Origin of the sequence: Pseudoblastomonas marina, from assembly GCF_014641655.1 — a bacterium.
In the GTDB taxonomy this organism is placed as follows: Bacteria; Pseudomonadota; Alphaproteobacteria; order Sphingomonadales; family Sphingomonadaceae; genus Alteriqipengyuania_A; species Alteriqipengyuania_A marina.
In genome coordinates, this window is record NZ_BMID01000001.1 from 112,010 (window position 1) to 168,015 (window position 56,006).

The following is a 56,006-nucleotide window of genomic DNA, read 5'->3' on the forward strand; positions in this document are numbered from 1 at the left end:
GTGTGTTTGCCCTGCCAGCCCAGCCCCGCCTTCTGGCCGAGCGGCTTTTCCATCACCGGCGCGGTGTCGACGAACACCTTGACCTGTCGCTCGCCAAGTTCCGCCTTCGCCGCTTCGGCGACCAGCCACCGCGCCAGTGCCTTCAGCTTCTTCTTCACCGCGTCGTGATAGTCGCGCCCCTGCGCGTACACCGAGATCCGCGCGCGGTCGGGTTCGTCCTCCAGCGTGAGCGGATCGGTCGACGGCGCGTAGCTCGCTCCCAACGCGATCACGCTCTGCGCATCGGGCCAGAGCGATTGCGGGCCCTGTCGCTGGTGCGCGCGCGATTCCATCCACCCCATTTCGCCATGCATGCCTTCGCCGATCCATGCATGCAGCCGCGCGCCCGTCGCCGGATCGTCTTCCGCCGCAGCAAAGCCGACCGCATCGAAACCGAGCCGCAACGCCTCTTCGCGCAGGCGATCCTGTAGCGCCGCGAGGCTGTCGGGCGATGGAGCTTTAACCTTTGGCGCGCTAGGAGCAGTCATAGGCATGATGGGCTAGACAGGACGGGCATGGTGCACAAGCTGGCGATCGAGGCCGAGGGGCTGCTCAAGCGCTTCGAAGGGACCCTCGCGGTCTCGGGCGTCGATCTCGCCGTGCCCGAAGGCGCGATCTACGGCATCCTCGGCCCCAACGGTGCGGGCAAGACCACCACGATCCGCATGCTCCTGGGGATTATCGACCCCGACGAAGGGTGGCGTACGCTGCTCGGTTCTGACGATCCGGTCTCCATGGCGCATGCGGTGGGCTACCTGCCCGAGGAACGCGGGCTCTATCCCGCCATGAAGGCATACGAGGCGATCGCTTTCATGGGCGCGCTGCGGGGTTTGTCGCTCGACGAGGGGCGGCGACGCGGACGCGAACTGCTCGAAGGGTATGGTCTCGGCTATGCGGCGGACCGACAGGTGCGGCAATTGTCGAAAGGCATGGCGCAGACCGTGCAATTGCTCGGCACGCTGGTGCACCGGCCACGCCTCGTCGTGTTCGACGAGCCGTTCTCGGGCCTCGACGCGATCAACCAGGGCAAGCTCGAACTGCTGATCCGCGATCTCGCCAAGGAAGGCACCACCGTGATCTTCTCGACCCACGTCATCGCGCACGCAGAGCGGTTGTGCGACGAGGTGGCGATCATCGCGGGCGGCGAAGTGCCGTTCGCCGGGCCGGTCGACGAGGCGCGCGACCGCATCCGCCCCCGCGTGCGGCTTGAGACGGCGGCGCGCGACGGTCGCTGGCGCGATGCCCTGCCCGAAGGCACCCGGCCCGAAGGCGCATTCTGGAATTTCGAACTGCCCGAAACCGGGGTCGAGCCGTTGCTGCGCGCGCTGATCGAAGGCGAGGCGGGGATCCAGTCGCTGTCGATCGAGCGCGCCGGCCTGCACGACGCCTTCGTCGAGATAGCGGGCGAGGCGGCGGCGCGCCAACTCGAAGCGGATATGGCCCATGAAGTGGGGAGCGAAACCAGATGACCGACGGGCGCATCGAGGAGCACACCGGCCGCCTCACTCGCTGGCAGGCGGCGATGGTCATCGCGCGGCGCGATTTCTTCGCCATCCTGTTCAGCAGGACCTTCATCTTCTTCCTGCTCGGTCCGCTCTTCCCCATCGTGGTCGGCGTGCTGGCGGGCGGGATCGGGTCGTCGGTACGCGATCAGGTCGACCAGCCCGAGCTCGGGGTGATGCTCGATGCCGGAGCGACGATCCGGCTCGGTGAGGCACATGCCCGGCTCTACCCGCAGATGGGCGGCGCCCTGCCCGCGATCCAGCGGGTCGAGCCGGCCGATCCGCGAACCGCCTTGCAGGACAATGCGCGCAATCTCGGCGCAATACTTTCGGGGTCGATCGAGCAGCCGGTGCTCGTGGGGACGCAGGACCAGATCGCGAGCTGGCACGGCCCGGTCGGCCTGCTGCTCGCCGAAGCCATACGCGAGGGCGCGCCGCCAGAGCGCCCCGCGATCGCACTCGTCCCGACCGCCACGAGCACCGCCGACGTCACCCGCTCGCGGCTCGTCACCGCGCAATCGGGACAGGTGCTGCTGTTCCTGCTGATCATGTTGCTGGCGGGGATGGTCCTGTCCAACCTCGTCGAGGAAAAGGGCAACAAGGTGATCGAGATCCTCGCCGCGGCGATCCCGATGGAATCGGTGTTCCTCGGAAAGCTGTTCGCGATGCTCGCCGTCTCGATGGTCGGGATCGTGGTGTGGCTCGGCGTGGGGGGCGCGATCTATCTCGGCGCGGGCAACAGCATTCCGGTGCTGCCCGAACCGGCGGTCGGCTGGCCGCTCTTCATCGCCTTCGGGGTGGTCTATTTTTCGATGGGCTACCTCCTGCTCGGTTCGCTGTTTCTCGCGATCGGGTCGCTCGCGACCACGGTGCGCGAGGTGCAGACGCTATCGATGCCGGTCACCATGCTCCAGCTCGTGGTTTTCTTCTTCGCCAGCTATGCGCTCGCAGCGACGGGCACTTGGGTCGAATGGTTCGCGATTCTCTTCCCCTTCAGCTCGCCCTTCGCGATGTTCGCGCGCGCGGCGATCGATCCGGTGCTGTGGCCGCACCTGCTGGCGATCGGCTGGCAGGCGGCGAGCGTCGCACTGTTCGTGACCATCGGCGCGCGCCTGTTCCGCCGCTGGGTGATGAAGAGCGGCCCGCGCGGCGCGAAGAAGCGCAGCGCCTGGTCCCGGCTATTCGGTCGCAAAACGAAACTGACTTGACTCGGGGGCCCGCCCGGCATCATTCCTGCAGGGGGAGAGACCATGACCGATCAAGCGCACGCCTATCCGGGTGAGTACCGTTCCGCGCCGACCGCCTATGCGGCGCTGAGCGAGTATCTCGAGAACCATCCGGACCACCAGCTGCACCATCCGCACCCGTTCGATGTCAGCCGCTCGGACATCTATCTCGAGGATCGATGGCAGCCGATCTTTGCCGAGATGCGCGCCATGGGCCCGCTCCACTATGTCGACGAAAGCCCGTTCCGGCCGCATTGGAACGTGGTCTCGCACAAGGCGATCGCGCATGTCGAAGCGCTGCCCGACCTGTTCTCCTCCTCGTGGGAATATGGCGGGATCACCATCCTCGACCGGGCCGAGGACGTCGCACCCGAAGAAGCTTTCGAACTGCCGATGTTCATCGCCATGGACCGGCCCGAACACACCGCACAGCGCCGTACCGTCTCCCCCGCCTTCACCCCTACCGAGATGAAGCGGCTCGAGGAAAGCATCCGCCGCCGCACCGGAGCATTGCTCGACAGCCTGCCGATCAGCGAGCAGTTCGACTGGGTCGAGAAGGTCTCGATCGAGCTCACCACGCAGATGCTGGCGATCCTGTTCGGATTTCCATGGCAGGACCGCCACCTGCTGACCTACTGGTCCGACTGGGCGGGCGACACCGAGCTAGCCACCGTGCGCGAACTCGACAAGCTGCGGCAGGACATCCTGCGCGAGATGGGCAGCTATTTCGGGCAGCTCTGGTCCGATCGCGCCAAGGGCGAACAGGGCAAGGACCTGATCTCGATGATGATCCGCTCGGACAGCATGAACCACATGAGCCCGCAGGAGTTTATCGGCAATCTCGTGCTCCTGATCGTCGGCGGCAACGATACTACCCGCAACACGATGAGCGGCATCGTCCACGCGTTTCACGAATTTCCCGAACAGCGCATCGCGTTCGAGAACGACAGCTCGCTGATCCCCAACGCGGTGCAGGAATGCATCCGCTACCAGACCCCGCTCGCGCATATGCGCCGGACCGCGACCGAGGATACCGAACTGTTCGGCAAGAAGATCGCCAAGGGCGACAAGCTGGTGCTGTGGTATCTCTCCGCCAATCGCGACGAGGAGGTATTCGAGAATCCCGACCAGCTCGATATCCGGCGCGAAAATGCGCGACGCCATCTGGCCTTCGGATACGGCATCCACCGCTGCGTCGGCGCGCGGCTGGCCGAGCTCCAATTGCGGGTGCTGCTCGAAGAGATGCACAAGCGGCGGCTCCACGCCAACGTCACCGGCAAGGTCGAGCGCACGCGCGCCAATTTCGTCCACGGTTTCCGCAAGCTCGAGGTCGAACTCAAGCGCTTCTGAACTGAAACCAAACTGCGTCCCGTTCCGTATCTAGGAGTATGACGACGCGAAAATTCCACTTCACCCGCCGCAAGGCGCTCGGGCTGGCGGGCACCGGTGCACTGCTCGGTTTCGTCGCCTTCTCGTCGGGAAGCCCGGTTTCTGCCAAGGGCTTCCCGGTCCGGCGGAGCGAGGCCGAATGGCGCCGGCGGCTCACGAGGCAGCAATTCTACATCCTGCGCGAAGCCGGCACCGAGCTGCCCCATTCGTCGCCGCTCAACGACGAGAAGCGCAAGGGAACCTATCACTGCCGGGGCTGCAACAATGCGGTGTTCTCGTCGACGGCCAAGTATGAAAGCGGGACCGGCTGGCCGAGCTTTTGGAAGCCGATCCGCGGCGCGGTCGGCACCGAAGCAGATTACCGGCTGGTGGTCCCGCGCACCGAGGTCCATTGCGCCGATTGCGGCGGGCATCTCGGACACGTCTTCGACGACGGGCCGAAGCCCACCGGCAAGCGCTGGTGCATGAACGGCGCGGCGATGAAGTTCAGGCCTGCATGACGGCGCAGGCGGTGACCTAGCCGGTCGCCTCGATCTGCGTCGGGGTGATATCGGCCGACCCTTCTTCGTTCGAGCCCTTCCCGCGCTGGAGCTGGCTGGCGAGAAGTGCGAGTTCGTCGAAACGGAAGGTATCGTCGAATACGAGGCCGCAGGTATCGCCCTTGCGCCAGCGGACCTGCGCGGCGACGGTCCGAAGACCCTTGATCTCGAGCCGCAAGCGCTGGTCGCGGGCCAGGGGGTGCTGCGTCTCGATCCGCGCGCCCTGCTGCGAGAGGTTGAATACCTTCGCCGAAACCTTCTGGATCCCGACAAGGATATGCGTTTCGAGCGCAAGTTTGAGCCGAACGCCGCGCTTGGGATAGGGGGTCAGCTCGTTGATCAGTTCCTCGAGCTCGATTTCCCGGGCGAAGCGGAAGCCGGCTTCGCTCTCGTTCTCCCACATCTTCTCGACATCGTAGCAAAGCTCCGAGGCAAGCTCGAGCTGCATCTCCTTCGCGTCGGGGAGCTTGTGGTAGATCTTGGCGCGGAATCCGGTGGTCGAGGCATCGCGCAGGACGCACAGGAACTCACCCTTGGGAGTCACCAGCTTGCCGGTGCGCATCAGCAGGCGCAGGCGCTCTGCGCCACGCTGGTCCCGCGCGTCGGCCGGCACGTCCGAATCTTCTGAATTGTGATGAACCCCGGAGGTGTCCACGCGGTGCTCCTGAACGTATCCCCTTGCGCGGAAATCGCCACGCGGAAGCAAGGGTTACGTCTGACTGGTTAACACTCGGCAAACGCCGCGCTGACGCAGAACGCGTAACCCGATCGGCAGCCCGCTGAAAAACCGGCGAACGCCCGTGCGACCGGGCCCGGCGCCGCGATTTCCGGTGGTGCGGGTGGTGGGACTCGAACCCACACGATCAAGGATCAGGGGATTTTAAGTCCCCGGCGTCTACCATTCCGCCACACCCGCACACCGCGGCGGGCCTAGCGGGTGCGAACGCTATCTGTCTATCGGGGAAGCGAAAGCCTCAGTCGTTGAGCCGTTCGCGAATCGCCTTGCCGGCCTTGAAAAAGGGGACTGACTTGGCCGGTACCTCGACCGCTTCGCCAGTGCGCGGGTTGCGTCCGGTGCGGGCTTCGCGCTGGCGCGTCGAAAAGGCCCCGAAACCGCGCAGCTCGACCCGCCCGCCATCGGCGAGCTGGTTGGAGATCTCATCGAAGAAAATGTCGACGACCTGTTCGACGTCTTCCTGACGCATGTCGGGATGCTTGCGTGATAGGGTGTGGACCAGTTCGGACCGGATCATAGTTTTCCCTCCAATCGCCAGCCGGTGCGACCCGTCTATCCGGTTGGAACTACGAAATGTTGTCCACTTCCGTGCCAGAGCGCGCGCGCCGGCGCAATGGGCTAGGGATTTTGCCGGAGGGGCGGAAAGGTCAGCTTGTCTCGAGCAGATCGTCCATCGCGATGCCGAGCCGGTCGATCCGTGCGCGGATCGCGGGCCACTCCTCGCCGATGAAGCGCTTGCGCTCCTGCCGCAGCAGGGCGGAACGCGCGCCGGTCGCAACGAACATGCCGATCCCGCGTCGGACCTCGACCTGGCCGTCCTGCTGGAACTGCTGGTAGGCCTTGGCGACGGTGAGCGGGTTGGCGCCTTCCTGCGCCGCGAACGCGCGTACCGAAGGGAGCATCTCGCCTTCCCCATAGCGCCCGTCGATGATCGCGGCGGCGATCTTGTCGCGCAGTTGCAGGTAGATCGGGCGGGTGTCGGAATCGCTCATGGGTGAAGCAGTGCCATAATACAGCGTGGCGCGTCAAGGAGCGAATCCCTGCAAAATCGGCGCGTGACCGCCGATTAACCGCTTCACACGCGCGATTCATCCGCTAGGGTGCCCGCTTTCCGCCCCGGGGAGGGCGATCAAGACAATAAATGGGGAAGGTTCCTTAATGAAAGACATCGGACTTTGGCAGGAGGCGGACTGGATCGCGGCGATCGCCGCGGTGGTTCTCTCGCTGTTTCTTATCGCGGGCGCGTTTGCCGTCACGCGCAAGCAGCCGGAAGTGGGGGGGCATCCGAAAGGCCTCTACATCCTGTTCTTCGCCGAAATGTGGGAGCGTTTTTCCTATTACGGGATGCGCGCCCTCCTGATTTTCTACCTGACCCAGCATTGGCTCTACAACGATAGCCGTTCGAACATCATCTACGGCGCCTATGTCAGCCTGGTGTACATCACGCCGGTGCTCGGCGGCTGGATCGCCGACCGCTATCTCGGTCAGCGCAAGGCTGTCCTGTTTGGCGCGGTCCTCCTTACGCTCGGCCATTTCTTCATGGCGTTCGAGGGTGACGGTGCGCTTGGCCAGGACAACCCGATGATCAGTGTTTTCTGGCTCGCCCTGTCGCTGATCATCGTCGGCTCGGGCTTCCTCAAGGCCAATATCTCGGTGATCGTGGGCCAACTCTATCCGCGCACCGACGTGCGTCGCGACGGCGCCTACACGATCTTCTACATGGGGATTAACGTTGGCGCGGCGATCGGTACGATCCTCGCCGGTTACCTTGGTGTGACGCTCGGCTGGGCCTATGGCTTCGGTGCCGCCGGCCTCGGCATGTTGCTCGGCCTCGTTGTGTTCGTGCTTGGCAAGCCGCTGCTGCTTGGTCAGGGCGAACCGCCCAAGCCGCTCTCCAAGAACACCGAGTACACCATGTACGGCATCGGCCTGGTCGGCGTCGTGATCATGTGGTTCCTGATCCAGTACCAGTCGGTCGTGGGTGGCCTCATGCTGGTTTCGGGCATCGCGTTGCTCGGATACGTGCTGGTTGAGGCGTTCCGACTTGAGAAGGAGCCGCGCGAACGGATGTTCGCGATCCTGTTCCTGATCGCGTTGCAGCCGCTGTTCTGGGGACTGTTCGAACAGGCCGGCGGTTCGCTGAACCTGTTCACCGATCGCTATATCGACCTGGGTGGCGTGCCTGCCCCGATCTTCCAGTCGATCAATCCGATCTACATCATCCTGCTGGCCCCGGTATTCGCCGGGCTTTGGACCTTCCTCGGCAAGCGCGGGCTCGAGCCCTCGACGCCGGCCAAGTTCGGGCTCGGTCTCGTCCAGCTCGGCTTCGGCTTCCTGGTCCTGGTGTGGGGTGCGGCCACGGTCGGCGTCGATGCCAAGATCCCGGTGCTGTTCCTGTTCGGGATATACCTGTTCCACACGACCGGCGAACTGTGCCTCTCGCCAGTGGGCCTCTCGGCGATGAACCGCCTGGCTCCGCGGCACCTGGCCAGCCTGATCATGGGCGCCTGGTTCTTTGCCACGGCGGGCGGCAACTATGTCGCCGGCATGATCGGCGCCGCCACCGGTGGTGAGGACGGCGAGATGACGCGCGAAGCAACGCTCTCGATCTACCAGCAGATCGGCTGGGTCGCGATCGGCGTCGGTGTGTTCGTCATCCTGATCGCGCGTTTCGTGAAGAAGCTGATGCATCTCGAGACGCTGGCGGACGACGAAGTCGGCGACGATCTTCTGGGTCAGTCCGAAGGGCCGGGAGAAGCCCAGGGCGCGGGCATCCACCCGGCGGTCGATCCGAACCGCAGCTAAAGGCAAACGGCAAGGGCGCGGAGACTTCGGTCCCCGCGCCCTTTCTTTTTTCAATTTCCGAATTTTCCGACTGGGGGCTTCCATGAACCGAACGATCCGAATGGCGCTTTGCGCCGGCGCTGCTAGCCTGATGCTCGGCGCCTGCGCTTCGACGGGAGCGACCGAGCCCGACAGCACGCCTGCCGCGCGCGAAACTCGCGCCGACGATGGCTCGGTGCCCTTCGCCTCGACCTACGAGCGCTATCCCGGCGCACCCACGGCGCTGGTCGGCGCAACGATCTACGATGGCACCGGCGGCGAAATCCGCGGCGGAACCGTGCTGTTTGCCGATGGCAAGGTGGTCGGCATCGGCGACGCCTCGCTCGCGATCCCTGAAGGCTACACGCGGATCGACGGGCGCGGGAAGTTCGTCACCCCCGGGATCATCGATATTCACTCGCATCTCGGCGATTATCCGACTCCCTCGGTCGATGCGCATTCGGACGGCAACGAGGCGACCAGTCCGACAACGCCCGAAGTCTGGGCCGAACACTCGGTCTGGCCGCAGGACCCTGGCTTCAGTCGCGCGCTCGCCAATGGCGGGGTCACCAGCCTGCAGATCCTGCCGGGCTCGGCGAACCTGATGGGCGGCCGGTCGGTGACGCTCAAGAACGTGCCCAGCCGCACGGTGCAGGGAATGAAGTTCCCCGGCGCGCCCTATGGTTTCAAGATGGCCTGCGGCGAGAACCCCAAGCGGGTCTATGGCGGGCGTGGCCGGATGCCTTCTACGCGGATGGGCAATTTCGCGGTCAACCGGCAGACCTGGCTCGATGCCAAGGACTATGCCGAGGGTGACCGCGACAAGCGCGACCTCGCCAAGGAAACGCTCGCCGGCGTGCTCGACGGCGACATCCTAGTTCACAACCACTGCTACCGCGCCGACGAGATGGCGCTGGTGATGGATATGGCCAAGGAGATGGGCTACCGCGTGACCGCGTTCCACCATGCGGTCGAAAGCTACAAGATCGGCGACCTCCTCCGCGAAAACGACGTGTGCAGCGCGGTCTGGGCCGATTGGTACGGTTTCAAGATGGAAGCCTATGACGGGATCCCCGAAAACGCCGCGCTGATCCACAACCAAGGCGCCTGCGTGGTGATCCACTCGGACAGCGAGAACGGCATCCAGCGACTGAACCAGGAAGCGGCCAAGGCGCAGGCCGCCGGTCGCAGGCTCGGGATAGACATTCCCGACCACGACGTGATCGGCTGGATCACCCTGAACGCCGCCAAGGCGATGGGGATCGACGGCATGACCGGCAGCCTCGAACGCGGCAAGATGGCCGACGTCGTGCTGTGGAACGGCGATCCGCTCTCGGTCTATTCGCGGCCCGAAAAAGTCTGGGTCGACGGTGCGCTGCTCTACGACGCGCTGGACAGGAAGCGTCGCCCGGTGAGCGATTTCGAGCTCGGCCAGCCCGGTGAAGGAGACGTGAAATGATCCGCAACACGCTGATGGCCGCTGCGGCCGCGATCGCCTTCGCTGCTCCTGCTGCGGCGCAGGATTTCGCGATCACCAATGCCACGCTCGCCACCGGCGACGGCTCGGACCCGATCGAGGGCGCGACGATCGTCGTACGCAATGGCCGCGTCGACGCCGCGGGCGCAGGGGTGACCGTTCCCGCCGGAGTTCCGACGCTCGATGGAACCGGATCCTGGGTCACCCCCGGCCTGTTCGCCACCGTCACCGATCTCGGCCTGTGGGATGTCGGGGCGGTGAGCGAAAGCAACGACACGCGGGCGGGCGATTCGCCGTTCAGCGCGGCGCTCGACGTCGCGCCCGCGATCAACCCGCAGTCTCAACACGTGAAGGTCAGCCGCGCCGGAGGCATCACGCGCGCCGCGGTCGCAACCATGCCATCGAGTTCGATCTTCGGTGGTCAGGGCGCGATCATCGATACCGGCGACGATCCCGATCCGATCGTCCGCGCGCGCGCCTTCCAAGTCGTCGCGCTGGGCGAAGGCGGCGCGCGCCGCGCGGGCGGCAGCCGCGTTTCCGCCCACGCGCTGTTCCGCAACGCGCTGCGTGAAGCCCGCCAATACGGTGCGGATTCGCGCATTTCGGGCACCGCCTCGCGCCCGCCCGAACAGCGTACCGGCGACGACATGCCGCTCGATCCGCGACTGGTCGACAACCGTACCGAGCGCGGCGACGACGTGTTGCTGTCGCGCTTCGATGCGGCGGCGCTGGTCCCGGTCGTAACCGGGGCGCAGAAGCTCTACGTCATGGTCGAACGCGCCGCCGATATCCGCGCCGTGCTCGCGCTGCGCGACGAATTCCCGAACCTCGACCTCGTGCTGGTCGGGGCGAGCGAAGGCTGGCTGGTGGCCCACGCGATCGCCGCCGCGAACGTGCCGGTGATCGCCGACGCGCTCGACGACCTGCCCGAATCTTTCGAGCAGCTTGGTGCCACGCAGAGCAATATCGGGCGGATGGTGCGCGCCGGGGTCAAGGTCGCGCTCAATGCCAGCGCGATGGAACAGCCGCGCTACCTGCCGCAATTCGCCGGCAACCTCGTCGCCCTGACCGAGCTACCCGGTGCCGACGGGTTGAGCTGGGGGCAGGCTTTCGCCGCGATCAGCTCGGTCCCCGCGCAGATCAGCGGGATGGGAACGGGTGCAGGCACGCTCTCCCCGGGCGCGATGGGCGATATCGTGGTGTGGGACGGCGATCCGCTCGAGGTGTCGAGCACGCCGGTGAAGGTCTATATCGACGGCATCGAACAGCCGCTCGAGAACCACCAGACCCGCCTCGCCGAGCGCTATCGCGATCTCGACGAGAGCGACCTGCCGAAGGCCTACGACTGGTGAGGGCGGTCGTATGCCTCGCGGCGCTGGTCGCTCCGGTCGCGCTCGCCGCACAGGATGCGCAAGGCGAGGACGCTCCGGTCTACGATCTCGCCTGGCATAACGCCCAGCAACTGGCGGTGGCCAAGCTCCGGCAGGAAGACGGCTGGCGCGTGCTCGAGGGCGGGCTGCGCTATCGCTTCATCGAAGGCGACGGCAGCGGCGAGAGCCCGACCGTCGCGGACACGGTCACCGTGCATTATGCCGGACGCCTGATCGACGGGACCGGGTTCGACAGCTCCTATGAGCGCGGCGAACCGGCGACCTTCCCGCTCGGGCGGCTGATCAAGGCATGGCAGCTTGCGATTCCCGAAATGGGCGTCGGCGACACGATCGAGCTCTACGCCCCCGCCGACCTCGCCTATGGTCCGGTTGGCAAGGGGCCGATCCCGGGCAATGCGACGCTGATCTTCAAGGTGGAGCTGATCGCAATCGAGGAGTGAGGGAGATGCTGCATGGTTGATCCGCTGGCCGAACTGGTTGCCGCGAGCGTGGCGTTCGTGGGCTCACATTTCGCCATGTCGCACCCGTTGCGCAGCGCCATGGTGCGGTTGTTCAAACCGCTCGGTTTCACTCTCGTATACGCCGTAATCAGCTTCGCGACGCTGTTCTGGATGGTGCAGGCCTTCGGCAATGCGCCCACGGGCACACCGCTATGGCCGGGCTTCGACGATCTCAGCTGGATTGTGGCGAGCGTCCTGACGCTGGTCGCGATGGTGCTGCTGGCGGGCAGCTTCGCCGGCAATCCGGCCTTTCCTCAGCCCGGCGCGGAGAAGCTCGCGGCGAGCAAGGAGCCGACGGGTGTTTTCGCCGTCACCCGCCATCCGATGATGTGGGGCTTCGGACTATGGGCGATCGCGCACATCCTCGCCGCTCCCACTGCGCGCACGCTGGTGGTCGCGACCGCGATCGGGTTCCTGGCACTCGTCGGCGCGCATCTGCAGGACCGCAAGAAGGAAGCAGCGTTGGGCGAGGCGTGGACCGCGTGGGAAGCGAAAACCAGCTACTGGCCGCGCTGGAGCAAATTGCTGTCGGCCGGCTGGCTGTGGTGGGCGATCGGGCTGGTGCTGTGGCTCGGCCTCACCCACGCGCATCAGGCGATGGGCGGCTGGGAAGCGGGCGTGTGGCGATGGGTTTAGTCTAAGCCCGCGCTTCCTCTACTCCCGCGCTGTTGTGGCGCAGAGCCTTCAGCACCGTATCGACGATCTGCGGCGCGTTGAGACCGGCCTCGTCATACTGCTTTTCCGGCGAATCCTGGTCCTGGAACACGTCGGGCAGGCGCATGGTGCGGATCTTGAGCCCGCCATCGGTGAGGCCGGTGTCGCTGGCGTGGGTCAGGACGTGCGCGCCGAGGCCGCCGATGCTGCCTTCCTCGACCGTGACGACGACTTCGTGGGTCTTCATCAACCGGTCGATCAGTTCGGTGTCGAGCGGCTTGGCGAAGCGCAAGTCGGCGACGGTGGTCGATAGCCCCTTGGCCTCGAGCAGGTCGGCGGCCTTGCGTGCCTCGGCGAGGCGTCCGCCGAGCGACAGGATCGCGACCTTGCTACCTTCCTTGACCACGCGGCCCTTGCCGATTTCGAGCTTCTGCGGGGTCTCGGGCAATTCGACGCCCACGCCGCCGCCGCGCGGATAGCGCAGCGCGATCGGGCCGTCGTCGTACTCGGCGGCGGTGTAGGTCATGTGGACCAGCTCTGCCTCGTCGCCTGCCGCCATCACCACGAAATTGGGGAGCGTGGCGAGATAGGTGATGTCGAAGCTGCCCGCATGGGTCGCGCCATCGGCGCCGACCAGCCCCGCGCGGTCGATCGCGAAGCGGACCGGCAGGTTCTGGATCGCGACGTCGTGTACCACCTGGTCGTAGGCGCGCTGGAGGAAGGTCGAATAGATCGCCGCGAACGGTCGCATGCCCTGGGCCGCAAGCCCGGCGGCGAAGGTCACGCCGTGCTGTTCGGCGATGCCGACGTCGAAAGCCCGCTCGGGATGCGCCTTGGCGAAGCGATCGACGCCGGTGCCGCTCGGCATCGCGGCGGTGATCGCACAGATCCGCTTGTCGGTTTCGGCCAGCTTGGCGAGCGTATCGCCGAACACGTTCTGGTAGGCCGGTGGCCCGCCCGCGCTCTTCGCCTTCTCTCCGGTCACGACGTTGAACTTGGGCACGCCGTGATATTTGTCGTCGCTGCTTTCGGCGGGTTCGTAGCCCTTGCCCTTCTGGGTCACGACATGGACCAGGATCGGGCCCTTCTCGCTGTCGCGCACGTTCTCGAGCACCGGGATCAGGTGGTCGAGATTGTGACCGTCGATCGGGCCGACGTAGTAGAAGCCGAGTTCCTCGAACAGCGTGCCGCCGGTGACCATGCCGCGGGTGTATTCCTCGGCCTTTTCGAGGCCCGACCAGACCCGGCGCGAGAGCTTCTTGGCCGCCTTCGAGGCGAGCTGGCGCAGACCGAGATATTCGCTGCTCGAAACCATCCGCGCGAGATAGGCCGACAGGCCGCCGACCGGCGGGGCGATCGACATGTCGTTGTCGTTGAGGATCACGATCAGGCGATTGCCCGCTTGTTCGGCATTGTTCATCGCCTCGTAGGCCATACCTGCGCTCATCGCACCGTCGCCGATCACCGCGATCGCCTTGCCCGGCTGGTCGTTTAGCTTGTTCGCGATCGCGAAGCCGAGGCCGGCGCTGATCGAGGTCGAGGAATGCGCCGCGCCGAACGGGTCGTATTCGCTTTCCGAACGCTTGGTGAAGCCCGACAAGCCGCCGCCCTGCCGCAACGTGCGGATACGATCGCGCCGACCGGTGATGATCTTGTGCGGATAGCACTGGTGGCCGACGTCCCAGATCAGTTTGTCGTCGGGCGTGTTGAAGATGTAGTGGATCGCGACCGTCAGCTCGACCACGCCGAGCCCCGAGCCGAGATGCCCGCCGCTGGTGCTGACGGCATCGATCATTTCGGCGCGCAACTCGTCGGACAGCTGGCGGAGCTGGTCGGGCTTGAGCTTGCGGAGATCGTCGGGCGTGTCGACCGTGTCGAGCAACGGCGTATCGGGGGTAGTGGACATGCGTAAAGGCTTACAGCCCCCTATTCCCCTTGTCGATTCGTCTGTTGGCCAATCCGCGCGCCTATTGCGCGCTGCAGCTTCGGCAGGTCCCGCGCAGTTCGATCACCGGGCGATCGGGCTGGAATCCCTGTTCCTTTGCCGCGCCCGCCAGTGCGCCGGTCAGCGCATCATCATCGAAATGGGTCGCCTTCCCGCAGGAATCGCAGATCAGGAAGATGCAGTCGTGGCGGCAGCCGGGATGCGGATTGGCGAGATACGCGTTCGCGCTCTCGACCCGGCGCGCGAGATTGGTGCGCACGAACAGGTCGAGGATGCGGTACACACTGTTTGCGGCCACCCGCTTGCCGCGGCTGTCGGCGACATCCTCGGCGATATCGTAGGCCGAGGCCGGGGCTGCACGCGCGGCCAGCGCTTCGAACACGGTAGCGCGCATCTGCGTCCACTGCTCGCCCGAATCCTTGAGCGAGGCCCGTGCCGCGGCGACCAGCGCGTCGCCTTCGAGTTCGTGATGGTGATGACCCGCCATGCGCCGGTTATAGCGAGGTTTCGATCGGCATTGGAAGGGGCGAGCGCGCGCGTGCGACCTGCCGTCCTCAGCCTTCGAAATCGCGCAGGAAATCATCGCGATAAAACGACGGGAACTTGGCCTCGAGCTTGTCGATCATCTCGATCTCCTTGGCCTTGGCACGCGCGATCAGCGGGTTGCGCGGAATCCAGTCCTGGTGCTCGGCCTCGGCCGGATAGAACTGCATGTGATCCTCGATCTTGACCGCGATCGGCTCGGACCAATTGCCCGACGCATCCATCTGCCTGACGAAACTGGTCGCAACCGCGCGCTGTTCTTCGTTCAGGGGGATGATCGCGGCGCGATACTGGTCGCCGATATCGGGCCCCTGTCCATTGGCCTGGGTGGGATCGATGCCAACGGTGAAGAAGATGCGCAGGATCTCGTCGTAGCGAATCTGCGCCGGATCGTAGGTGATCCGGACGGTCTCGGCATGCCCGGTGGTGCCGGTGTTGCTCTGTTTGTAGGTCGCGGTCTCGGCGCTGCCGCCGTGATAGCCGGTGACGGCGCCGGTTACGCCCTTGGTATGGCTGTAAATGCCCTCGATGCCCCAGAAACAACCGCCCGCGAGCAGCGCGGTCTGCAGGCCGGCGGCTTCGTCGGCGACGCGTTCTGCGGTGGGTGCGATCGGGTTTTCGGGCGGCGATTGACAGGCGGCGAGCGCGAGGCTCGCCAGCGCCGCGGCAGCTAGCCGATGAAGGCCAGGACCTCGCTCCACAGACCCGGGGCGAGCGCGTTGCTCATCGCTAGTGCGGTGAGAGCGAAGCCGGCGGCGAAGGCCTTGAAAGGGTCTGAAGTGAGAAATTGCATCGGTCATCTGTCTTTCGAACTTGTCCGTCCTGTGTAGCGACATCCTCTTTAGGTTCGGTGAATACCGCTGAAAGGTTGCAGGCGGACGCGACGAAACGCGCCGTCCTGTCGACGAAACGCGCTCGATCGCGATTCAGCTCAGTGGCGGAAGTGGCGCATCCCGGTGAAGACCATCGCCAGCCCGGCCTCGTTGGCGGCGGCGATGACTTCGTCGTCGCGGATCGAACCGCCCGGCTGGATCACCGCGGTCGCGCCCGCCTCGGCAGCGGCGAGCAGGCCGTCGGCGAAGGGGAAGAAGGCGTCCGAAGCGACCGCGCTGCCGACCGTGCGGGGGGCGTCCCAATCGTATTTCTCGGCGGCCTCGGCGGCTTTCATCGCCGCGATGCGCGAGCTGTCGCGGCGGTTCATCTGGCCCGCGCCGATCCCGGCGGTCGCGCCGTCCTTGGCATAGACGATCGCGTTCGACTTGACGTGGCGGGCGACGGTCCAGGCAAACAGGCAGTCCTTCAACTCCTGTTCGGTCGGCGCGCGCTCGGTCACGACCTTGAGCTGGTCGGGTTCGATCGCGCCATTGTCGCGCGTCTGCACCAGCAGGCCGCCGGTGATCGGCTTGACCAGGAGCCCGCCGCGGCGCGGGTCGGGCAGGCCACCAGTCACCAGCAAGCGCAGGTTCTTCTTCCTCGCGAACGCGGCCTTTGCTTCCTCGCTGACCGAGGGTGCAATCACGACCTCGGTGAAGATCTCGCAAATCGCCTCTGCGGTAGGGCCGTCGAGTTCGGTATTGACCGCGACGATGCCGCCGAAAGCCGAAACGCTGTCGCAGGCCAGCGCGTCGTTCCACGCTTCGTGAAGGGTCGACGCCTGCGCCACGCCGCAGGGGTTGGCGTGCTTGACGATCACCACCGCGGGCTCGCCTCCGGCGAATTCGGCGCACAGTTCGAGCGCAGCGTCGGCATCGTTGTAATTGTTGTAGCTGAGCTCCTTGCCCTGGAGCTGTTCGGCCTGCGCGATCCCGCTCCCGTGCGGGCCAGCGGGCGTGTAGAGTGCCGCCTTCTGGTGCGGGTTCTCGCCATAGCGCAGTTCGACCGGCGCCTTGCCGTTGACCGCGAGGAAATCGGGGAAGAGCTGCTGCTGGTCGGCAAAGGCGAACCACTGGCTGATCATGCTGTCGTAGGCGGCGGTGGCGGCGAAGGCCTTGGCCGCGAGCCGCTTGCGAAAGGCGAGCGATGTGGTGCCGCCATCCTTCAATTCGCCGAGCAGCTCGTCGTAGTCCGCGGGATCGGTGACGATCGCGACATAGGCGTGGTTCTTTGCCGAGGAGCGGACCATGCTCGGTCCGCCGATATCGATGTTCTCGATGATCTCGTCGCGCTCGGCGCCGCGCATGACGGTCGCCTCGAACGGGTAGAGGTTGACCACGACGAGGTCGATCGCCCCGATCTCGTGCTCTTCCATCGCCTTGGCGTGTTCGGCATCGTCACGCACAGCGAGCAGGCCGCCATGGACCTTGGGGTGGAGCGTCTTGACCCGCCCGTCCATCATCTCGGGAAAGCCGGTCAGATCGGAAATGTCGCGCACCTCGAGGCCCGCCCCGCGCAGCGCCTTGGCGGTACCGCCGGTCGAGACGAGTTCGACGCCCATGCCCGCAAGCGCGGTACCCAGTTCGGCCAATCCAGTCTTGTCGGACACTGAAAGCAGCGCCCGTTTCACTTTCACATCGCTCACGCGAACACCTCTAGCTCATGCGTTTGAAGGTCCAGGCGAAGCTGCCGCCGCCTCGCGACGCCAGGCCCTGGACCACGATCTGCCGTGCCGGGCGCGGCCGCGCATCGGCATCGACCCGAAATCCTTCTTCCAGTGTCACCGCATCGCGGCAGCGGAACTGCCAGTGCGATCCGTCGGGCAGGCGCAGCAGCGCGCCCTTGCCGTCCGAGCTCGGAGTCGCCTCGATATCGTCCGACAGGTGGAAGCGTACCGCATAGCCGATCTGGCCGCGTTTGCCATTCCCCTTGGTCGGGACGAGCGAATCCTCGCCGACCAGCTCGCTGCCATCGTCGCGCAGCACCAGCACCCGGCGATGGGCGAGGCCGTAGCGCGCGGCATAGCCATCATGGCTGGCCTCGATCCGGGTCGCGCCGCCTTTCACCGTGCGGCGTTCGAGCGTGACTTCGCTGACGCCCTTGCCGATCCCGCCGCGGACGTGAATCGCGGTCGAATTGGCGTTGTCGAGCACCAGCGTCGAATGCGCCGCGGTGCCGCGCAGGCCCTGTTCGAGCCGCGCGGGCACCAGCGCGCCGGAGGCCTCGGCCCCGCCGCAATTGGTGACGATACGCTGCCCGCGATAGCTGAGTTCGAAGGCGAGCGTGGAGGCGCAGGGATAGCGCGCCTCGCCCTTGGCCGGTGGCGGCGCGGCGTCGAGCTGGACGATCGCCTCGCCCGCGCGCATTCGCTGGTAACCCCATTGGCGCGCGTCGCGCACCGGGCGCACGCGCACGCCGCTGGCACGGATCAGCCGCGCGAGATCCTGTTCGCGCATCGGCCAGGCGCCCTGCCAGCTGCCGAGCCCGTCATGGTTGTGGACCACCGCGAGGAGCGGCGGGACGAGCGAGGTGAGCCCCTGCACCAGCGCCTGCGGCGGGTCGCGCTGGACCGCGGAATAGCAGGCATTGAGGCGGACGATCAGCGCGATCGCGGCGGCCTGGTCACTCGGGCTGCGCGAGAGCATGCCGCCCTCTTCGCCGACCGCTTCGCCCAAGGCGCGGATCAGGCCCGCTTCGCCATAGAGGCGACGCGGCTTGCCATCGGGCAACAAGAGCCCGGCGGCCGTAATCGCGCACCATCCGGCAAGCGCGGCGAGCCGCGTTTCGGCCTTCGCCACATGCTTGTCGAGCCAGCGCGCCTGGTCGCTCAGCGCGGCGAGGATCTTGGCGCGCTTGGCATTGGCGGTGGTCGAGAGCACGAGCGGGGCGTGGAGGATCCAGTTGAGAACGCGGTGCGCGGTCGCCTCGACGCTCCATGCCATCCCCTTGCCCGGCTTGGCTGGCGGCTCCTTGTTCGCCGCGAGCCACATGTCGAGCACGCGCTCGGCGGTCGGTGCACCTTGAGCCGGCGCCGAACAGGCGGCGAGATCGGCGAGCCAGTGGAAACCGTGGACATAGCGTGCGATCGGCGCGGTCAGCGTCTCTGTGCCGTGGAAATCGACCTGTGCGACCGGCTGCTTCAGCCCGAGCACGAGGAAATGTCCCGCGCGTAGAGCCATGCCCGCCGCAGCGTGACCCGGTAGCGGTTCGGTGACCGTCGCGAGCACGCGCGGTGCGCTCGCCTTGCGCAGCGGGCGGGCGAGCACGTTGCCCGGCATGCCGAGCCGATAAGCCAATCGCACCATCCGTTCGACCGGGCCGACTTCGGGCGCGACGTAATCGGTCGGCACCAGCGCGGTCGACGCACTCGGCAGGTCGGGTTTGGGCACCGGGCGTGGCGAGGGCGGCGCGACCAGCGCTTCTGGCGCGCTGTCGCCCAGGGGCAGGGCAGGCTGGTCGTCCGCTTCGCGCTCGCGGCGATCGAAATCGAACAGCGTCTCGCTCATGCCGCGTCGCCTCTCAGCGTGCGGATATTGTCGGCGTAGCGATCGGGACCACCCTTGAAAGTCGCGCTCCCGGCGACGAGGACGTCCGCGCCGGCCTCGATACAGAGGGGCGCTGTCCGGGAATCGACGCCCCCATCGACTTCGAGGTAGATGTCGCGGCAGCTGGCGTCGATCCGGCGGCGGATCGCCTCGACTTTCTTCAACTGGCTGTCGATGAAACTCTGCCCGCCGAAGCCGGGATTGACGCTCATGACGAGGACCAGGTCGACCATGTCGATCAGGTAGTCGAGCGTGTCGACCGGGGTGGCGGGATTGAACACCACGCCGGCCTTCTTGCCGAGCGACTTGATCGTCTGGACCGTGCGGTGGACGTGCGGGCCGGCTTCGGGGTGCACGGTGATGATGTCCGCCCCCGCGTCGGCGAACTGTTCGAGATAGGCATCGACCGGGGAGATCATCAGGTGGACATCGAACGGCTTGTCGGTGTGCGGTCGCAGCGCCTTCACCACCGCGGGGCCGATCGTGATGTTGGGGACGAAATGCCCATCCATCACGTCGATATGGATCCAGTCGGCCCCGGCCTCGTCGACGGCACGCACCTCTTCGCCCAGGCGCGCGAAATCGGCGGACAGGATCGAAGGGGAAATAAGCGGCATCGGTGCGGGGCTCCGGTAAGCTTGTGGCAGGGCTTCCCGATACGCCACCACATGTCGTATCTCCACCTCGCGCGAGTGCTTATCCACCGGGGGCGAGGGGCAGGGTTAAGCCGCTATTCAGTGCGTTTTCGCGAGCTTCGGTTATGATCGAGGCCGCGACTGCGCGCTCTGGCGCGCCGGGCCAATGGGTGGCAAGCTGGCCGCGCAAAGAAAGTAACAGGGATTTCAATACCATGCCGAGACGCTTCTTCGCCGCGGCAATCGCCGTTATCGCCGGTTCGACCGGCGCGCTCGTCCTTCCGGGAGATGCGGCGCAGGCCCAGTCGCGCCAATGCATCGGCACCAAGAGCGATACGATCGCCCATGTCTTCGTCGACGGGATCCAGAATTCGAAAGGCCTGATCGCGATCACGCTCTACGGCAACGAGCGGAGCAAGTTCCTTTCGAGCGACGGGCATTACTGGGTCGATCGGGTGAAGGCGAAAAAGGGTACGGTGCGCACCTGCATCTACCTGCCCGAACCCGGCGCCTACGTGATCGCGGTGTATCACGATGAGAACGCCAATATGAAGCTCGACCGGTCGAGCTTCGGTCCCCCGACCGAGGCCTATGGTTTCACCAACAATCCGGGCACCTTGTTCGGCCTGCCGAGCTTCGGCCGGGTGCTGACGAGCTTTCCCAAGAGCGGCCTCGCGACGCGGATCACGCTGACCTACCCGTGATGCGGTGACCTTGTCTCCGGGCGCTGCTTCGCTATGGCGGGCACGCACAGGAAACAGGAAGGTCCGACCGTGGAAATTGCCCTTACCGATGAACAACAGGCGATCGTCGACGCGGTGAAGAAGGTCACCGACCAGTTCGACGACGAGTACTGGTCCGGCAAGGAAGAACGGAAGGAATTCCCGCACGAATTCCACCGCGCCATGGCCGAAGGCGGTTGGCTCGGCATCACCATGCCTGAGGAGCTCGGCGGCAGCGAACTCGGCGTGACCGAAGCCGCGCTGATGATGCACACGGTCGGGCGCAGCGCGGGTGGTTTCGCCGCCGCCTCGACCATCCACATCAACCTCTTCGGCCCGCACCCGGTCAAGCGTTTCGGCACGCCCGAACAGAAGGAGCGGATACTCAAGCCCCTGATCGCGGGCGAGGACAAGGTCTGCTTCGGTGTGACCGAGCCAAATGCCGGGCTCGACACCACCTCGATCACCACCTTCGCGACCAAGGTCGATGGTGGTTACCGCGTTACGGGCCGCAAGATCTGGACCACCAGCGGGCAGGTCGCGAACAAGATCTTGCTGCTCACCCGCACCACGCCCAAGGACCAGTGCAAGAAGAGCACCGAAGGCATGACGCTGTTCTACACCGATCTCGACAAGGAGCAGATCGAGGTCCGCCGGATCCCCAAGATGGGCCGCAACGCGGTCGATTCGAACGCCGTCTTCATCGACGATTTCTTCATCCCCGACGAAGACCGGATCGGCGAGGAAGGACAGGGTTTCAAGTACATCCTCCACTCGCTCAACCCCGAACGCATCCTGATCGGCGCCGAAGCGATCGGCCTCGGCCAGAACGCTCTCGATCGCGCCGCGAAATATGCGCAGGAGCGCGAGGTGTTCGGCCGACCGATCGGGCAGAACCAGGGCATTCAGCACCCGCTGGCGGAAAACTGGATGGCGCTGGAAAGCGCTTACTGGATGATGCTGCGCGCGGCCTATCTCTACGATACCGACCAGCCCTGCGGGGCCGAGGCCAACGCGGCCAAGTTCCTCGGCGGGCGCGCGGCCTTCGATGCCTGCACCCGTGCGGTGATGACGCATGGCGGGATGGGTTATTCGACCGAATACCAGGTCGAACGGCTGTTCCGCGAGAGCATAGTGCTGCGTATCCTGCCGGTCAGCGAACAGATGATCGCGAATTTCATCGGCCAGTCCGTGCTCGGCCTGCCGAAGAGCTACTGATCCAAACGTTTTAGGGGAGAGAAGCGATGGCAGGCCTCTGGTTCGACCAGCTCGAAGTGGGTCAGACCTTCGACCACGCGATCCGGCGCACGGTGACCGAGACCGACAATCTGCTGTTCACGACGCTGTCGCACAACCCGGCGCAGCTGCATCTCGATGCCGAGTACATGAAGGACACGGATTACGGCCGCATCCTCGTCAATTCGTGCTTCACGCTGTCGCTGATGGTCGGCGTTTCGGTGGGCGACACCACGCTCGGCACCGCGGTGGCCAATCTCGGCTGGGACGAGGTGCGCTTCCCCGCGCCGGTGTTCGTCGGCGACACGCTGAGGATCGAGACCGAAGTGGTCGAATTGCGCGAAAGCAAGTCGCGCCCCAATGCCGGGATCGTCACCTTCGAACACCGCGCCTACAATCAGGACGAGGTGCTGGTCGCCACCTGCAAGCGCGCCGGACTCCAGCGCAAGACTCCGGGCGAAAGCTACGACGCCTGATCTTCCGGGATCAGGCGGCGTCCTGGGCGATCGGGAGCTCGATTTCGTGCATGCTGACGCGCTCGGCCACAGTCCGGTTGCGCCCTTCCTTCTTGGCCCGATAGAGCAGATTGTCGGCGCGCATGTAGTAGGCTTCCAGGCTGCTCGACTGCGCCGCCGCGTCGTCGAATTCGACGACGCCTTGGCTTGCGGTGACGATTCGATCGAGCGATGCGACCTCGCGCGCGATGCGGACGGAGATCGCGGCTCGGCGGCGCTCGGCGCGCTGGTGAGCGTTCGGTCCCCGCAACAGCAGCATGAACTCCTCGCCGCCCATGCGTATGGCCAAGGTGTCCTCGTCAGGGGCGAGCGCGCGACCGACCGCCGTCAGCACGTCGTCGCCGACGACGTGGCCGAACTGGTCGTTGATCGACTTGAAATGATCTAGGTCTAGCAGCGCGCAAGCGGTAAACCCGTCCGCCTGCAGCTCCTCGAAATGCTTATGGATCGCGCGACGATTCATCAGACCGGTCAATGGGTCACGCTCGGCGAGGCCTTCCATTTCCAGGGCCCGCTCGCGCGCCCGGTCGCGGTCCGCTCGCAACAGCATCACCCGGTCGGTCACGCCAATTGCGCCGATCGCGATTTCCCACACCATCGCGTAATAGACGATCGACATGTCGCTGTTGAGAAAGCCTCTCTGGCCCAAGCCTTTGATCGCCATGTCTGCGGCCAGAACCATCGGTGCCGACCATCCCACGATCTGGTAGCGAACCCAGCGACTGTTCCGGCGGACGGCCTGGATTATCGCGCCGACCAAGGATGCCAGCACGACCAGCATGGTGGCGCCGAACAGAGCGGGGCTCGGCACGACGAAGGCATTGAATGCGCCCACCCCGAGGATCGCTATACCCGCCCAGAGGAGCGCTGCTCGCGACAGCGGCGACAGGGCTTCGCGCTCGATAAAGCTGCGAGCGAAGAGACACGATCCGAACACGATGAGCGTGAACCCTATCCGCTCGAATGCGAGAAATGTGGATAGCGCCATCGCGGTCCATGAGACAATCAGGCCACTTGTCATGCCGATCGTCACGACCATGCCCAGGCACATCACCGCATACCAGGCGACGAAACTCTGCCGGAGGCCGATAGCCAGCATGATCCCGATGACGCAGGGCGCGAAAACGAGTCCGCTCAAAAGGGCGGCGAAAATCAGTTCATTCACTGGGCGAACCGACTGGTCCGGCGTCTCCAGCAGGGCGACGTGCGGCGGATCGCGATAATTCACATAGCCGTCGATCCGGACATAGACAGGGCCTGTTGCACCCTTGCCCTCGGGTATCGCGCCGACGACGTCATTGAACCCGGAGAGGCTGACCGTATCCGATGAGATGCGGTCGGAGTGAACCCGGCCGTCTTCGCCGATTGCATAGATCGTTATGTCGCCGAACGGTCGCGCTTCCATTGCGAAATGGCGGTAGCGATCCGACCCGGAACGTTCGAACTTGAGCCAGATGTAGGGCGCCGAATCGATCCTGTGATTATCGCTGCAATCCCAGCTTCGGTCGGCCCGGGCCGCTTCCAGGCTCGCCGCGCTGGAACTCGAGAGGACACAATCCGCCGGCAGCGTTTCGGCGCTGGCGGGCGCAGCCAACGCCGCGCCCGCCAGTGCGAGAAATGCACACAGCCGCTTTATCAACCACCCCATGCGGACGCCTTAGCGCAACATGGTTACCGAACCGGAAAAATCCCCGACAGGCGCGTGCCGGACCCGTCGGTACGGGGCGCAGGGTCAGCCGAGCACGTCTTCGAGCGAGCGGTATTCGTAGCCGAGCTCGTCGGCGACCGCCTTGTAGGTCACCTTGCCCTTGTGGACATTGAGGCCGGCGGCGAGGTGCTCGTCGGCACGCAGCGCTTCCTTCCAGCCCATCCGCGCGATCCGCAGTGCGTGCGGCAAGGTGACGTTGTTGAGCGCGTAGGTGCTGGTGCGCGCGACCGCGCCCGGCATGTTGGCAACGCAGTAATGGACGATGTCGTCGATGACGTAGGTCGGTTCGGCATGGGTGGTGGGCTTCGAGGTTTCGAAGCACCCGCCCTGGTCGATCGCGACGTCTACCAGTACCGCGCCGTTCTGCATGTCGCCGAGCATTTCGCGCGTTACGAGCTTCGGAGCGGCGGCCCCGGGGATCAGCACCGCGCCGATCACGAGATCGGCCTGGGTCACGGCATCATAGAGGTTGGCGCGGTTCGAGAAGCGCGTCGAGGCGCGCGCCTCGAAGAAGGTGCCGACCTTCTCGAGCACTTCGGGGTCGCGATCGAGGATCGTCACGTCGGCGCCGAGGCCGACCGCCATCTGCGCGGCGTTGAAGCCGACCACGCCGCCGCCGATCACCGCGACCTTGCCCGGCATCACGCCCGGCACGCCGCCGAGCAGCACACCGCGGCCACCATGCGCCTTCTCGAGCGCGCTGGCGCCGGCCTGGACGCTCATGCGCCCCGCGACCTGGCTCATCGGCTTGAGCAACGGTAGCTGCCCGCGCGGGCCGGTGACGGTCTCGTAGGCGATCGCGGTCACGCCGCTGTTCATCAGGTCGACCGTCTGTTCGGGGTCGGGCGCGAGGTGGAGGTAGGTGTAGAGGATCTGGTCTACGCGCAGCTTCGCGCGTTCGATCGCCTGCGGCTCCTTGACCTTCACGATCATTTCGCACTCGGCGAAGATCTCGTCGGGCGTATCGACGATCTTCGCGCCGGCCTCGACATACTGGTCGTCGGTCGCGTCGATTCCGGCACCGGCCTGGGTCTCGATCCAGACCTCGTTGCCCTGCGCGACGAGTTCGCGCGCGCTCTCGGGCGTCAGGCCGACGCGATATTCGTGGTTCTTGATTTCCTTGGGGCAGCCGACACGCATTTCGAAAGATCCTCTCACAATGTGCGCCGCCGATTAGACCGCTTGTCGAGCCCACGCAAACGTTGGTCGAAACGCTTCCAAAAGCGACCGTTTTCGTTACAAACCCCCACGAAATCGATCATGGAGAGACATTATATGACGCTGCGCCGAATCGCCCTCGCTTCCTCCACCGCCATCGCGCTTTCGCTGCCCTCGCTGGCGCAGGCGCAGGACGTGACGATCGTCCAGCCCGGTGCGGTCGGCGAGGAAACCACGGCGCTGAGCGCCGACGAAGCGATCAAGCTCGCCGATGCGAGCTACACCGAGGATGACGTCGCCTTCATGCGCGGCATGATCCACCACCATCACCAGGCGCAGTTGATGGCCGCACTGGCCGAGGACCGCACCAACCGTCCCGAACTGATCGAGGCCGCCGGGCGCATCGACGCGAGCCAGGGCGACGAGATCGCCTTCATGCGCACCTGGCTGACCGATCGCGGGCTCAAGGCGCCCGATCCCGCCATGCATGCCCAGCACGTGGCGATGGGCCACATGGAAGAGATGACCATGCCGGGCATGGCGACCAAGGAACAGATGGCCGAACTCGCGACGCTCAGTGGCGTGGCGTTCGATCGCATGTTCCTGCGCCTGATGATCGCGCATCACGAAGGCGCGCTGCGGATGGTCGAGGACCTGCTCGACCAGCCCGGATCGGCCTACGACCCGGCGCTGGCCGATTTCGCCGCCGACGTGCGCAACGAACAGCAGGCCGAGATCGACCGCATGGCGCGCTTGCTCGACAGCCTGTCGGACGATCCGCGCGCCACGCTCGCCGCGGGCTTCCGCGATGCCGGTGAAGCGGCGTGGAACATGCAGCTCGTTTCCGCGCAGCCCAAGGCACCGGGTTTCTTCGATCCCGAGAATCCGGCCGGCCTGCGGCCCGAAAAGCCCAAGAGCCCTGACTCCGAGGATGTCGAGGAAGTCGCCGAGGCAGACGAGGAAGCGGGCGAAGGCGATGCGCGCGAACCCTCGCTGGTCGAGCGCGCGCCGCTGTTCAGCTTCTCGAACACCGACATGGCGTTCCAGGATCGCACTTTGTTCGTCGGCAATTATCACGGCTTCCAGGTCTACGATCTCGGTGACGACGGCATTCCGACGCTCCGAGCCGCGGTGGTCTGCCCCGGCGGGCAGGGCGACGTCTCGGCGGTCGGCAATTTGCTGATCATGAGCGTCGAACAGACCCGCGGACGCAAGGATTGCGGCACCCAGGGCGTGCGCGAGGACGTTTCTGACGAGCGCTTCCGTGGCGTCCGCATCTTCGACATCTCCGATCCCTATCGCCCGAAACAGGTCGGTCAGGTCCAGACCTGCCGCGGCTCGCATACCCATTCGGTCGTTTCCGGCCCGGGCGAAGACAATACGTTGGTGATCTACAATTCGGGCACCAGCTTCGTGCGCGACGACGAGGAACTGGCCGGCTGCAACAGCGATTACGCCGCCGCCGATACCTCCTATTTCAGCATCGACGTGATCGAAGTCCCGGTCGACAATCCCGCCGCCGCACGGATCGTCGACAGCCCGCGCGTCTTCGGGATCGACGACAAGGTCGCCTCGCTGTGGCCGGGCGGCGATCACGGCGACGATACGCAGGACACCCGCCGTACCGACCAGTGCCACGACATCACCGTGTTCCCCGCCAAGAACATTGCCGCCGGGGCGTGTTCGGGCAACGGCATCCTGCTCGACATCACCAATCCGCGCGCGCCGAAGCGGATCGATTCGGTGACCGACGACGGTTTCGCCTACTGGCATTCGGCGACCTTCAACAATGACGGCACCAAGGTGATGTACACCGACGAATGGGGCGGCGGTGGCCGTCCGCGTTGCCGCGCGAAGGACAAGCGCAACTGGGGTGCCGATGCGATCTACGACATCGACGGCACCGAGCTCGTCTACCGCAGCCATTACAAGCTGCCCGCGCCGCAGACCGAAAAGGAAAACTGCGTCGCGCATAACGGCTCGATCATCCCGGTCCCCGGGCGCGATATCTACGTCCAGGCGTGGTACCAGGGCGGCATCAGCGTAGTCGATTTCACCGACAGCGCGAACCCGGTCGAGATCGCCTATTTCGACCGCGGCCCGGTCGACGAGAAGCAGCTGATCACCGGCGGTTACTGGTCGGCCTACTGGTACGGCGGCAAGATCTACGGCACCGAGATCGCGCGCGGTCTCGACGTGTTCGAGCTCGCGCCGAGCGAGCATCTTTCCGCCGCCGAAATCGCCGCCGCCAAGGCTGCGATCTACGAGGACGACCGCTTCAACCCGCAGCAGCAGACCGAAGTGACCTGGCCCGCCGAAGTGATGGCGCTGGCGCTGATCGACCAGCTGGTGCGCGCAGAAGCGCTCAATCCCGCAGAGGCGGCGATGCTCAAGGTTGTGGCCGAAGAAGGCCGGCCTTTCTCGGTCGTCGGGGCCGGGATGATCGCCAAGAAGATCGCCGAAACGGCCGATCCCGCGCAGGCCGCCCAGCTCGGAGCGCTGCGTGAAGCGCTCACGTCGATGAACGGCGGCTAGGCGATGGGGCAGCCCGCTCGCTTTAGAGCGGGTTGCCCATCTCGTCGCGGTAGATTTCGCGGCGGCCGACATGGTTGGCGGGGCCGACGAGGCCTTCGTCTTCCATCCGCTCGATCCACTTGGCGGCGGTGTTGTAGCCCACGCCCATCTGGCGCTGGATCCAGCTGGCGCTCGCCTTCTGGTTCTCGAACACCATCTGGCAGACCTGGCGGTATTGCCGTTCCTTGGGATCGTCCGATCCGGTGACGTCGTCGTCGAAGCCGAAGCCGCCATCCTCGGGCTCTTCGGTGACGGCGGTGACGTAATCGGGCTTGCCCTGCTGGCGCCAGTGATCGGCGACGCTCTCGACTTCCTCGTCTGATACGAAGGGCCCGTGGGCCCGGGTGATCGGTTCGGTGTTGGGCTTGTAGAGCATGTCGCCCTTGCCGAGCAGCTGTTCGGCGCCCTGTTCGCCGAGGATCGTGCGGCTGTCGATCCGGCTGGTGACATGGAAGCTGATGCGGGTCGGCAGGTTCGCCTTGATCACGCCCGTGATGACGTCGACCGACGGGCGCTGCGTCGCCATGATCAGGTGGATGCCCGCCGCGCGGCTCTTCTGCGACAGGCGCTGGATCAGCACTTCGACTTCCTTGCCGACGGTGACCATGAGGTCGGCGAGCTCGTCGACGATCACCACGACCTGCGGGGCTTCCTCGTAATCGAGCTGGTGTTCCTCGTACAATTCCTCGCCCGTTTCGGGGTCGAAGCCGATCTGCACGCGGCGGCCCAGCGGGGCACCCTTGGCCTTCGCCGCGCGGACCTTGTCGTTGAAGCTCTTGAGATTGCGGACCGAGAGCTCGGACATCATCCGGTAGCGACGCTCCATCTCCTCGACCGCCCATTTCAGCGAACGGACCGCCTTCTGCGGCTCGGTGACGACCGGCGCGAGCAGATGCGGGATGTCGTCGTAGCTCTTCAGTTCGAGCACCTTCGGATCGATCAGGATCAGGCGGCACTCTTCGGGAGTGAAGCGGTAAAGCAGCGAGAGCAGGATCGCGTTCAAGCCCACCGACTTGCCCGAGCCGGTGGTGCCTGCGACGAGCAAATGCGGCATCGCGGCGAGATCGGCGACGATCGGTTCGCCCGAAATATCCTTGCCGAGGATGATCGGCAGCCGTCCCTTGTGGTCGGCGAAGGCGGGATCCTCGATCAATTCCTTGAGCATCACCGTCTGGCGCTCGGCATTGGGCAGTTCGATGCCCATCACCGTGCGTCCCGGAATCGGCGAAACGCGGGCCGAGATCGCCGACATGTTGCGCGCGATATCGTCGGCGAGGCCGATCACGCGGCTGGCCTTGATCCCCGGCGCGGGCTCGAGCTCGTACATCGTGACCACCGGCCCGGTGCGCACTGCGCTGATCTCGCCCTTGACGTTGAAATCGTCGAGCACGGTCTCGAGCAACCGTGCATTGCGCTCGAGTGCGAGCTTGTCGAGCTTCTCGACCTTGCCCGGCGGCGGATCGGCAAGCAGCGTGGCGGCGGGGAGGTTGTAGCTGTCGAACAGGTCGCGCTGCGGGGCCTTGGCAGGCGGCTTGGTGCGTTCGCGCGGTGCTGCGGCGTCCTCGATCCGGGGAGGCTTACGGATGGGTCGTTCCGGCGCGGCATCGCCATCCTCCCCTCCGGTATCCTCGATCCGCCGGGCCGGGCCGAAATCGGCATCGTCATCGGTGTCGAAGCGCGCGGTGATTTCGCGCGTCTTGCGTTTGAGGAAGCCAGGCAACTTGAACAGCGGGCTCCAGTCGATCGCGAAAAGCCGGGTGACGATGGTCGCCCCGATCGCCAGCGCGACGAGCCCGAGTCCGCCGATGATCCAGCCCGAAAACGCTTCGGGGGCGAGCCCAGCGAGCGCCTCGATCCCGCGGGCGCCGAGCAGGCCGGCGATCCCGCCGCCCGAGGCCGGAAGCACCGAGCCGCGCCCGTCGACAAGCAACGCGCCGACGGTGGCGAGCATGACGATCGCGACCAGCAGCAGGCCGACCGGCTTCCAGCGCGGCCACAGCCCGCCCTCCTCGGTCGGACCGGTCCACAGGCCGCGCCCGAAGACGTAGAGCAGCGGCAGGAACAGGACGCAGGCCGGACCGACCAGCATCAGCACGAAATCGGCGATCCACGCGCCCGCAGTGCCCATCCAGTTCTCGACCGGTCCGCCCGCGGCGGTCGAGGCGGAAGGGTCGGTCTGGTGATAAGTGATCAGGGCGATCGCGAGGAACGCGGTCGCCGCGAAGAACACCAGCGCGCCGCCGATCTGTGCGGCGCGCGCCGATGTCTGGCGCAAAGCCTCGCGCCATTCGCCTTCCTTGCGCCGCTTGACCGCGGTCGATGCCATTGTCGTGACCCCTTGAGTAATGCTGGTCACCATGCCCGAGTGCGGATTCCGCCGTCAAGCGGAGTGTGTCGGATGGTTAGGACAGTCCGTCGATGGCGCCCCAGCGGGGCCAGCCCAGTTCGTCGGCGCGTTCCGGCGTCATGCCGCCAAGCGCGATGACCGGCAACGCCGTGTGCTGGGCGAGGAGGTTGAAGCCGATCGAGCCGAGCGTCGCCCCGTCCGGATGCGAGCGCGAGGGGAAGACCGGCGAGAGGAAAATGCCGCCCGCGCCCGCCGTTTCGGCGGCTTCGATCTCGTCGGCGTTATGCGCGGTGGCGAGGAAGAGCCCGGTACGCCAGGCCTCGGCAAACGGGCTCCCGTAAGTGCCGTCGGCCCCGGCGAAACGCTCGTCGCCGCGCGCGACGATCACGAGATGGTCGCGCGCCTTCGCCGCGCGGGCGAGGGTCCGGAACCGGTCGAGCCGGGCCGAATCGTCGAGATGGTAGTGGCGGAAGACGAAGCCCGATCCAGCTGGCAACCGTGCCAATGCGTTTTCCAGCCGCGCGTCGTTGCGCGCGTCGCTGAGGAGCCAAAGGAGGGGGAGGGGCTGGCCTGTCGTCACCGGCACGTTATAGCGCGCCAGCATGGAAAAGGCAGATACCCCGCTCGCAGACGTCGAACAGCGCATCGCCAGGGCGTGCCGGATCGCCGGGCGCGATCGCGACGAGGTTGAACTGATCGCGATCTCCAAGACGCACGATGCCGAAGCGATCGCGCCCCTGCTCGAGCAGGGGCACCGGATCTTCGGCGAGAACCGTGTGCAGGAAGCGCAGGCCAAGTGGCCCGAACTGCGCGAGCGCCACGGCGATATCCAATTGCACATGGTCGGCCAGTTGCAGTCGAACAAGGCGGAGGATGCCGTCACGCTGTTCGATTGCATCCATGCGCTCGACCGGCCGAGTCTCGTCAAGGCGCTGGCCAAGGCGTTCGACAAGGCCGAACGACAGGTGCCGTGCTTCATCCAGGTCGATATCGGCGAGGAGGAGCAGAAGGGCGGCGTCGCGATCAAGCAGCTCGAGACGCTGATCGCGCAGGCGCGCGACGCGGATATCCCGCTGCTCGGCCTGATGTGCGTGCCCCCGCTCGAGGTCGAGCCCGCGCCCTATTTTGCGCTGCTCGGCAAGCTCGCGCAGGATAACGGGCTGGCCGGCCTGTCGATGGGGATGAGTGGCGATTTCGAGACCGCGATCAAACTCGGGGCGACGCATCTGCGCGTCGGCTCTGCGCTGTTTGGCGCCAGAGACTGATCGGCGCGACTGGCGCAAGAGAAAAGGGCGCCCCCGCGAGAGGGCGCCCTGTCAATCACCAGATAGCGGCGCGGTAGCCGCCGGACGGTTCGATCAGAACTTCCCGCGCAGCGTCACGCCGAAGGTGCGCGGCTCGGCGAGGAACGCCGAATAGGTCTGCTGCGGCGCAACGAAGGGCGTGTTGAACGCGACCTGCGTGTACTGTTCGTCGAACAGGTTCTGGACCCAGCCCTCGATCGAGAACGCCCCGCCGATATTGGTCAGGCCGATCCGGCCGTTGACCACGACGTAGCCGTCCTGCTCCTTGCCGTAGAGCAGGTCCGAGCCGGTGTTGTAATCGTCGACCGCGCGGGCGTTGAGATAGAACAGGCCGCGCATCCCGCTGTCGCCGATTTCCGGCGTCCAGGTGAACGACATGGTCCCGATCAGCTCGGGGGCGTTCGACAGGTTGTCGTCGGGCAGCAGTCGCAGCGCCGGATCGAGCGGCTCACCGGTGTTCGAACCGACCAGGTGGTCTTCGTAGCTGGTGTCCGAATAGGTGATGCCGAGCGAGGCGCGAACATCGCGAACCGGGCTGATCGCGGCCTCGATCTCCACGCCCTGCGCGACGACGCCGTTCTTGACCTGGTCCGCGGCACAGGCCCCGGTGGTGGCGCTGGCATCGCGATCGGCACCCTGCAGGTCGGTTTCGCAGCCATTGATGTTCTGCACGAGGAAGACCGAACCGTTGAAGGTGTTCAGCTGGAAGTCGCTGAATTCCTGGTGGAATGCGGCGACGCTCAGGCTGAATTTCGGGATCGCGTACTTGAAGCCGACTTCGTAGGAATTCACCGTCTCGGCGTCGAACTGCAGGTTCGCGGTGTTGAGGTTGGCAACGTTCAGCGTGAGCGGGTTCGACAGCGCCGAGCGATCGAGGTTGAAGCCGCCGGCCTTGTAACCGCGCGAATACGAACCGTAGATCAGCAGGTCGTCGAGCGCCTTGTAGCTGAGGATCGCGGTGCCGGTGAACTGGTCCTCGTCGCGCGAGTCGGCGATCGTCACGCCGTCGAGTTCGGAGGTCGAGTTGCCCTGGCACGAGAGCGCCAGGATGCCGCCGGCGAAACCTGCGAGGGCCGGGACCGCGAGCAGCGGGCCGACGATCGCGCGGTTGGTCGGGCAGACCGTGTTGTCGTTCCCGAAGCTCGCGTCGAAGTCCTTGCTTTCGCTGGTGTAACGCAGGCCAAGCGTGATGTCGAAGCGATCGGTGACGTGGAAGATATTATGCGTGAACAGCGCGAAGTTGTCGCTGGTCTGGTTGTAGATATCGCCCGTCCCGCCGGCATCGCTGATCGACGCGAGATTGTTGAGGCCGGCCACGATCGCGGGCGTCGCGGCACCGAAGACCGCTCCCGAATTGAGGATGGCGAAGGCCGTCGGACTGAAGCAGTTCTGCTGGGACGGATCGGGTACGGTCACCGGAAGCGCCGGGTCGAGCGCGATCGCCAGGCGGCAGGCCACGAACGTTCCGTAATCATCGCCGAAGCGCAAGTTGTCGCGCGTCTGCAGCTTCTCGTTGGCGTAGTAGCCGCCGACCAGCCAGTCGAGGACCCCGTCGAACGCGGTGCCCTGCAGGCGGACTTCCTGCGTGAAGGTCGCGAATTCACGCGCGCCGGCGAATTCGCCCGGGGCACGGTAGAGGATGTCGACCTGGGTGTAGTCGGTGTCCGAGGCCTGGGTATTCGAATATTCGCGATAGGCGGTTATCGAGGTCAGCGAGGCATTGCCGAGATTGTAATTGATCTCGGCGCTCACCCCGTAATCCTCGGTATCGCCTTCATAGGTGCGACCCGGCGTGACATAGATATCGCGATTATAGGTGCTCTGCGTGAAGGCACGCGGATCGTTGCCGAGGCCGATCAGGATCGGGATGATCGGGTTGGCGGTCGAGGTCAGCGGTGTGCTGCCGGTCGGCCGGGTGAACGGATCGAGTCCCGGGCTGACCAGCGCGAGCGGCGCGACCTCGGGCTGGACGAAGGTCGCGGCGCAGCAGGCCTCGTCCTTCTTCGAATAGTCGCCGACGAGGCGAATCGAGAGATCGTCGCTCGGCTCGAACAGCAGCTGGCCGCGAACGAGGTAGCGATCGCGATTGTTGACGTCGGTGTTGTTGACGACGTCGTTGTAGAAACCGTCGCGGCTGAAATAGATGCCGTCGATGCGGCCCGCGACGGTGTCGCCGAGCGGGGCGGTGATGCCGGCCTCGATGCGCAGCGCATCGTAATTGCCGTAGGTCAGCGCGCCGTAACCGCCGAGCGTGAATTCGGGCTGCGCGGTGTAGATGCTGATCAGGCCGGCGGTGGAGTTGCGCCCGCCGAGCGTGCCCTGCGGGCCGCGCTGGATTTCGATCCGGTCGAGCGGGCCGAGCTCGCTCAGCGCGTTGCCGGAGCGCGAGCGATAGACGCCGTCGATGAAGACCGGGACCGAACTTTCGAGACCGGGGTTGTCGCCGACCGTGCCGATGCCGCGGATACGCGCCGAACCGTTGGCTTCGTTGCCGGTCGAGGAGACCAGCAGCGAGGGCGCGACCTGGTTGAGTTCGCGGATATCGGTGGCGCCCGATCGTTCGAGCTCGGCGGCGTTGATCGCAGACACGGCGACCGGGACATCGGCGAGTTCCTGCTGGCGCCCCTGGGCGGTGATGACGATCCGGTTCTCGGCTTGCGGTGCTTCGGCCGTTTCCTGGCCATCGTCCTCGACCGATGCGTCGTCTACATCCTGTGCGAAGGCGGGGAAGGCAAGACCGCTTCCCAGCAGTGCGATGGCGAAAAGAGAGCTGCGCGTCTTCGACACGCGGGCGAAGCGATGGGTCATTTGATTGTGTCCTCTCCAACACGCCGGCCAAGCCCGTCCGGCGTCAATTGCGTCCCGGTGAGAGGAATCTATGCCAGCCCTGACTCCAATGCCAAGGGTTTTGTTACGGAAATGCGTGAGACGGTGCAGCTGTGCAACATATGTGCGTCAGTGGCGATAGCCTTCGAGCTCGTCGCCGGAGAGGGTGACGACATGCAGCAGGTTGGTCGAGCCGGGCGTGCCGAAGGGGACGCCTGCCAGGGTGATCAGCTTTGCGCCGGCCTTGCCGAAGCCGTGACGCAGTGCCATTCGCTTGCCCTTCGCGATCATCTCCTCGAAGCTGCCGATATCGCGCGTGTGGATCGCATGCGCGCCCCACAGCAGCGCGACCCGACGGGCGACTTCGACCCGCGGTGTGAGCACCAGCATCGGCACCGAAGGGCGCTCGCGTGCGACGCGGCGGGCGGTCGATCCCGATCCGGTGAACACGACGATGCCCGACAGCACCACCGTTTCGGCGATGGTGGCGCAGGCATGGCTCAACGCGTCGGCGGTGGTCGCGTCGGGCAGCATCTCGGCGAAGTGGACCCGCGCGCCGTAGCCCGGATCGCGCTCGACCTGCTTGGCGATGCGATCCATGATCCCGACAGCCTCGGTCGGCCACTTGCCGACTGCGGTTTCGGCCGAAAGCATCACCGCATCGGCCCCGTCATAGACGGCGGTGGCGACGTCGGAGACCTCGGCGCGGGTCGGCGCCGGATTCTCGATCATGCTTTCGAGCATCTGCGTGGCGACGATCACCGGCTTGCCCTGGCGGCGTGTGAATTCAACGATCCGCTTCTGGATCGGCGGAACCTCCTCCGGCGCGAGTTCGACCCCGAGATCGCCGCGCGCGACCATGATGCCGTCGGACAATTCGATGATCTGGTCGAGATTGCGAAGCGCGGCGGGCTTCTCGATCTTGGCGCACAACGCGCCCTTCGGTCCCATCAGGCGGCGGCACTCGGCGACGTCCTCGGCGCGCTGCACGAAGCTCAACCCGATCCAGTCGCAGCCCTGCTCCATCGCGAAGGCGAGGTCGCGGCGATCCTTGTCGGTCAGCGCCGGGACCGGGATCAGTGCGTCGGGCACGTTGACGCCCTTGCGGTCCGAAATCGGCCCGCCGACCTCGGCCGTACACAGGATCTCGTCCTCGGCGGCCCGGATCACCCGCAGTTGCAGCTTGCCGTCGTCGACCAGCAAGCGCTGGCCCTTCTCGAGCAGGTTGAACAATTCGGGATGCGGCAGGCTGACACGGTCGTCGTTGCCGGGCTCGTCCTTTCGATCGAAGGTGAAATGCGCGCCGTGCTTGATGAAGGCCTTGCCGCCCTCGAACTGGCCGACCCTCAGCTTGGGGCCCTGCAAATCGGCGAGGATCGCGATCGGGCGGCCCGCCTTCTTCTCCTGTTCGCGGATCGTGGCGATCGTCGCGGCGTGGAAGTCGTGGTCGCCGTGGCTCATGTTGACGCGGAAGGCATCCGCCCCGGCCTTGATCAGCGCACCGATCGTCTCGCCATCATTGCTCGCCGGACCGAGCGTGGACAGGATCTTCACTTTGCGCCCGCGCGGCTGTGGGTAGGCCATGATCGTACGTGTTTCCCTCGTCTGGTCGGGCCGCCCTATGGCAAAGATGCGACAGTTGAAAGGCGTATGGCGCAGCAAGCCGCGCAGAGAACCGTTTTGCCGGAATTATCCACGTGCGCGGCTTTCGCACGGGGCCGTGCAGCCGCTAACAGCGCCGCCAATCGATTCTCATTCCAGACTACGGAGCTTAAATTGGCCGAATCCACCGACGACCGCCTGCGCCTGCTGATCGAACGCATCGAGCGCCTCGAGGAAGAAAAGAAGGGCATCGCCGACGATATCCGCGACGTCTACGCCGAGGCCAAGGCGGTAGGTTACGACACCAAGATCATGCGCCAGATCGTCCGCCTGCGGAAGATGACCCCCGACGATCGGGCCGAGATGGATGCCATCCTCGACACCTACAAGGCGGCGCTCGGCCTCGGTTGACGCCATGCCGGCGGCGGGCGCGCTCGCCCGCCGTCAGGCGACCGCGAGCGCCTCGCCGCCCAGCACCAGCGCGATGAAGGTCGCGTTGTGCAGCATGTGAAGCAGGATGCTCGACCACAACCCGTGCATGACGCGCGCATAGGCGAACAGGATCCCGGCGATGAATTGCGGGATCACCAGCGGCCACAGCATCTGCTCGGTGTCGGCATAATTGCCGAGATGGATCGCCGCGAAGCCGAGCGTGCTGAGCCAGAAGAACAGCGGAAAGAGCCTGGCGAACCAGCCGAAGGCCGGTCGGTCGCGCAACACGTAGGCCGAACCCAGCGCGAGGACGATGCAGCCGGTTACCAGGAACACGGTCGTTGCCGCGCCGAACGATTGGTCGAAGAGATTGCCGATCGCCAAGGCCAGTGCGAGCAATGCGATCGCCGCCAATGCGCCCGGCCGCCCCGACAGCCAGCCGCGAAACGCGATCTCTTCGCCGATCGGCGCGAACAGGACGATGAAGGCGATCATGCCAGGCCCGAGATCGATCGATTCGAGCTCGTTGCTCGGCAGGTCAAACCCGGCGCCTTCGATCGCCACGAACACCAGCAGCGCGATGCCCATCAGTACCATGTCGAGCGCATAGAGCTTGATCGTCGCGAGCAACGAAGCTGGCGAGATGCCGCTCATCGACTGCGGCAGGCGCGGGCGGATCGCGAAGCGCGCGACGTCGCCCCACGCCGGAACGATGCCGCGCGTGTCGACGAGGCTTGAGGATTGATCGGTCATGCGGCTATTGCGGCCCCCAATAATTCTATTCCTCCACCGCTAACGCGAGTTCCCATGGCAGGCCATTCCAAATTCAAGAACATCATGCACCGCAAGGGTGCGCAGGACAAAAAGCGTTCGAACCTGTTTTCGAAGCTCAGCCGCGAAATCACCGTCGCGGCGAAGATGGGCGCGCCCGATCCCGACATGAACCCGCGCCTGCGGCTGGCGATCAACAATGCCAAGGCGCAGTCGATGCCGAAGGACAACATCCAGCGCGCGATCGACAAGGCGAGCGGCGGCGACGACGAGAACTACGAAGAGGTCCGCTACGAGGGCTACGGCCCGGGCGGCAGCGCGATCATCGTCGAGGCGCTGACCGACAACCGCAACCGCACCGCCACCGCCGTGCGCACCGCGTTCTCGAAGAACGGCGGCAATCTCGGCACCGAGGGCAGCGTCGTCCACGGCTTCGAACGCCTGGGCTTCATCCTCTACCCGGCCGATGCCGGAAGCGAGGACAAGGTGCTCGAGGCAGCGATGGAAGCGGGCGCGGAGGACATCACCAGCACCGAGGACGGGCACGAGATCTGGACTGCGGCGGACGACCTCCACCAGGTCGCCAGCGACCTCGAAAAGGCGCTGGGCGAGGCCGAGACGGTCAAGCTGGCGTGGAAGCCCAACCTCACCGTCGAGATGGACGAAAAGGACGCCGGCACGCTGCTCAAGCTGATCGACGCGCTCGACGACGATGACGACGTCCAGACCGTGTGGGGCAATTACGACATCTCCGACGAGGTGATGGACAAGCTCGACGCGTAACGCGCAGAACTGACAGTGATCATCCTCGGCCTCGATCCTTCACTCAGTTGCACCGGCTGGGGCGTGATCCGGGTCGAGGGATCGCGCATTGCGCATATCGCCAACGGGCAGGTGCCGACCGATGCGAAGGCGCCGATGGCCGCGCGGCTTGCGACGTTGCAATCCGCGCTGGCCGAGGTGATCGCCACTCATGGGCCGACCCGCGCCGCGGCGGAGGAAGTCTTCGTCAACAAGAACCCGCAATCGACATTGAAGCTCGCGCAGGCGCGCGGGGTGGTGCTCGCGGCTTGTGGTGCGGCGGGCCTCGACGTCCGCGAACATGCCGCGCGACTGGTCAAGAAGGCGGTGGTCGGGACCGGCGGTGCCGACAAGCGCCAAGTCCAGGCGATGCTCAAGGTACTGTTGCCGGGGGCCGAGATCGCCGGTGCCGACGCCGCCGACGCCTTGGCAGTTGCGATCGCCGACGCGCACCTGAACTAGCGCAGCTGGCTGTCCTTCGAGCCGCGGCGATTGATCGCGGAATGGCGGACTGAACGGTCCTCGCCCGACTGGCACTCGACACATTTGCGCACACCGGGCACCAGCTCGCGACGCTTCTCGGGGATCGGCTCGCCGCATTCGTCGCAATGGGTCGCGCTCGGCCCGCGATTGAGGCGCGCACGCGCGGCGTCGACCGCATCGCGCACGGTGTCGTCGATCTGGTCCTGTACCGCGCCGTCGCGGGTCCATCCGCCTGCCATGTCGGATCCTCGAAATTGCTTGTTCCTCAGATATATGGGGTTTCGGTCGCGAATTTCCAGTTGGCGGAGCGAGGCGGTCCCTTCCTTGGCGCGGAGGGCTGTGGCAGGGTCCTCGCCATGATCGCGAAACTCACCGGCACGCTCGACGATTTCGGCGCCGACTGGGCGATCGTCGACGTCGGCGGCGTCGGCTATCTCGTCCATTGTTCCGTCCGCACGCTCGAGGCGCTCGGCGCGCGCGGCGATGCGGTGACGGTGTTCACCGACCTCCAGGTGAGCGAGAACGACATGCGCCTGCTCGGTTTCGCCGATGCGGGCGAGCGCGACTGGTTCCGCCTGCTGACCCAGGTGCAGGGCGTGGGCAGCAAGGTCGCGCTGGCGATCCTCTCGGCGCTGACCACCGGCGAATTGCGCGATGCCTGCGCGAGCGGCGACGCCGCGATGGTCGCCCGCGCGCAGGGCGTGGGGCCGAAGCTGGCGGGCCGGATCGTCAACGAGTTGAAGGACAAGGCAGGCGCGCTGCCCGGTGGCGGGGGGATCGCCGGTGTCGCCGCCTCGCCTGCAGGCAGCGCCAGCGCCGATGCGGTCAGCGCACTGCAGAACCTAGGCTTCAAACCCGCCGTGGCCGCGCAGGCCGTCGCCCGCGCGCAGGAGGAGCTGGGCGAGGACGCCGGCGAAAGCGAGCTGATCCGCGTCGCGCTCAAGCGAGCTGCGGGTTGACCCTGCGCACCGCCTCCTGCCTGTGCGGCGCGCTGTCGGTCACCTGCGAGGGCGATCCGTTCCGCATCTCGGTCTGCCATTGCCTCGATTGCCAGAAACGCAGTGGTTCCTCCTTCGCCGCGCAGGCGCGCTTTCCGGCGAAGCAGGTGACGGTGACCGGCGAGGCGAAGGTCTGGGTCCGCACCGCCGACAGCGGCAAGACCAGCGACCACCATTTCTGCCCGACCTGCGGCGGCGAAGTCTGGTACGTCGCCGAACCCTTCCGCGACATGATGGCGATCCCAATCGGCCGCTTCGCCGATCCCGCGTTCCCGCCGCCCGAATATTCGGTCTATGAAGAACGCAAGCACGACTGGGTGCAGATCGTTGGCGACGGGGTCGAGCATTATGACTGAGCCAGAACGCATCGATGCGATGGAGAGGCGATGATGAAATACGCAATTGTCCTGCTGGCGCTTGTCCTCGCGACGCCCGCAGCGGGGCAGGACATGTCGTCCTTCACCATGGGGCCGGTGTTCGAGGAGTTCGGGCCGGTGGCCGATGTCGAGGCGGACATGGACCTGCCCGACAACGCCTATTTCCGGGCCGCGTTCGACGCTGCCAAGGGGGCCGAGGACGGCAAGCTCAATTCCACGCTCAATGGCGCCGCGCGCTTCATCAACATGCATGTCCGCGCCGGGGTACCCGAAGAGCGGATCGACGTCGCGGTGGTGGTGCATGGCGGCGCAGTGCTCGACCTGTTGCGCGCCGAACCCTATGCCGCGCGCAAGGACGGCGCCGAGAATGCCAATGCGCCGCTGGTCGCTGCGCTGGTCGAACACGGCGTGCGAATCATCGTCTGCGGCCAGAGCGCGACCGCGCTGGGCGTCGCCAACGAGGACCTGCTGCCGGGGATCGAAGTCGCCCTCTCCGCCATGACCGCCCACGCCCTGCTCCAGCAGCAAGGCTATACGGTAAACCCGTTTTGAGTGTCGACGTATGATCTTGGTTCGAGGCATTAAGGGTAACCTCAAATTGAACCCCGCCATTAAATTATGGGGTGGGTTGGGCTTGCTCGTCGTCTTGATTGTCTGGGGAGTGGTTTCGAAGGTTCTTAGTGCTCAAGACGAAATGCAGGAATGCGCATCGGAAGGTGGTGTATGGATCGGCGCAATGCCGCTTCGCATAGGCATGCTGAGAGTGCTTGACGGTCGCTGCGAGCAAATACGCCAAGGCGAGAAGAAATGGTGACCGAACCCGCCCCCCTCCATACCCCCGATCGCCAGCCGGACGATCCCGATGCGGCGCTGCGGCCGAAATCGCTGGCCGAGTTCATCGGGCAGGAAGCCGCGCGTGAGAACTTGCGGGTGTTCGTCGAGGCCGCGAAGGGTCGCGCCGAGGCGATGGACCACGTGCTGTTCTTCGGCCCGCCGGGGCTGGGCAAGACCACGCTGGCGCAGATCGTCGCGCGCGAGCTGGGCGTGGGGTTCCGCGCCACCAGCGGGCCGGTAATCGCCAAGGCGGGCGATCTCGCCGCGATCCTCACCAATCTCGAAGCCAACGACGTGCTGTTCATCGACGAGATCCACCGGCTCAATCCGGTGGTAGAGGAGGTGCTCTATCCGGCGATGGAGGACCGCGCGCTCGATATCATCATCGGCGAGGGGCCCTCGGCGCGCAGCGTGCGGATCGACCTGCCGCCCTTCACGCTGGTCGGAGCGACCACGCGGCAGGGGTTGTTGACCACGCCGCTGCGCGATCGTTTCGGCATCCCGGTACGGCTCAATTTCTATACCGTCGACGAGCTCGAACGCGTGGTGACGCGCGGGGCAGGCAAGCTCGGCCTGGCGATCGACAGCGACGGCGCGCGCGAGATCGCCGGGCGAGCCCGCGGCACGCCGCGCGTCGCCGGGCGGCTGCTGCGCCGTGTGCGCGACTTCGCGCAGGTGAAGGACAGCGGCACGGTGACCCGTGCGGTAGCGGACGAGGCGCTGACGAAGCTCGAGATCGACCGGCTGGGTCTCGACGCGCAGGATCGCCGCTATCTCCGCATGATCGCCGAGACCTACAAGGGCGGGCCGGTGGGCGTCGAAACGCTGGCGGCGGGTCTTTCCGAGCCGCGCGACACGATCGAGGAGGTGATCGAGCCCTTCCTGATCCAGCTCGGCCTCGTCGCGCGAACCGCGCGCGGGCGCTGCCTCAACGAGGACGGTTGGAAGCACCTCGACATGGCGCCGCCCAAGGGCGGGGCCGGAGGACAGGCGGGGCTGTTCGGCCCGGGCAAGTAGCCCGCAACCCGAAATTAACCAAAAAACCGTGTCAATCGTGGACGCGCAGCGTTATAAGGCAGGCGCTTGGGGTCCGAATCCCGGATTGGGACGGATTGGGAGGGTTAACGCGATTGCGCGTACATCCTTCCTTTGCCTTTCTGATCCATGACCAAATGGGACACGGAGCGGTTAACGCCGATTCGCGTCCGGTGGACACCAAGAGGGCAATATGTCGGTAAAAATGGCTTTGGCGAAACTGGCGGCGGCGGCTGCGGGCGGTGCGCTCGTTGGCGGCGGCGCGGTGCACGTGGCGGAAGCTCCGGCCACCGATGCGCCATCCTACAAATCCGGCAAACAGGCCAAGGGCACCAAGACGGTCAAGCAGGTGAAGCGCCCGATCAAGCGCGCGCGCACCATCCCGCGCAAGCAAACGCCACCCCCGCGGGCCCGCGCGATCCCGGCGCGCCAGGAAGAGCCCGAGACGCAGGTCATCCTCGTACCCTACGAGCAGCCGGTCACCCGCGCACGTTCGATCCCGCCCAGCGGCGGCGGTTCGACACCGGTCATCATCGGGGGCTCGAGCGGCGGCTTCGGCGGGTTCGGCGGCGGCTTCTTCGGCGGCTTCATCGGTTCGAGCGGAGGCGGCAGCGTCGTCGTCAACAACAGTTTCGGACAGCAGCAGGACCAAGGCCAGGACCAGGGCCAGAACCAGGATATCATCATCGATATCGACAATTCGACCACCACCAGCACGTCTGGCGGCTCGTCGTCCACGTCGACTTCGGGCGGTTCTTCCTCGACCTCGTCGAGCACCGGCGGTGTCACCAGCACCACCGGCGGTATCACCTCGACCAGCACGACCGGCGGAGTCACGAGCACGACCTCGACCAGCTCGGGCAACGTCTCGTCGACCAGTTCGTCGGGCAACGTCACTTCGACGTCTTCGGGGAACGTCTCGAGTTCGTCGTCCGGCAATGTTTCGAGCTCGACCTCGGGCAACGTCTCGAGTTCCACCAGTTCGTCGACGTCGGGCAATGTCAGCACATCGACCAGTTCGTCGACCTCTGGCAATGTCAGCACCAGCACGTCCTCGAGCACGTCGACATCGACTTCGTCCTCGACCAGCACGAGTTCGAACGGCTGCATGACTTGCCCGCCGCCGCCCCCGCCTCCGCCGCCTTGCACGACGACGGGCAATTGCCCGCCGCCGCCTCCGCCCCCGCCGCCGACCCCGGTGCCGGAACCGGGCATGCTCGGCCTGTTCGGCCTTGCCGCGCTCGGCGCGGTCGGCCTGCAGCGTCGCCGGCGTCGCAAGGTGAAGGTGAGTTTCGACTTCGATTGAGCTCTTTCAACCAATCGAAAAACGAAAAGGCCGGGAGCGATCCCGGCCTTTTTCATGGGCGCTTTCGGGGACGGATCAGCCGCCGCCGGCGATGTCCCAGGGATCCTGCCGGTACCACTGGGTGATCACGTATTTCTTCCCTTCTATGACCGGCGTGCCGGCGTGGAAGGTATTGGGGTTCTTGCGCCCGTCGCGATCCATGTTGTTCCAGGTCAGCAAAGTCCCGGTCTCGGGCGGGATCGACAAGCCGAGCTCCTTGAAATCGGTCTCGCCGCCCTGTTCCGGCTCGTTGAGGAACACCATCGCGGTCCATGTCCGCTGACCGCCGCGTCGACGTTCGGTCTGCCAGTAGGATTCGCTTTCGAAGAAATAGTCGTAGTGGTGCTTGAACTGCTGCCCGACCTCGTAGCGCTGGCCCTGCGTGGTCTCGGCGAAGCGGTGGTCTAGGCCCAGCACCGCGTCGATCTTTTCCTCGAGTTTGCAGGTTTCAGGATCGAGGCGGTCGAAATAATGCGTCGAGCTGGTGCGGAAGCCCTCGATCTGGGTTCCTTCGAACAGTGTCGAGGGACCGATCTTTCGATCGATCACCCTGCAGATGCGCGCGCATTCCTCCTGGCTGAGAAAGCCCGGAATGCGGAACAGGTCGGCCTTTTCTCCGCCGAGGTCCTCGGCCTCCTCCATCGCGTGGAGGCGCGCACGCACCTGCGCGCCCACCATCGCCATCTTCGCCGCATCGGCCTTGGGATCGGCGTCGGTGAACGCCGTCTGCATGCCGTAGGAGACGCGGATGTTGGAGAAGTCGAGCGTCATGCAGCCAGTTTGCGCAGCACGTAATGGAGGATGCCGCCGTTGCGGTAGTAATCCATCTCGTTGGCGGTATCGATCCGGCACTTGGCGGTGAAGCTGAAGGTCGAGCCGTCCTTGCGGGTTACTTCGACTTCGATGTCCGAGCGCGGGGTAAGGCTGTCGAGGCCCTTGATCGTGAAGCTGTCGTCGCCCGTCAGGCCCAGGCTCTCGCGGCCTTCGCCGTCTTGGAACTGCAACGGAAGCACGCCCATGCCGATCAGGTTGGAGCGGTGGATACGCTCGTAGCTTTCGACGATCACCGCGCGCACGCCGAGCAGGATGGTGCCCTTGGCCGCCCAGTCGCGGCTCGAGCCGGTGCCGTATTCCTTGCCGCCGATGACGACCAGCGGGGTGCCGTCTTCTTTGTGCTTCATCGCCGCGTCGTAGATCGGCATCTGCTCGCCCTTGTAGAGCGTTTCGCCACCTTCGACGCCGGGGACCATCTCGTTCTTGATGCGGATATTGGCAAAGGTGCCGCGCATCATCACTTCGTGGTTGCCGCGGCGCGAGCCGTAGGAGTTGAAGTCCGCCTTCGCGACCTGGTGCGATTTCAGGTACTCGCCCGCGGGGCTGTCTTCCTTGATCGAACCGGCCGGCGAGATGTGGTCGGTGGTGGTCGAATCGCCGAGGATCGCGAGCGGCTTGGCGCCCTCGATGTCCTCGACCGGCTTCGGCTCCAATTCCATCCCGTCGAAGAAGGGCGGGCTGGCGACATAGGTCGAACCAGTCTTCCACTGGTACGTGTCCGAACCGACGACGTTGATCTTCTGCCAGTGCTCGTCGCCCTTGTAGACGTCGGCATAGCGCTTCTCGAACATCTGGCGGTCGATATTGGCCGCGCGGTGATCGGCGATTTCCTGATTGGTCGGCCACAGGTCCTTGAGGAACACGTCGTTACCGTCGCGATCCTGCCCCAGCGGGGTGTCGACCATGTCGGTCGTGACCGAGCCCTTCAGCGCATAGGCCACCACGAGCGGCGGCGAAGCGAGGTAGTTCGCGCGCACATCGGGCGACACGCGGCCCTCGAAGTTGCGATTACCCGACAGCACGGCGGCGGCCACCAGATCGTTGCCGTTGATCGCCTGCGAGATCGGCGGGGCGAGGGGGCCCGAATTGCCGATGCAGGTGGTGCAGCCATAGCCGACGAGATCGAAGCCGATCTTGTCGAGGCTATCCTGCAAGCCCGACTTTTCGAGATAGTCGGTGACGACCTGCGATCCCGGAGCAAGGCTGGTCTTGACCCACGGCTTGGGCGTGAGGCCCTTGGCCACCGCCTTCTCGGCGACGAGTCCGGCGGCGATCATCACATCGGGATTGGAGGTGTTGGTGCACGACGTGATGGCCGCGATCACGACGTCGCCGTCGCCGATATCGTGGTCCTTGCCCTCGACATCGATACGGTGCGGGGAATCCTTGCCGTAGAGCTTCTTGAGGTCGCGATTGAATTCTTCGTCGACCTCGGGGAGGATCACCCGATCCTGGGGACGCTTGGGCCCGGCAAGCGACGGAACGACCTTGGACAGGTCGAGCTGTAGGGTTTCGGAGAACACCGGCTCATTATCCGGCTCCAGCCACAGGCCCTGTTCGCGCGAATAGGCTTCGACCAGTTCGATCTGATGCTCGTCGCGCCCGGTCAGGCGCATATATTCGAGCGTCTTGTCGTCGATCCCGAAGAAGCCGCAGGTCGCGCCGTATTCGGGCGCCATGTTCGCGATCGTCGCGCGGTCGGCGAGGCTGAGATTGGAGACGCCCGGTCCGTAGAATTCGACGAAGCTGCCGACCACACCCACTTCGCGCAGCATTTCCACGGCGGTGAGCACGAGATCGGTCGCGGTGACGCCCTCGGAAAGCTTGCCGTCGAACCGGAAGCCGACGACGCGCGGGATCAACATCGAGATCGGTTGGCCGAGCATCGCGGCTTCGGCCTCGATCCCGCCGACGCCCCAGCCTAGCACGCCGAGACCGTTGATCATCGTGGTGTGGCTATCGGTGCCCACGCAGGTGTCGGGATAGGCGGTGAGGTTGCCGTCGGGATCCTCGGTCGACCACACGCCGCGACCGATATGCTCGAGATTCACCTGGTGGCAGATGCCGGTGCCCGGAGGCACCGCGGAGAAATTCTCGAAGCTCTTCGAGCCCCACTTGAGGAAGTCGTAGCGTTCCTCGTTGCGCTGGTATTCCATCTCGACGTTATGCTCGAACGCCTTGGGGTGGCCGAACTCGTCGACCATCACCGAGTGGTCGATGACGAGGTTCACGGGAACCTGCGGGTTGATCTTGGCGGTGTCGCCACCGAGCTTGGCGATCGCATCGCGCATGGCGGCGAGGTCGACCACGCAGGGAACGCCGGTGAAATCCTGCAGCAGCACGCGCGCGGGGCGGTACTGGATCTCGTCGCCGGTGGTGGGGTTCTTGACCCAGTCGACGATGTTCTGCGCGTGGTCGGTAGCGACGGTGTGCCCGCCATCCTCGAACCGCAGCATGTTCTCGAGCAGGACCTTCAGGCTGAAGGGCAGCTTCGACACATCGCCGAGCTTTTCCGCCGCCTTGGCGAGCGAGTAGTACGCGTATTCCTTGCCCCCGACTTCGAGGGTGGAACGGGTGCCGAGAGTATCCTGGCCGACCTGGGTCATGCGTCAACTTTCCTGTTGTTATGGCGCGCGCGGATGAGGGTGCGGCGGCGCGAAAATGCTCGCCGCGCGATGCGCGCGATTAGCTGAAAAATCAAGGGAGGAAGCCGTTTGTTCCGAGATTAGCGAGTCGGAACCGGCTCCTCGCCGCCGTAATCGTAGAAGCCGCGGCCGGCCTTGCGGCCCAGCCAGCCCGCCTCGACATATTTCACCAGCAGCGGCGCGGGGCGATACTTGCTGTCGCCGGTGGTCTCGAACAGCACCTTGATGATCTCGAAGCAGGTGTCGAGGCCGACGAAATCGGCCAGTTCCAGCGGCCCCATCGGGTGATTGAGCCCCAGGCGACAGCCCTTGTCGATATCGGCGATGCTGGCGGTCGACTGGCCGAGCACGAAGATCGCTTCGTTGATCATCGGCAGCAGGATGCGGTTGACCACGAAGCCGGGTTCGTCCTGCGACAGCACGACCTGCTTGCCGAGACTTTCGGCGAAGGCGGTGGTGCGGTCGGTCGTGTCCTGCGCAGTGGCGAGGCCGGGGATCACCTCGATGAGCCCCATGACCGGGACCGGGTTGAAGAAGTGCAGCCCGATGAAGCGCTTGGGATCGGGCGAGTGGTTGGCCATCCGGGTGATCGGGATCGAGCTGGTGTTCGACGCCATGATCGCGTCCTCGGCGAGCACTTCGCTCGCCTTCTCGAAGATCTTGGCCTTGACCTCTTCGCGCTCGGTCGCGGCTTCGATGATGAAGCTCGCCTCGGACATCGGCGTATAATCGGCGACCGGCTCGATCCGGCCGAGTACCGCTTCGGCCGCATCGGCCTCGATCTTGCCGCGCCCGACCAATTTGGCGAGCGCCTTGTCGACCTTGGCCTTGCCGGCCTCTGCATGCGCAAGATCAAGATCGGCGAGCAGCACCTTCATCCCGTGCTGGGCGACGGTCTGCGCGATGCCGGTACCCATCTGGCCCGCGCCGATGACAGCGATGGTGGTCATGCGAATTTCCTCGAATTGTAGAACTTTGATTGGGCGAGTCGCCGGTTACCTGTTGGCACCGGGGACCCACAGCACGTCGCCCGAGCCGCCGGCATTGATCGCGCGGGCGAGGGTGAAAAGATAGTCCGACAGCCGATTGACATATTGCAGCGCGGCCGGGTTGATCGGTTCCTCGCGATGCAATGCGACCATGTCGCGCTCGGCTCGGCGCACGATTGCGCGGGCGAGGTGGATGCGCGCCGCGGCCTCGCCGCCGCCGGGCAGGATGAAGCTGGTCAGCGGCTCGAGCGTCTCGTTGAGCGCGTCGATCGCGCTTTCGAGCCATTCGACCTGCGCGGGCACGATCCGCAGTGTCATTTCCGACGGGCCGAAGTCCTCGCCATCCTCGGCGGGGGTGGCGAGGTCGGCACCGCAATCGAACAAGTCGTTCTGGATTCGGGTGAGATCGCTCGCCGCTTCGCTGCCCACCGCGACAATCGCGAGCCCGATCGCGCTGTTGGCCTCGTCGACCGAACCGATCGCGGCGATCCGCGCCGAGTGTTTCGGACAGCGCGAACCGTCGACCAGCCCGGTGGTGCCGTCGTCGCCGGTGCGAGTGTAGATCTTGTTGAGCTTGACCATGTCCTCCCCCGACCGGCCCCGCTCAGCGGTTGATCATCAGCAGCACGGCGACGACCACGACCGCCAGCGCCTGGTACTTGATGCGCGCGAACATCATCTCGTTCTGGCGCTTCTGCATCTTGCCCGCGCGTTCGTCGTCGGCCTCGAGCTCCATCTTGGTGCTCTGCATGAAGGCGACGATCCCGCGCACGAGGCTGACGACGACCATGATCGCGAGGAGGACGATGAGGATGGTGAGGAAGGTGTTCATGGCGCACCAGATAGGGATTGCGAGAGGGTAATGCCAGCGGGGAAGTGGCCCGCGCGCAGCGCGGCCGCAACAGTCTGCCCGTCCTCGCCCGCGCGGCGGCGGTCGGCGAGGCCGAAGCCTTCCTCGCCGGAACCGCGCCGCTTGGCGAGCTTGCGCCCGTCCTCCTCGACCAGCAGCGCGTGATGGTGCCAGCGCGGCACCGGCAGGCCGAGCAATTCCTGCAGCAGGCGGTGGATGTCGGTGGCATCGAACAGGTCCGCCCCGCGCGTCACCAGCGTCACCCCCTGCGCCGCATCGTCGAGCGTGGCGGCGAGGTGATAGCTGGCCGGCGCATCCTTTCGCGCCAGCACCACGTCGCCGAAGCGTACGGGACGCGCCACGATCGTGCCGGCGAGCGCATCCTCCCAGTCGAGTTCGCCCGCGCGCTCGATCGCCGCGTCCATATCGAGCCGCCACGCCCACGGACGATCGGAAGGAATCTCGCGCCCTTTGCAGGTGCCGGGATAGACCGGGCCCTCGGGTCCCTCCTCGCGCGCCGCCGCGGCGATCTCGGCGCGGGTGCAGCGGCACGGATAAAGCAGCCCGTCGGCCTTCAGCCGCTCGAGCGCAGCATCGTAGGTCGCAAGGCGCTCTGACTGGCGAACGACCGGACGATCGCTCTCGATACCGAGCCAGGCAAGGTCGGCGAGGTGCTCCGCGATCCATTCGGGGCGCGACCGCGCGCCGTCGATATCCTCGATCCGGATCAGGAAGGTGCCGCCCGCCTCGCGCGCGAGGTCATGCGCGACCACCGCCGAATATGCATGCCCCAGGTGCAGCGGGCCGTTGGGGCTGGGGGCGAAGCGGGTCACGGTGCTCACGCGCCCTTCCTAACGATGACTGTGGAATAGCGCGACCCGCACAATGTCATGGACTTGACGCAATTTTTCGCTTTTGCTCCCTTCCAGATCGATCGGGGAGGACGCAACACGTGTTCAAGGCCGAACTTCTGGAACGGGCGGCGCGCTTTCGTAGCGCGGACGAGGATCCGTGCCGGAAGCTCGAAAGCTGCCCGGCGCTGGTGCTCAACGCCGATTACACCCCGTTGTCCTACTACCCGCTGAGCCTGTGGCCGTGGCAGACCGCGATCAAGGCGATCTTCCTCGACCGGGTCGACGTGATCGCGAGCTACGAGCGCGAGGTCCACTCTCCCAATCTCGACATGAAGATCCCCAGCGTGATCGCGCTGAAGCAATATGTGCGCCCTAGCGAATTTCCCGCCTTCACCCGCTTCAACCTGTTCCTGCGCGATCGCTTCTCGTGCCAGTTCTGTGGCAAGATGGATCACCTGACCTTCGATCACGTCGTCCCGCGCCGGCTCGGCGGCAAGACGACGTGGGAGAACATCGCCACCGCCTGCGCGCCCTGCAACATGAAGAAGGGCGGCCGCACGCCGCAGCAGGCTGGGATGCAGCTCTATGCCGAGCCGATCCGGCCGACCCACTGGCAGCTGCAACAGCACGGCAAGGCGTTCCCGCCCAACTACCTCCACGAAACCTGGCGCGACTGGCTCTACTGGGACATCGAGCTGGAGGAATAGGCGGAGTCGGTGTGACACCGATGCCGGGGTTTTGAAAAAGCGGCAACGGGTGGGTTGGTGCCCGATTTCAAGTCTTTGCGGAGGATATTCCCGCGCGCATTGTAACCTTCCGACATGGCCGGCCCGAAAGTGTATCGGCTGCATCGGGGAATGCTACCGCGCCTTGCCACCTGTAGGAAAGTGCGATCCGAGCGCGCCGCTTTCGCCGGTTGCTACCTGTCCGACCGCCAGACGATAAACGCGCTGGCGAGCAGCACGAGGCAAGCGATTGCCAAGCTCAGGAGGTAGTTCTCCCTGCTCGCATATAGCCAGCTTCCGGCGGCCGGACCTTCGGCCCCCCATGGATAACAATCCGGACCGTGTGAAGGTGCGGAGCAGGGGGACGAACCGAAGGCGACTATCGCTTCCCATCCGACAAGCCCCGCGGCGATGCAAAGCAGGACGACCGTTGCAAAGTGCTTCCCGCTTTTCACCTGCCCGCCAGTTTCTTCGCCCGCCGCCGCTGAACCGAGCTGCCGATCCCGGCGGCCTCGCGATATTTCGCGACGGTGCGGCGCGCGACGTCGAAACCGCGTTCCTTGAGCAGCGTCACCAGCGCGTCGTCGGAGAGGATCTTCTTCGGGTCCTCGGCGTCGGTCAGCTCGCGGATTGCAGCCTTGACCGCTTCGGCGCTCGCGCCCTCGCCGTCGGCCGAAGAGACCCCGCTCGAGAAGAAATATTTCAGCTCGAAGGTGCCGCGCGGGCAGGATAGGTACTTGTTCGAGGTTACCCGGCTGACCGTGCTCTCGTGCATGTCGATCTGTTCGGCGACGGTGCGCAAGGTCAGCGGTTTCAGGTGCGAGACGCCGCGGCGGAAGAAGCCGTCCTGCGCCTTCACGATCGCGCTCGCGACCTTGAGGATCGTCTTCTGTCGCTGGTCGAGCGCCTTGATCAGCCATTTGGCGTCGGCCAGCTTTTCCGAGAGCCAGCCGCGCGAAGCCTTGTCGGTGCAATCCGATTTGAGCTCGACGTAATAGTCGCGATTGACCACCAGCCGGGGCAGCGTGTCGCGGTTGATGCGGATCTTCCAGCCGCCCTCATCACTCGGCGAGAGCAGTACGTCGGGCACCACCGCCGCGCCCGCCCCCCCGCCATATTTGAGGCCGGGCTTGGGGTCGTAGCCGCGCAGTTCGGCGAGCATGTCGGCAAAATCCTCGTCGTCGACGTCGCACAGCCGCCGGAGCCGCGCAAACTCGCCCTTGCCGAGCAGTTCGAGGTTGTCGATCAGCCGCGCCATGCACGGATCGTGGCGATCGGCCTCCTTCGCCTGCAATGCGAGGCATTCGGACAGTGAGCGGGCGCCGACACCCGTCGGATCGAAGGACTGGACCAGCGCCAGCGCCTGTTCGGCCTCGGCCTCGCCGATGCCGAGCATCCCGGCGAGCTCCTCCAGCGTCACGGTCAGGTAGCCGGCCTCGTCGAGCGCATCGACGATCGCATGCGCGACCAACGCTTCGCGCTCGTCGGCGGAGGCCGGGCCGACCTGCTCGTGGAGATGCTCCGCCAGCGTCGGTCCGTCGCTGCTCTCGTTTTCGATCCCGGGCAGGTCCTCGCCCGAGGCGATACTGCCGGAAGCCGACCAGTCGCCGGTGTCGCGATCACGGTCGAGCGCGCTTTCGTCTATGTCGAGCGCGCCGCCATCGCCATCCATCGCGTCGGCCTGCGCGGGCTCGGCTTCGGTCGCGGCATCGCCGTCTTCGTTCTCGCGGCTGGTCTCGCCCATCTCGAGCAACGGGTTGTTGTCGAGCGCATCTCCGACGAAGGTCTCGATTTCGAGATTGGACAGCGCCAGCAGCTTGATCGCCTGCTGGAGCTGCGGCGTCATCACCAGCGATTGCGACTGGCGCAGGTCGAGGCGTGGCCCGAGCGCCATTATTCCATCGTACCCTTACGACCCTGACCCTGAAGCACCGTTCCCCCCAACCTCGATCCTACAACTCGAAATTCTCGCCGAGGTAGAGCCGCCTCACGTTCTCGTCGGCGACGAGGTCCTCGGGGCTGCCCGCGAACAGGACCTGCCCGCCATAGATGATGCAGGCGCGATCGACGATTTCGAGCGTCTCGCGGACATTGTGATCGGTGATCAGCACACCGATCCCGCGCGTCTTCAGGTCGGCGACAAGATCGCGGATGTCGCTGATCGAAAGCGGGTCGATCCCGGCGAAGGGTTCGTCGAGCAGCATGATCGAGGGCTTGGCCGCGAGCGCACGGGCGATCTCGCAGCGGCGGCGCTCGCCACCCGACAAAGCCATCGCGGCGGAATCGCGCAGCCGGGTAAGCCCGAATTCTTCGAGCAGCCGCTCGAGCTCGGCGGCGCGCACGTCCTTGTCGGGCTCGACCAGCTCGAGCACGGCACTGATGTTCTGTTCGACCGTCAGCCCACGGAAGATCGAGGTTTCCTGCGGCAGGTAACCGAGGCCGAGGATCGCGCGGCGATACATCGGCAGGTTGGTGACGTCGACGCCGTCCATCATGATCCGGCCGGCATCGGGTTTGACGAGGCCCATGATCGAATAGAAGCAGGTCGTCTTGCCCGCGCCGTTGGGACCCAGCAGGCCCAGCACCTCGCCCTTGCCGACCGTCAGCGAGATATCGGACAGCACCTGCTTCTTGTCGTAGCTTTTCGCGATCGACACCACTTCGAGCCCGCCCTGCGGGATCGGCTCGGAGGCGTGAGCTGGCGATACGTCGTCCGAAGTTTCGGCCGAGGCGGCGGGCATATCCATGATGCCGCCATAGCATTCCGACGCGCGTGATCCACCCCCGCCGGAAACGATTGGCAGACTTCGTGCATGCCTTGGTCGATCAGGCGCGGCCTTTCGCACCGGGCGGGTGGCGATCGTCCTTGCAGCAGCGCCGCGTTCGTGATTAACTGCGAACTTCGGGAACTGGGGAGAGACCGACTGATGGCACAGGCTGCGTACGACGAGGAAACCGAGGCCCGCACCGAGGGCAAGAAGCTCGACTGGCGCAAGCGGATGAGCGACCACATCGCCTATGCGCTGATGGTCTATACCGCGCTGCAGATCTTCGTCACCGTCGATGCGATGCAGTCACCGGGCACTTCGATCGCCCCCTATATCGCGCTGGCCATCCTCGTCGCGCTCGTCATTCCCGCCTGCAAGACCTACGAATCCTGCTGGATGAAGATGAGCGACGAGCAGGCCGCCGACCCGTCCTACGAACCGCGCTATCGCAAGTCGGTGATCGGGTTGTGGGTCGTCGCGATCGGCCTGCCCTTCTTGCTCGCCGGACTGTTCAAGGCGCTTTACGCGCTGAACTGACCATCTCCCACCTGTCGAAATTGCTGATATTTGCGCTGGCGCTCCTGGTGGGCGTCGCCGCGATGCCCGCCACGGCGCTCGTTCCGGGGGCGGCGAGCGAAACCGCGGCACCCGCGCCGACGCCGACCGCGCAGGCGATCGAAGCCGAGACCGGCGCCTCCGACGACGAGCAGATCGCGCGACGCCTCCGTGGGATCCTCTCGCAACTGCCGGCTTTCGCCGAGGTCGCGGTTACGGTGAACGAGGGGGTGGTCGCCCTGTCGGGGACAGTGCCCGAGGAAGGCGATATCGCGCGGGCCGAGGAAATAGCTTCGCGCATCACCGGGGTGGTGACGGTCGAAAACGGGCTCGAACGCGACCTATCGGTCGGACAGGCAGGCGGGGTCCTGACCTCGCTCGAAAGCAAGCTGGCCGATGCGCGCGCGCTCGCGCCGCTCGGGGGACTCGCACTGGTGGTTGCGATCGCGATCGCGGCGTTCGGATACCTGCTCGCCGGGCTGACCGGGTTGTGGCGCCGGGTCGCCCCCAATTCCTTCCTCGCCGAACTGATCGCTTCGGCGATCCGCTTCGTGTTCGTGGTGCTCGGCCTGGTGATCGCGCTCGACATGCTCGGCGCGGGGGCCTTGCTCGGGGCAGTGCTCGGCGGGGCTGGGGTGATCGGCATCGCGCTGGGTTTCGCCATGCGCGATACGATCGAGAATTACGTCGCCTCGTTGATGTTGAGCCTGCGCCAGCCCTTCCGCGCCAACGACCATGTCGTGATCGACGATCTCGAGGGCCGCGTGATCCGCCTGACCAGCCGCGCGACCGTTCTGATGACGCTCGAGGGCAATCACTTGCGGATTCCCAATTCGACCGTCTTCAAGGCGGTAATCCTGAACTATACGCGCAATCCGCAACGCCGCTTCGAGTTCAAGCTCGGCATCGATGCCGACGACAATCCCGAGGCGGCGCGCAAGGTCGGCCGGGAGGCGCTCGAGGCGCTGCCCTTCGTGCTCGCGGATCCGCCGCCCGAGGTCCGCACGGTCGAAGTCGGCGATTCGAACATCGTGTTGAGCTTCCTCGGCTGGGTCGACCAGGAGGAGAGCGACTGGCACAAGGCCAGGAGCCGCGCGATCGGTGCGGTCAAGGCGGCGATAGAGGAAGCAGGCTTCGCGCTGCCCGAACCGATTTACCGCCTGCGTTTCGATTCGCGCACCGACCCGCTGCCTATGGCGCAGGTCGCGGAAGGGTCTGCGGGCAAGCCGCCGCCCGTCCCCAAGGCGGCGACCGTGACCATGAGCGCCGAAGATGCGGACGTCGCGCCGCAGAACGAGATCGCCGAGCTGGTCGACAAGGAACGCCGGACCGATTCCGAGCAGGCCAAAGACCTGCTCGACGAAGGGCGCCCGGTGGAGTGAAGGAACCGCAGCGCCCGGCGCAATTGCGGCTCGACGAAGCGATCGACCGGCAGGGGCCCGAACTCGCCGCGATCGGACGCGAGGCGATCACCGCCGCGACCGCCGCCATGCCGACCGCGAACCGTATCGTCGACAACAGCGACGGTCTGCTGCGGGTGCATTTCGCGCCCGGCGTGGACCTGGCCGCGACGATCGTCACGGTGTCGTTCCATGCCTTCTGGGTGAGCTACGATTTTCCGCGCGGGGACCGGATGTACGACCTGGACGAGCTGCTGCGCGGCACGCTGGGCTCGATGCGGCACTACGTGATCGAGGGCGCGGGCGACGTCCGCGATACCGAGGTCAAGCTGCTGCTGCGCGACGCGATCGACCGCGCCGACCCGCCGCTCAACCCCGAAAACCGCGCGATGCTGTGCTTCCGCTCCGACCTCGAAGCGGGACGCTAGCTCAGCCCTTCGCCCGCTCGATCGCTTCCTTGACGATCTGCTTGGCTTCGGCAGCGTCGCCCCAATTGCCGACGCGCACCCACTTCTCGGCTTCGAGATCCTTGTAGTGGGTGAAGAAGTGCTCGATCTGCTGGAAGATGATCGAGGGCAGGTCCTTCGTCTCGGCGACGTCCGAGTAATAGGGGAAGGTCGTATCGATGGGCACGCAGATCAGCTTCTCGTCGCCGCCATGCTCGTCTTCGAGGTTGAGCACGCCGATCGGGCGGGCGCGCACCACGCAGCCGGCGATGAAGGGCGAGCGCGCGATCACCAGCGCGTCGAGCGGATCGCCATCGGGCGACAGCGTGTGGGGAATGAAGCCGTAATTGGCCGGATAACGCATCGGCGTGTGGAGGATGCGGTCGACGAACAGCGCGCCCGAATCCTTGTCGAACTCGTATTTCACCGGTTCGCCGCCGGTCGGCACTTCGATGATGACGTTGAGGCTTTCGGGCGGATTGTCGCCGGTGGGGATCTTGTCGATGCGCATCATGCGTCCTTGCTGAAAATGTTCGGTCCCCCTCCCCAGAAAGACTTGGCGGGCCGATAGCGAAGGGCGGAGGATTGCGGAAGGGGGCAGTTCGCCTTAATCGCGCGACCCATGCCAAAAACGCCACAAGCCATCCGCGGGACGCAGGACATCTTCGGAGCCGATGCCGAGGCCTTCGCCTTCGTGGTCGAGACCTTCGAGCGCGTGCGCAGGCTCTACCGCTTCCGCCGGGCCGAAATGCCGGTGTTCGAAAAGACCGAGGTGTTCGCCCGTTCGATCGGAGAGACCACCGATATCGTATCGAAGGAAATGTATTCGTTCGAGGATCGCGGCGGCGAATCGCTGACCTTGCGCCCCGAATTCACCGCGGGCATCGCCCGCGCCTTTCTTTCGAACGGCTGGCAGCAGCACGCGCCGCTGAAGCTCGCCACGCACGGCCCGCTGTTCCGTTACGAGCGCCCGCAGAAGGGCCGCTATCGCCAGTTCCACCAGATCGATGCCGAGATCATCGGCGCGGCCGAACCGCAGGCCGATGTCGAACTGC

General features: G+C 65.6%; 56 protein-coding genes and 1 tRNA gene (2 of these 57 running past the window's edge). 27 read left to right on the top strand and 30 right to left on the bottom strand.

Going from position 1 to position 56,006, the window contains the following annotated elements:
• Positions 1–527: the 5' end (the start) of a tRNA epoxyqueuosine(34) reductase QueG gene (gene queG / locus IEW49_RS00545; RefSeq protein WP_229658017.1), read on the bottom strand. It extends 580 nt beyond the left edge of the window; only the first 527 of its 1,107 coding nucleotides appear in the window; it begins with the start codon at positions 525–527; the stop codon falls past the left edge of the window.
• Positions 528–554: 27 nt separating this feature from the next.
• Between queG and IEW49_RS00550 the strand changes: the two genes are divergently transcribed.
• Genes IEW49_RS00550 through msrB form a run of 4 tightly spaced genes read left to right on the top strand, consistent with a single transcriptional unit; the run spans position 555 to position 4,656 of the window.
• Positions 555–1,508 carry an ABC transporter ATP-binding protein gene (locus IEW49_RS00550; protein ID WP_188640850.1) on the top strand — a complete coding sequence of 318 codons (954 nt, stop codon included), beginning with the start codon at positions 555–557 and terminating at the stop codon, positions 1,506–1,508.
• The gene (locus IEW49_RS00555) at positions 1,505–2,749 is read left to right on the top strand and encodes an ABC transporter permease (protein WP_188640851.1); all 1,245 of its coding nucleotides are present in this window, start codon (positions 1,505–1,507) and stop codon (positions 2,747–2,749) included. The genes IEW49_RS00550 and IEW49_RS00555 overlap by 4 nt, the downstream gene beginning before the upstream one ends.
• Positions 2,750–2,791: 42 nt before the next feature.
• A complete protein-coding gene (locus tag IEW49_RS00560; RefSeq protein ID WP_188640852.1) occupies positions 2,792–4,117 on the top strand; it encodes a cytochrome P450 in 1,326 nt (441 codons plus the stop codon).
• A 38-nt stretch (positions 4,118–4,155) separates the two neighbouring features.
• Positions 4,156–4,656, top strand: coding sequence for a peptide-methionine (R)-S-oxide reductase MsrB (gene msrB, locus IEW49_RS00565; RefSeq protein WP_188640853.1), 501 nt, complete (start codon positions 4,156–4,158; stop codon positions 4,654–4,656).
• Between the two features lie 16 nt (positions 4,657–4,672).
• On the opposite strand, the gene IEW49_RS00570 is transcribed toward msrB, so the two are convergent.
• The 4 genes from IEW49_RS00570 to IEW49_RS00585 form a co-directional block, all read right to left on the bottom strand.
• Positions 4,673–5,350 (bottom strand): PilZ domain-containing protein, encoded by a 678-nt coding sequence (locus tag IEW49_RS00570; protein WP_188640854.1) that lies wholly within the window; start codon positions 5,348–5,350, stop codon positions 4,673–4,675.
• A 176-nt stretch (positions 5,351–5,526) separates the two neighbouring features.
• Positions 5,527–5,611 (bottom strand) — tRNA-Leu (locus tag IEW49_RS00575).
• Positions 5,612–5,669: 58 nt separating this feature from the next.
• Entirely contained in the window at positions 5,670–5,948 is a 279-nt protein-coding gene (locus IEW49_RS00580; RefSeq protein WP_188640855.1) for an integration host factor subunit beta, read from the bottom strand.
• A gap of 130 nt (positions 5,949–6,078) precedes the next feature.
• The gene (locus IEW49_RS00585; RefSeq protein WP_188640856.1) at positions 6,079–6,423 is read right to left on the bottom strand and encodes a GntR family transcriptional regulator; all 345 of its coding nucleotides are present in this window, start codon (positions 6,421–6,423) and stop codon (positions 6,079–6,081) included.
• Between the two features lie 166 nt (positions 6,424–6,589).
• Between IEW49_RS00585 and IEW49_RS00590 the strand changes: the two genes are divergently transcribed.
• The 5 genes from IEW49_RS00590 (at position 6,590) to IEW49_RS00610 (ending at position 12,258) form a co-directional block, all read left to right on the top strand.
• Entirely contained in the window at positions 6,590–8,236 is a 1,647-nt protein-coding gene (locus tag IEW49_RS00590; RefSeq protein ID WP_188640857.1) for a peptide MFS transporter, read from the top strand.
• An 82-nt stretch (positions 8,237–8,318) separates the two neighbouring features.
• Complete coding sequence (locus tag IEW49_RS00595; protein ID WP_188640858.1) at positions 8,319–9,713, top strand: amidohydrolase; 1,395 nt, start codon at positions 8,319–8,321, stop codon at positions 9,711–9,713.
• A complete protein-coding gene (locus IEW49_RS00600) occupies positions 9,710–11,083 on the top strand; it encodes an amidohydrolase family protein (protein WP_188640859.1) in 1,374 nt (457 codons plus the stop codon). Before IEW49_RS00595 ends, IEW49_RS00600 begins: the two co-directional genes overlap by 4 nt.
• On the top strand, positions 11,080–11,562 hold the full coding sequence (locus IEW49_RS00605; RefSeq protein WP_308419692.1) for an FKBP-type peptidyl-prolyl cis-trans isomerase: 483 nt from the start codon (positions 11,080–11,082) through the stop codon (positions 11,560–11,562). Before IEW49_RS00600 ends, IEW49_RS00605 begins: the two co-directional genes overlap by 4 nt.
• 12 nt (positions 11,563–11,574) lie before the next feature.
• A complete protein-coding gene (locus IEW49_RS00610) occupies positions 11,575–12,258 on the top strand; it encodes an NnrU family protein (RefSeq protein WP_188640860.1) in 684 nt (227 codons plus the stop codon).
• Position 12,259: 1 nt separating this feature from the next.
• Here the strand turns inward: IEW49_RS00610 and dxs are convergent, their stop codons facing one another.
• The 7 genes from dxs to rpe all read right to left on the bottom strand — a co-directional run bounded on the left by dxs (position 12,260) and on the right by rpe (position 19,799).
• Positions 12,260–14,182: a 1-deoxy-D-xylulose-5-phosphate synthase gene (gene dxs, locus IEW49_RS00615; protein ID WP_188640861.1), complete on the bottom strand. Its 1,923-nt coding sequence runs from the start codon at positions 14,180–14,182 to the stop codon at positions 12,260–12,262.
• Between the two features lie 61 nt (positions 14,183–14,243).
• Positions 14,244–14,708: a Fur family transcriptional regulator gene (locus tag IEW49_RS00620; RefSeq protein ID WP_188640862.1), complete on the bottom strand. Its 465-nt coding sequence runs from the start codon at positions 14,706–14,708 to the stop codon at positions 14,244–14,246.
• A gap of 67 nt (positions 14,709–14,775) precedes the next feature.
• The gene (gene msrA / locus IEW49_RS00625; RefSeq protein WP_229658018.1) at positions 14,776–15,465 is read right to left on the bottom strand and encodes a peptide-methionine (S)-S-oxide reductase MsrA; all 690 of its coding nucleotides are present in this window, start codon (positions 15,463–15,465) and stop codon (positions 14,776–14,778) included.
• A complete protein-coding gene (locus IEW49_RS13195) occupies positions 15,435–15,557 on the bottom strand; it encodes a hypothetical protein (RefSeq protein WP_268235608.1) in 123 nt (40 codons plus the stop codon). The genes msrA and IEW49_RS13195 overlap by 31 nt, the downstream gene beginning before the upstream one ends.
• Before the next feature lie 138 nt (positions 15,558–15,695).
• Complete coding sequence (gene purH, locus IEW49_RS00630) at positions 15,696–17,282, bottom strand: bifunctional phosphoribosylaminoimidazolecarboxamide formyltransferase/IMP cyclohydrolase (RefSeq protein ID WP_188640864.1); 1,587 nt, start codon at positions 17,280–17,282, stop codon at positions 15,696–15,698.
• Between the two features lie 10 nt (positions 17,283–17,292).
• Entirely contained in the window at positions 17,293–19,143 is a 1,851-nt protein-coding gene (locus tag IEW49_RS00635; RefSeq protein ID WP_188640865.1) for a heparinase II/III family protein, read from the bottom strand.
• Positions 19,140–19,799, bottom strand: coding sequence for a ribulose-phosphate 3-epimerase (gene rpe / locus IEW49_RS00640; protein ID WP_188640866.1), 660 nt, complete (start codon positions 19,797–19,799; stop codon positions 19,140–19,142). Before rpe ends, IEW49_RS00635 begins: the two co-directional genes overlap by 4 nt.
• Positions 19,800–20,032: 233 nt before the next feature.
• Between rpe and IEW49_RS00645 the strand changes: the two genes are divergently transcribed.
• From IEW49_RS00645 to IEW49_RS00655, 3 genes are all read left to right on the top strand, one after another.
• Entirely contained in the window at positions 20,033–20,521 is a 489-nt protein-coding gene (locus IEW49_RS00645; protein ID WP_188640867.1) for a DUF2141 domain-containing protein, read from the top strand.
• A 69-nt stretch (positions 20,522–20,590) separates the two neighbouring features.
• Positions 20,591–21,757 carry an acyl-CoA dehydrogenase family protein gene (locus IEW49_RS00650; protein WP_188640868.1) on the top strand — a complete coding sequence of 389 codons (1,167 nt, stop codon included), beginning with the start codon at positions 20,591–20,593 and terminating at the stop codon, positions 21,755–21,757.
• A gap of 26 nt (positions 21,758–21,783) precedes the next feature.
• Complete coding sequence (locus IEW49_RS00655; protein WP_188640869.1) at positions 21,784–22,251, top strand: MaoC family dehydratase; 468 nt, start codon at positions 21,784–21,786, stop codon at positions 22,249–22,251.
• 10 nt (positions 22,252–22,261) lie between these two features.
• Here IEW49_RS00655 and IEW49_RS00660 read toward each other — a convergent pair whose 3' ends face one another.
• On the bottom strand, positions 22,262–23,938 hold the full coding sequence (locus IEW49_RS00660; RefSeq protein WP_188640870.1) for a GGDEF domain-containing protein: 1,677 nt from the start codon (positions 23,936–23,938) through the stop codon (positions 22,262–22,264).
• 84 nt (positions 23,939–24,022) lie between these two features.
• Entirely contained in the window at positions 24,023–25,138 is a 1,116-nt protein-coding gene (ald, locus tag IEW49_RS00665) for an alanine dehydrogenase (RefSeq protein ID WP_188640871.1), read from the bottom strand.
• 135 nt (positions 25,139–25,273) lie between these two features.
• On the opposite strand from ald, the gene IEW49_RS00670 reads away from it, so the two are divergent.
• The gene (locus IEW49_RS00670; protein WP_188640872.1) at positions 25,274–27,691 is read left to right on the top strand and encodes a DUF305 domain-containing protein; all 2,418 of its coding nucleotides are present in this window, start codon (positions 25,274–25,276) and stop codon (positions 27,689–27,691) included.
• A gap of 22 nt (positions 27,692–27,713) precedes the next feature.
• Here IEW49_RS00670 and IEW49_RS00675 read toward each other — a convergent pair whose 3' ends face one another.
• Both IEW49_RS00675 and IEW49_RS00680 read right to left on the bottom strand, forming a co-directional pair.
• Entirely contained in the window at positions 27,714–30,056 is a 2,343-nt protein-coding gene (locus IEW49_RS00675; RefSeq protein WP_188640873.1) for a DNA translocase FtsK, read from the bottom strand.
• 76 nt (positions 30,057–30,132) lie between these two features.
• Positions 30,133–30,681 carry a thiamine phosphate synthase gene (locus tag IEW49_RS00680; RefSeq protein ID WP_188640874.1) on the bottom strand — a complete coding sequence of 183 codons (549 nt, stop codon included), beginning with the start codon at positions 30,679–30,681 and terminating at the stop codon, positions 30,133–30,135.
• Here IEW49_RS00680 and IEW49_RS00685 point away from each other — a divergent pair.
• Positions 30,680–31,342, top strand: coding sequence for a YggS family pyridoxal phosphate-dependent enzyme (locus IEW49_RS00685; RefSeq protein ID WP_188640875.1), 663 nt, complete (start codon positions 30,680–30,682; stop codon positions 31,340–31,342). The two genes, IEW49_RS00680 and IEW49_RS00685, sit on opposite strands and share 2 nt — an antisense overlap.
• Before the next feature lie 93 nt (positions 31,343–31,435).
• On the opposite strand, the gene IEW49_RS00690 is transcribed toward IEW49_RS00685, so the two are convergent.
• Both IEW49_RS00690 and pyk read right to left on the bottom strand, forming a co-directional pair.
• Complete coding sequence (locus IEW49_RS00690; protein WP_188640876.1) at positions 31,436–34,189, bottom strand: TonB-dependent receptor; 2,754 nt, start codon at positions 34,187–34,189, stop codon at positions 31,436–31,438.
• 147 nt (positions 34,190–34,336) lie between these two features.
• On the bottom strand, positions 34,337–35,791 hold the full coding sequence (pyk, locus tag IEW49_RS00695; protein ID WP_188640877.1) for a pyruvate kinase: 1,455 nt from the start codon (positions 35,789–35,791) through the stop codon (positions 34,337–34,339).
• Positions 35,792–35,983: 192 nt separating this feature from the next.
• On the opposite strand from pyk, the gene IEW49_RS00700 reads away from it, so the two are divergent.
• Entirely contained in the window at positions 35,984–36,220 is a 237-nt protein-coding gene (locus tag IEW49_RS00700) for a DUF2312 domain-containing protein (RefSeq protein ID WP_188640878.1), read from the top strand.
• A gap of 33 nt (positions 36,221–36,253) precedes the next feature.
• On the opposite strand, the gene IEW49_RS00705 is transcribed toward IEW49_RS00700, so the two are convergent.
• A complete protein-coding gene (locus IEW49_RS00705; RefSeq protein WP_188640879.1) occupies positions 36,254–36,994 on the bottom strand; it encodes a CPBP family glutamic-type intramembrane protease in 741 nt (246 codons plus the stop codon).
• Between the two features lie 54 nt (positions 36,995–37,048).
• Between IEW49_RS00705 and IEW49_RS00710 the strand changes: the two genes are divergently transcribed.
• Together IEW49_RS00710 and ruvC are read left to right on the top strand one after the other, a co-directional pair.
• The gene (locus tag IEW49_RS00710) at positions 37,049–37,795 is read left to right on the top strand and encodes a YebC/PmpR family DNA-binding transcriptional regulator (RefSeq protein WP_188640880.1); all 747 of its coding nucleotides are present in this window, start codon (positions 37,049–37,051) and stop codon (positions 37,793–37,795) included.
• 15 nt (positions 37,796–37,810) lie between these two features.
• Entirely contained in the window at positions 37,811–38,275 is a 465-nt protein-coding gene (gene ruvC / locus IEW49_RS00715) for a crossover junction endodeoxyribonuclease RuvC (RefSeq protein WP_188640881.1), read from the top strand.
• Here the strand turns inward: ruvC and IEW49_RS00720 are convergent.
• Positions 38,272–38,535: a DksA/TraR family C4-type zinc finger protein gene (locus tag IEW49_RS00720; protein ID WP_188640882.1), complete on the bottom strand. Its 264-nt coding sequence runs from the start codon at positions 38,533–38,535 to the stop codon at positions 38,272–38,274. The genes ruvC and IEW49_RS00720 overlap by 4 nt on opposite strands.
• Before the next feature lie 117 nt (positions 38,536–38,652).
• Here IEW49_RS00720 and ruvA point away from each other — a divergent pair, with 117 nt between their 5' ends.
• The 4 genes from ruvA (at position 38,653) to ruvB (ending at position 41,522) form a co-directional block, all read left to right on the top strand.
• Entirely contained in the window at positions 38,653–39,255 is a 603-nt protein-coding gene (gene ruvA / locus IEW49_RS00725) for a Holliday junction branch migration protein RuvA (RefSeq protein ID WP_188640883.1), read from the top strand.
• On the top strand, positions 39,252–39,650 hold the full coding sequence (locus tag IEW49_RS00730) for a GFA family protein (protein WP_188640884.1): 399 nt from the start codon (positions 39,252–39,254) through the stop codon (positions 39,648–39,650). Before ruvA ends, IEW49_RS00730 begins: the two co-directional genes overlap by 4 nt.
• A 33-nt stretch (positions 39,651–39,683) precedes the next feature.
• Positions 39,684–40,223: a DsrE family protein gene (locus IEW49_RS00735; protein ID WP_188640885.1), complete on the top strand. Its 540-nt coding sequence runs from the start codon at positions 39,684–39,686 to the stop codon at positions 40,221–40,223.
• Positions 40,224–40,478: 255 nt separating this feature from the next.
• A complete protein-coding gene (gene ruvB, locus IEW49_RS00740; RefSeq protein ID WP_188640886.1) occupies positions 40,479–41,522 on the top strand; it encodes a Holliday junction branch migration DNA helicase RuvB in 1,044 nt (347 codons plus the stop codon).
• A 483-nt stretch (positions 41,523–42,005) separates the two neighbouring features.
• On the opposite strand, the gene IEW49_RS13070 is transcribed toward ruvB, so the two are convergent.
• The gene (locus IEW49_RS13070) at positions 42,006–42,755 is read right to left on the bottom strand and encodes a hypothetical protein (protein WP_229658019.1); all 750 of its coding nucleotides are present in this window, start codon (positions 42,753–42,755) and stop codon (positions 42,006–42,008) included.
• Here IEW49_RS13070 and IEW49_RS13075 point away from each other — a divergent pair.
• Positions 42,739–42,846, top strand: coding sequence for a PEP-CTERM sorting domain-containing protein (locus tag IEW49_RS13075; protein ID WP_229658020.1), 108 nt, complete (start codon positions 42,739–42,741; stop codon positions 42,844–42,846). The two genes, IEW49_RS13070 and IEW49_RS13075, sit on opposite strands and share 17 nt — an antisense overlap.
• Before the next feature lie 75 nt (positions 42,847–42,921).
• On the opposite strand, the gene IEW49_RS00750 is transcribed toward IEW49_RS13075, so the two are convergent.
• The 6 genes from IEW49_RS00750 to gluQRS all read right to left on the bottom strand — a co-directional run bounded on the left by IEW49_RS00750 (position 42,922) and on the right by gluQRS (position 49,045).
• Entirely contained in the window at positions 42,922–43,656 is a 735-nt protein-coding gene (locus IEW49_RS00750; RefSeq protein ID WP_229658021.1) for a 2OG-Fe(II) oxygenase, read from the bottom strand.
• Positions 43,653–46,325, bottom strand: a complete 2,673-nt coding sequence (acnA, locus tag IEW49_RS00755; RefSeq protein WP_188640888.1) for an aconitate hydratase AcnA — start codon at positions 46,323–46,325, stop codon at positions 43,653–43,655. Before acnA ends, IEW49_RS00750 begins: the two co-directional genes overlap by 4 nt.
• Before the next feature lie 119 nt (positions 46,326–46,444).
• Positions 46,445–47,314, bottom strand: a complete 870-nt coding sequence (locus IEW49_RS00760; protein ID WP_188640889.1) for a 3-hydroxyacyl-CoA dehydrogenase family protein — start codon at positions 47,312–47,314, stop codon at positions 46,445–46,447.
• 45 nt (positions 47,315–47,359) lie between these two features.
• Positions 47,360–47,935: a cob(I)yrinic acid a,c-diamide adenosyltransferase gene (locus IEW49_RS00765; RefSeq protein ID WP_188640890.1), complete on the bottom strand. Its 576-nt coding sequence runs from the start codon at positions 47,933–47,935 to the stop codon at positions 47,360–47,362.
• Between the two features lie 22 nt (positions 47,936–47,957).
• A complete protein-coding gene (locus tag IEW49_RS00770; RefSeq protein ID WP_188640891.1) occupies positions 47,958–48,185 on the bottom strand; it encodes an HIG1 domain-containing protein in 228 nt (75 codons plus the stop codon).
• A complete protein-coding gene (gene gluQRS, locus IEW49_RS00775; RefSeq protein WP_188640892.1) occupies positions 48,182–49,045 on the bottom strand; it encodes a tRNA glutamyl-Q(34) synthetase GluQRS in 864 nt (287 codons plus the stop codon). The genes IEW49_RS00770 and gluQRS overlap by 4 nt, the downstream gene beginning before the upstream one ends.
• A 110-nt stretch (positions 49,046–49,155) precedes the next feature.
• Between gluQRS and IEW49_RS00780 the strand changes: the two genes are divergently transcribed.
• Complete coding sequence (locus tag IEW49_RS00780; RefSeq protein ID WP_188640893.1) at positions 49,156–49,764, top strand: HNH endonuclease; 609 nt, start codon at positions 49,156–49,158, stop codon at positions 49,762–49,764.
• Positions 49,765–50,233: 469 nt separating this feature from the next.
• Here the strand turns inward: IEW49_RS00780 and rpoN are convergent, their stop codons facing one another.
• A complete protein-coding gene (gene rpoN / locus IEW49_RS00785; protein ID WP_188640894.1) occupies positions 50,234–51,676 on the bottom strand; it encodes an RNA polymerase factor sigma-54 in 1,443 nt (480 codons plus the stop codon).
• 58 nt (positions 51,677–51,734) lie between these two features.
• Positions 51,735–52,529, bottom strand: coding sequence for an LPS export ABC transporter ATP-binding protein (gene lptB / locus IEW49_RS00790; RefSeq protein WP_188640895.1), 795 nt, complete (start codon positions 52,527–52,529; stop codon positions 51,735–51,737).
• Between the two features lie 180 nt (positions 52,530–52,709).
• Here lptB and IEW49_RS00795 point away from each other — a divergent pair, with 180 nt between their 5' ends.
• From IEW49_RS00795 to IEW49_RS00805, 3 genes are read left to right on the top strand one after another with little or no spacing between them, the layout of a single operon-like run.
• Entirely contained in the window at positions 52,710–53,087 is a 378-nt protein-coding gene (locus IEW49_RS00795; protein ID WP_188640896.1) for a hypothetical protein, read from the top strand.
• Between the two features lie 20 nt (positions 53,088–53,107).
• A complete protein-coding gene (locus tag IEW49_RS00800) occupies positions 53,108–54,487 on the top strand; it encodes a mechanosensitive ion channel family protein (RefSeq protein WP_308419693.1) in 1,380 nt (459 codons plus the stop codon).
• Positions 54,484–54,933, top strand: a complete 450-nt coding sequence (locus tag IEW49_RS00805; RefSeq protein ID WP_188640897.1) for a hypothetical protein — start codon at positions 54,484–54,486, stop codon at positions 54,931–54,933. Before IEW49_RS00800 ends, IEW49_RS00805 begins: the two co-directional genes overlap by 4 nt.
• A 1-nt stretch (position 54,934) precedes the next feature.
• Here the strand turns inward: IEW49_RS00805 and ppa are convergent, their stop codons facing one another.
• The gene (gene ppa / locus IEW49_RS00810) at positions 54,935–55,462 is read right to left on the bottom strand and encodes an inorganic diphosphatase (protein ID WP_188643029.1); all 528 of its coding nucleotides are present in this window, start codon (positions 55,460–55,462) and stop codon (positions 54,935–54,937) included.
• A gap of 111 nt (positions 55,463–55,573) precedes the next feature.
• On the opposite strand from ppa, the gene hisS reads away from it, so the two are divergent.
• A protein-coding gene (hisS, locus tag IEW49_RS00815) for a histidine--tRNA ligase (protein ID WP_188640898.1) crosses the window boundary here: on the top strand, positions 55,574–56,006 show its 5' end (the start). The gene runs 812 nt beyond the window's last position; only the first 433 of its 1,245 coding nucleotides appear in the window; its start codon is at positions 55,574–55,576; its stop codon lies off the right edge, out of view.

Bases quoted from the DNA above. Each gene is read 5' to 3' on its own strand.
- IEW49_RS00550 (WP_188640850.1), top strand. From the start codon at position 555: ATGGTGCACAAGCTGGCGATCGAGGCCGAGGGGCTGCTCAAGCGCTTC.
- IEW49_RS00555 (WP_188640851.1), top strand. From the start codon at position 1,505: ATGACCGACGGGCGCATCGAGGAGCACACCGGCCGCCTCACTCGCTGG.
- IEW49_RS00560 (WP_188640852.1), top strand. From the start codon at position 2,792: ATGACCGATCAAGCGCACGCCTATCCGGGTGAGTACCGTTCCGCGCCG.
- msrB (WP_188640853.1), top strand. From the start codon at position 4,156: ATGACGACGCGAAAATTCCACTTCACCCGCCGCAAGGCGCTCGGGCTG.
- IEW49_RS00580 (WP_188640855.1), bottom strand. From the start codon at position 5,948: ATGATCCGGTCCGAACTGGTCCACACCCTATCACGCAAGCATCCCGAC.
- IEW49_RS00585 (WP_188640856.1), bottom strand. From the start codon at position 6,423: ATGAGCGATTCCGACACCCGCCCGATCTACCTGCAACTGCGCGACAAG.
- IEW49_RS00590 (WP_188640857.1), top strand. From the start codon at position 6,590: ATGAAAGACATCGGACTTTGGCAGGAGGCGGACTGGATCGCGGCGATC.
- IEW49_RS00595 (WP_188640858.1), top strand. From the start codon at position 8,319: ATGAACCGAACGATCCGAATGGCGCTTTGCGCCGGCGCTGCTAGCCTG.
- IEW49_RS00600 (WP_188640859.1), top strand. From the start codon at position 9,710: ATGATCCGCAACACGCTGATGGCCGCTGCGGCCGCGATCGCCTTCGCT.
- IEW49_RS00610 (WP_188640860.1), top strand. From the start codon at position 11,575: ATGGTTGATCCGCTGGCCGAACTGGTTGCCGCGAGCGTGGCGTTCGTG.
- dxs (WP_188640861.1), bottom strand. From the start codon at position 14,182: ATGTCCACTACCCCCGATACGCCGTTGCTCGACACGGTCGACACGCCC.
- IEW49_RS00620 (WP_188640862.1), bottom strand. From the start codon at position 14,708: ATGGCGGGTCATCACCATCACGAACTCGAAGGCGACGCGCTGGTCGCC.
- IEW49_RS13195 (WP_268235608.1), bottom strand. From the start codon at position 15,557: ATGCAATTTCTCACTTCAGACCCTTTCAAGGCCTTCGCCGCCGGCTTC.
- IEW49_RS00635 (WP_188640865.1), bottom strand. From the start codon at position 19,143: ATGAGCGAGACGCTGTTCGATTTCGATCGCCGCGAGCGCGAAGCGGAC.
- rpe (WP_188640866.1), bottom strand. From the start codon at position 19,799: ATGCCGCTTATTTCCCCTTCGATCCTGTCCGCCGATTTCGCGCGCCTG.
- IEW49_RS00645 (WP_188640867.1), top strand. From the start codon at position 20,033: ATGCCGAGACGCTTCTTCGCCGCGGCAATCGCCGTTATCGCCGGTTCG.
- IEW49_RS00655 (WP_188640869.1), top strand. From the start codon at position 21,784: ATGGCAGGCCTCTGGTTCGACCAGCTCGAAGTGGGTCAGACCTTCGAC.
- IEW49_RS00660 (WP_188640870.1), bottom strand. From the start codon at position 23,938: ATGGGGTGGTTGATAAAGCGGCTGTGTGCATTTCTCGCACTGGCGGGC.
- ald (WP_188640871.1), bottom strand. From the start codon at position 25,138: ATGCGTGTCGGCTGCCCCAAGGAAATCAAGAACCACGAATATCGCGTC.
- IEW49_RS00670 (WP_188640872.1), top strand. From the start codon at position 25,274: ATGACGCTGCGCCGAATCGCCCTCGCTTCCTCCACCGCCATCGCGCTT.
- IEW49_RS00675 (WP_188640873.1), bottom strand. From the start codon at position 30,056: ATGGCATCGACCGCGGTCAAGCGGCGCAAGGAAGGCGAATGGCGCGAG.
- IEW49_RS00685 (WP_188640875.1), top strand. From the start codon at position 30,680: ATGGAAAAGGCAGATACCCCGCTCGCAGACGTCGAACAGCGCATCGCC.
- IEW49_RS00680 (WP_188640874.1), bottom strand. From the start codon at position 30,681: ATGCTGGCGCGCTATAACGTGCCGGTGACGACAGGCCAGCCCCTCCCC.
- IEW49_RS00690 (WP_188640876.1), bottom strand. From the start codon at position 34,189: ATGACCCATCGCTTCGCCCGCGTGTCGAAGACGCGCAGCTCTCTTTTC.
- pyk (WP_188640877.1), bottom strand. From the start codon at position 35,791: ATGGCCTACCCACAGCCGCGCGGGCGCAAAGTGAAGATCCTGTCCACG.
- IEW49_RS00705 (WP_188640879.1), bottom strand. From the start codon at position 36,994: ATGACCGATCAATCCTCAAGCCTCGTCGACACGCGCGGCATCGTTCCG.
- IEW49_RS00710 (WP_188640880.1), top strand. From the start codon at position 37,049: ATGGCAGGCCATTCCAAATTCAAGAACATCATGCACCGCAAGGGTGCG.
- IEW49_RS00720 (WP_188640882.1), bottom strand. From the start codon at position 38,535: ATGGCAGGCGGATGGACCCGCGACGGCGCGGTACAGGACCAGATCGAC.
- ruvA (WP_188640883.1), top strand. From the start codon at position 38,653: ATGATCGCGAAACTCACCGGCACGCTCGACGATTTCGGCGCCGACTGG.
- IEW49_RS00735 (WP_188640885.1), top strand. From the start codon at position 39,684: ATGAAATACGCAATTGTCCTGCTGGCGCTTGTCCTCGCGACGCCCGCA.
- ruvB (WP_188640886.1), top strand. From the start codon at position 40,479: ATGGTGACCGAACCCGCCCCCCTCCATACCCCCGATCGCCAGCCGGAC.
- IEW49_RS13070 (WP_229658019.1), bottom strand. From the start codon at position 42,755: ATGCCCGGTTCCGGCACCGGGGTCGGCGGCGGGGGCGGAGGCGGCGGC.
- IEW49_RS00750 (WP_229658021.1), bottom strand. From the start codon at position 43,656: ATGACGCTCGACTTCTCCAACATCCGCGTCTCCTACGGCATGCAGACG.
- acnA (WP_188640888.1), bottom strand. From the start codon at position 46,325: ATGACCCAGGTCGGCCAGGATACTCTCGGCACCCGTTCCACCCTCGAA.
- IEW49_RS00760 (WP_188640889.1), bottom strand. From the start codon at position 47,314: ATGACCACCATCGCTGTCATCGGCGCGGGCCAGATGGGTACCGGCATC.
- IEW49_RS00765 (WP_188640890.1), bottom strand. From the start codon at position 47,935: ATGGTCAAGCTCAACAAGATCTACACTCGCACCGGCGACGACGGCACC.
- IEW49_RS00770 (WP_188640891.1), bottom strand. From the start codon at position 48,185: ATGAACACCTTCCTCACCATCCTCATCGTCCTCCTCGCGATCATGGTC.
- rpoN (WP_188640894.1), bottom strand. From the start codon at position 51,676: ATGGCGCTCGGGCCACGCCTCGACCTGCGCCAGTCGCAATCGCTGGTG.
- lptB (WP_188640895.1), bottom strand. From the start codon at position 52,529: ATGGATATGCCCGCCGCCTCGGCCGAAACTTCGGACGACGTATCGCCA.
- IEW49_RS00795 (WP_188640896.1), top strand. From the start codon at position 52,710: ATGGCACAGGCTGCGTACGACGAGGAAACCGAGGCCCGCACCGAGGGC.
- ppa (WP_188643029.1), bottom strand. From the start codon at position 55,462: ATGCGCATCGACAAGATCCCCACCGGCGACAATCCGCCCGAAAGCCTC.